The organism is Candidatus Sulfotelmatobacter sp., from assembly GCA_035504415.1.
GTDB lineage: Bacteria > Vulcanimicrobiota > Vulcanimicrobiia > Vulcanimicrobiales > Vulcanimicrobiaceae > Vulcanimicrobium.
The window spans coordinates 1-56,884 of record DATJRY010000021.1; the positions used below are offsets into that span (position 1 = coordinate 1).

Annotated in this window: 52 protein-coding genes and 1 pseudogene (1 of these 53 cut by a window edge); 22 read left to right on the forward strand and 31 right to left on the reverse strand. The window is 70.5% G+C overall.

Going from position 1 to position 56,884, the window contains the following annotated elements; genetic code table 11:
• The 3 genes from VMD91_17880 to VMD91_17890 all read right to left on the reverse strand — a co-directional run.
• On the reverse strand, positions 1 to 1,446 hold a 1,446-nt coding region (locus tag VMD91_17880), incomplete at its 3' end, for an efflux RND transporter permease subunit (protein ID HTW85945.1).
• The gene (locus tag VMD91_17885) at positions 1,447 to 5,262 is read right to left on the reverse strand and encodes an efflux RND transporter permease subunit (GenBank protein ID HTW85946.1); all 3,816 of its coding nucleotides are present in this window, start codon (positions 5,260 to 5,262) and stop codon (positions 1,447 to 1,449) included. It abuts the gene before it with no gap.
• Positions 5,262 to 6,566, reverse strand: coding sequence for an efflux RND transporter periplasmic adaptor subunit (locus tag VMD91_17890; GenBank protein ID HTW85947.1), 1,305 nt, complete (start codon positions 6,564 to 6,566; stop codon positions 5,262 to 5,264). Before VMD91_17890 ends, VMD91_17885 begins: the two co-directional genes overlap by 1 nt.
• A 193-nt stretch (positions 6,567 to 6,759) precedes the next feature.
• Between VMD91_17890 and VMD91_17895 the strand changes: the two genes are divergently transcribed.
• Positions 6,760 to 7,335, forward strand: coding sequence for a hypothetical protein (locus VMD91_17895; GenBank protein ID HTW85948.1), 576 nt, complete (start codon positions 6,760 to 6,762; stop codon positions 7,333 to 7,335).
• Positions 7,336 to 7,339: 4 nt separating this feature from the next.
• On the opposite strand, the gene VMD91_17900 is transcribed toward VMD91_17895, so the two are convergent.
• From VMD91_17900 to VMD91_17920, 5 genes are all read right to left on the reverse strand, one after another.
• Entirely contained in the window at positions 7,340 to 8,659 is a 1,320-nt protein-coding gene (locus tag VMD91_17900; GenBank protein HTW85949.1) for a DUF1254 domain-containing protein, read from the reverse strand.
• Positions 8,660 to 8,676: 17 nt separating this feature from the next.
• Positions 8,677 to 11,457, reverse strand: a complete 2,781-nt coding sequence (gene ppdK, locus VMD91_17905; protein ID HTW85950.1) for a pyruvate, phosphate dikinase — start codon at positions 11,455 to 11,457, stop codon at positions 8,677 to 8,679.
• Between the two features lie 128 nt (positions 11,458 to 11,585).
• A complete protein-coding gene (locus tag VMD91_17910; GenBank protein HTW85951.1) occupies positions 11,586 to 12,254 on the reverse strand; it encodes a 2OG-Fe(II) oxygenase in 669 nt (222 codons plus the stop codon).
• A 59-nt stretch (positions 12,255 to 12,313) separates the two neighbouring features.
• Positions 12,314 to 13,795, reverse strand: coding sequence for a HAMP domain-containing sensor histidine kinase (locus VMD91_17915; GenBank protein HTW85952.1), 1,482 nt, complete (start codon positions 13,793 to 13,795; stop codon positions 12,314 to 12,316).
• A gap of 4 nt (positions 13,796 to 13,799) precedes the next feature.
• Entirely contained in the window at positions 13,800 to 14,474 is a 675-nt protein-coding gene (locus VMD91_17920; protein HTW85953.1) for a response regulator transcription factor, read from the reverse strand.
• Between the two features lie 146 nt (positions 14,475 to 14,620).
• On the opposite strand from VMD91_17920, the gene VMD91_17925 reads away from it, so the two are divergent.
• The 4 genes from VMD91_17925 (at position 14,621) to VMD91_17940 (ending at position 18,278) form a co-directional block, all read left to right on the forward strand.
• Positions 14,621 to 16,678, forward strand: a complete 2,058-nt coding sequence (locus tag VMD91_17925; protein HTW85954.1) for a hypothetical protein — start codon at positions 14,621 to 14,623, stop codon at positions 16,676 to 16,678.
• Positions 16,679 to 16,767: 89 nt separating this feature from the next.
• Entirely contained in the window at positions 16,768 to 17,310 is a 543-nt protein-coding gene (locus VMD91_17930; protein HTW85955.1) for a hypothetical protein, read from the forward strand.
• A complete protein-coding gene (locus VMD91_17935; protein HTW85956.1) occupies positions 17,307 to 17,861 on the forward strand; it encodes a YceI family protein in 555 nt (184 codons plus the stop codon). Before VMD91_17930 ends, VMD91_17935 begins: the two co-directional genes overlap by 4 nt.
• Positions 17,862 to 17,939: 78 nt before the next feature.
• Positions 17,940 to 18,278, forward strand: a complete 339-nt coding sequence (locus VMD91_17940) for a helix-turn-helix domain-containing protein (protein HTW85957.1) — start codon at positions 17,940 to 17,942, stop codon at positions 18,276 to 18,278.
• Positions 18,279 to 18,312: 34 nt separating this feature from the next.
• Here the strand turns inward: VMD91_17940 and VMD91_17945 are convergent, their stop codons facing one another.
• Positions 18,313 to 18,669, reverse strand: a complete 357-nt coding sequence (locus VMD91_17945) for a helix-turn-helix domain-containing protein (GenBank protein ID HTW85958.1) — start codon at positions 18,667 to 18,669, stop codon at positions 18,313 to 18,315.
• Between the two features lie 280 nt (positions 18,670 to 18,949).
• Here VMD91_17945 and VMD91_17950 point away from each other — a divergent pair, with 280 nt between their 5' ends.
• Positions 18,950 to 22,162 (forward strand): hypothetical protein, encoded by a 3,213-nt coding sequence (locus VMD91_17950; GenBank protein HTW85959.1) that lies wholly within the window; start codon positions 18,950 to 18,952, stop codon positions 22,160 to 22,162.
• Positions 22,163 to 22,168: 6 nt separating this feature from the next.
• Here the strand turns inward: VMD91_17950 and VMD91_17955 are convergent, their stop codons facing one another.
• Positions 22,169 to 23,674: a helix-turn-helix domain-containing protein gene (locus VMD91_17955; protein ID HTW85960.1), complete on the reverse strand. Its 1,506-nt coding sequence runs from the start codon at positions 23,672 to 23,674 to the stop codon at positions 22,169 to 22,171.
• Between the two features lie 190 nt (positions 23,675 to 23,864).
• Positions 23,865 to 24,692, reverse strand: a complete 828-nt coding sequence (gene argB / locus VMD91_17960; protein HTW85961.1) for an acetylglutamate kinase — start codon at positions 24,690 to 24,692, stop codon at positions 23,865 to 23,867.
• Between argB and VMD91_17965 the strand changes: the two genes are divergently transcribed.
• The 3 genes from VMD91_17965 (at position 24,691) to VMD91_17975 (ending at position 27,028) form a co-directional block, all read left to right on the forward strand.
• The gene (locus tag VMD91_17965; protein ID HTW85962.1) at positions 24,691 to 25,605 is read left to right on the forward strand and encodes a haloalkane dehalogenase; all 915 of its coding nucleotides are present in this window, start codon (positions 24,691 to 24,693) and stop codon (positions 25,603 to 25,605) included. The genes argB and VMD91_17965 overlap by 2 nt on opposite strands.
• 161 nt (positions 25,606 to 25,766) lie before the next feature.
• Positions 25,767 to 26,429 (forward strand): acetate uptake transporter, encoded by a 663-nt coding sequence (locus tag VMD91_17970; protein HTW85963.1) that lies wholly within the window; start codon positions 25,767 to 25,769, stop codon positions 26,427 to 26,429.
• A 131-nt stretch (positions 26,430 to 26,560) separates the two neighbouring features.
• The gene (locus VMD91_17975) at positions 26,561 to 27,028 is read left to right on the forward strand and encodes a GNAT family N-acetyltransferase (GenBank protein ID HTW85964.1); all 468 of its coding nucleotides are present in this window, start codon (positions 26,561 to 26,563) and stop codon (positions 27,026 to 27,028) included.
• A gap of 6 nt (positions 27,029 to 27,034) precedes the next feature.
• Here VMD91_17975 and VMD91_17980 read toward each other — a convergent pair whose 3' ends face one another.
• Entirely contained in the window at positions 27,035 to 27,199 is a 165-nt protein-coding gene (locus tag VMD91_17980) for a hypothetical protein (GenBank protein HTW85965.1), read from the reverse strand.
• Between the two features lie 90 nt (positions 27,200 to 27,289).
• Between VMD91_17980 and argF the strand changes: the two genes are divergently transcribed.
• The 7 genes from argF to VMD91_18015 all read left to right on the forward strand — a co-directional run bounded on the left by argF (position 27,290) and on the right by VMD91_18015 (position 34,959).
• Positions 27,290 to 28,258 carry an ornithine carbamoyltransferase gene (gene argF, locus VMD91_17985; GenBank protein ID HTW85966.1) on the forward strand — a complete coding sequence of 323 codons (969 nt, stop codon included), beginning with the start codon at positions 27,290 to 27,292 and terminating at the stop codon, positions 28,256 to 28,258.
• Positions 28,255 to 28,737, forward strand: coding sequence for a hypothetical protein (locus VMD91_17990; GenBank protein ID HTW85967.1), 483 nt, complete (start codon positions 28,255 to 28,257; stop codon positions 28,735 to 28,737). The genes argF and VMD91_17990 overlap by 4 nt, the downstream gene beginning before the upstream one ends.
• 142 nt (positions 28,738 to 28,879) lie before the next feature.
• The gene (locus VMD91_17995) at positions 28,880 to 30,112 is read left to right on the forward strand and encodes an argininosuccinate synthase (protein HTW85968.1); all 1,233 of its coding nucleotides are present in this window, start codon (positions 28,880 to 28,882) and stop codon (positions 30,110 to 30,112) included.
• Positions 30,113 to 30,119: 7 nt separating this feature from the next.
• Positions 30,120 to 31,514: an argininosuccinate lyase gene (argH, locus tag VMD91_18000; protein ID HTW85969.1), complete on the forward strand. Its 1,395-nt coding sequence runs from the start codon at positions 30,120 to 30,122 to the stop codon at positions 31,512 to 31,514.
• Between the two features lie 28 nt (positions 31,515 to 31,542).
• On the forward strand, positions 31,543 to 32,523 hold the full coding sequence (argC, locus tag VMD91_18005; protein HTW85970.1) for an N-acetyl-gamma-glutamyl-phosphate reductase: 981 nt from the start codon (positions 31,543 to 31,545) through the stop codon (positions 32,521 to 32,523).
• Positions 32,501 to 33,733: a bifunctional glutamate N-acetyltransferase/amino-acid acetyltransferase ArgJ gene (argJ, locus tag VMD91_18010; protein HTW85971.1), complete on the forward strand. Its 1,233-nt coding sequence runs from the start codon at positions 32,501 to 32,503 to the stop codon at positions 33,731 to 33,733. Before argC ends, argJ begins: the two co-directional genes overlap by 23 nt.
• Positions 33,734 to 33,768: 35 nt before the next feature.
• On the forward strand, positions 33,769 to 34,959 hold the full coding sequence (locus VMD91_18015; protein ID HTW85972.1) for an aspartate aminotransferase family protein: 1,191 nt from the start codon (positions 33,769 to 33,771) through the stop codon (positions 34,957 to 34,959).
• A gap of 215 nt (positions 34,960 to 35,174) precedes the next feature.
• Here the strand turns inward: VMD91_18015 and VMD91_18020 are convergent, their stop codons facing one another.
• Genes VMD91_18020 through VMD91_18030 form a run of 3 tightly spaced genes read right to left on the reverse strand, consistent with a single transcriptional unit; the run spans position 35,175 to position 39,089 of the window.
• Positions 35,175 to 36,584: an amidase gene (locus VMD91_18020; protein HTW85973.1), complete on the reverse strand. Its 1,410-nt coding sequence runs from the start codon at positions 36,582 to 36,584 to the stop codon at positions 35,175 to 35,177.
• A gap of 19 nt (positions 36,585 to 36,603) precedes the next feature.
• The gene (locus tag VMD91_18025) at positions 36,604 to 38,667 is read right to left on the reverse strand and encodes a HAMP domain-containing methyl-accepting chemotaxis protein (GenBank protein ID HTW85974.1); all 2,064 of its coding nucleotides are present in this window, start codon (positions 38,665 to 38,667) and stop codon (positions 36,604 to 36,606) included.
• Between the two features lie 8 nt (positions 38,668 to 38,675).
• Complete coding sequence (locus VMD91_18030) at positions 38,676 to 39,089, reverse strand: hypothetical protein (protein ID HTW85975.1); 414 nt, start codon at positions 39,087 to 39,089, stop codon at positions 38,676 to 38,678.
• Positions 39,090 to 39,191: 102 nt separating this feature from the next.
• Here VMD91_18030 and VMD91_18035 point away from each other — a divergent pair, with 102 nt between their 5' ends.
• Positions 39,192 to 39,953, forward strand: a complete 762-nt coding sequence (locus VMD91_18035; protein HTW85976.1) for an SDR family NAD(P)-dependent oxidoreductase — start codon at positions 39,192 to 39,194, stop codon at positions 39,951 to 39,953.
• On the opposite strand, the gene VMD91_18040 is transcribed toward VMD91_18035, so the two are convergent.
• From VMD91_18040 to VMD91_18050, 3 genes are all read right to left on the reverse strand, one after another.
• Positions 39,950 to 40,267: a hypothetical protein gene (locus tag VMD91_18040; protein ID HTW85977.1), complete on the reverse strand. Its 318-nt coding sequence runs from the start codon at positions 40,265 to 40,267 to the stop codon at positions 39,950 to 39,952. The genes VMD91_18035 and VMD91_18040 overlap by 4 nt on opposite strands.
• Before the next feature lie 81 nt (positions 40,268 to 40,348).
• Complete coding sequence (locus VMD91_18045) at positions 40,349 to 40,507, reverse strand: hypothetical protein (GenBank protein ID HTW85978.1); 159 nt, start codon at positions 40,505 to 40,507, stop codon at positions 40,349 to 40,351.
• Positions 40,508 to 40,623: 116 nt separating this feature from the next.
• Entirely contained in the window at positions 40,624 to 41,778 is a 1,155-nt protein-coding gene (locus VMD91_18050) for a thiolase family protein (GenBank protein ID HTW85979.1), read from the reverse strand.
• Between the two features lie 76 nt (positions 41,779 to 41,854).
• On the opposite strand from VMD91_18050, the gene glpX reads away from it, so the two are divergent.
• A complete protein-coding gene (gene glpX, locus VMD91_18055) occupies positions 41,855 to 42,853 on the forward strand; it encodes a class II fructose-bisphosphatase (GenBank protein HTW85980.1) in 999 nt (332 codons plus the stop codon).
• On the opposite strand, the gene VMD91_18060 is transcribed toward glpX, so the two are convergent.
• Positions 42,841 to 43,728: an NAD(P)-dependent oxidoreductase gene (locus tag VMD91_18060; GenBank protein ID HTW85981.1), complete on the reverse strand. Its 888-nt coding sequence runs from the start codon at positions 43,726 to 43,728 to the stop codon at positions 42,841 to 42,843. The genes glpX and VMD91_18060 overlap by 13 nt on opposite strands.
• A gap of 45 nt (positions 43,729 to 43,773) precedes the next feature.
• Between VMD91_18060 and VMD91_18065 the strand changes: the two genes are divergently transcribed.
• Together VMD91_18065 and VMD91_18070 are read left to right on the forward strand one after the other, a co-directional pair.
• On the forward strand, positions 43,774 to 44,079 hold the full coding sequence (locus tag VMD91_18065; protein ID HTW85982.1) for a UxaA family hydrolase: 306 nt from the start codon (positions 43,774 to 43,776) through the stop codon (positions 44,077 to 44,079).
• On the forward strand, positions 44,076 to 44,942 hold the full coding sequence (locus VMD91_18070) for a UxaA family hydrolase (protein ID HTW85983.1): 867 nt from the start codon (positions 44,076 to 44,078) through the stop codon (positions 44,940 to 44,942). The genes VMD91_18065 and VMD91_18070 overlap by 4 nt, the downstream gene beginning before the upstream one ends.
• A gap of 3 nt (positions 44,943 to 44,945) precedes the next feature.
• Here the strand turns inward: VMD91_18070 and VMD91_18075 are convergent, their stop codons facing one another.
• Positions 44,946 to 47,588 carry an EAL domain-containing protein gene (locus tag VMD91_18075; protein ID HTW85984.1) on the reverse strand — a complete coding sequence of 881 codons (2,643 nt, stop codon included), beginning with the start codon at positions 47,586 to 47,588 and terminating at the stop codon, positions 44,946 to 44,948.
• Between the two features lie 189 nt (positions 47,589 to 47,777).
• On the opposite strand from VMD91_18075, the gene VMD91_18080 reads away from it, so the two are divergent.
• Entirely contained in the window at positions 47,778 to 47,978 is a 201-nt protein-coding gene (locus tag VMD91_18080) for a hypothetical protein (protein ID HTW85985.1), read from the forward strand.
• Between the two features lie 39 nt (positions 47,979 to 48,017).
• On the opposite strand, the gene VMD91_18085 is transcribed toward VMD91_18080, so the two are convergent.
• Complete coding sequence (locus VMD91_18085; GenBank protein ID HTW85986.1) at positions 48,018 to 49,367, reverse strand: glycine--tRNA ligase; 1,350 nt, start codon at positions 49,365 to 49,367, stop codon at positions 48,018 to 48,020.
• Positions 49,368 to 49,533: 166 nt separating this feature from the next.
• Here VMD91_18085 and VMD91_18090 point away from each other — a divergent pair, with 166 nt between their 5' ends.
• Positions 49,534 to 50,373, forward strand: coding sequence for an FkbM family methyltransferase (locus VMD91_18090; protein ID HTW85987.1), 840 nt, complete (start codon positions 49,534 to 49,536; stop codon positions 50,371 to 50,373).
• Here the strand turns inward: VMD91_18090 and VMD91_18095 are convergent.
• The 10 genes and pseudogenes from VMD91_18095 to prfB form a co-directional block, all read right to left on the reverse strand.
• Positions 50,370 to 51,542 carry a glycosyltransferase family 2 protein gene (locus VMD91_18095; GenBank protein ID HTW85988.1) on the reverse strand — a complete coding sequence of 391 codons (1,173 nt, stop codon included), beginning with the start codon at positions 51,540 to 51,542 and terminating at the stop codon, positions 50,370 to 50,372. The genes VMD91_18090 and VMD91_18095 overlap by 4 nt on opposite strands.
• Positions 51,524 to 51,976: an NUDIX domain-containing protein gene (locus VMD91_18100; GenBank protein HTW85989.1), complete on the reverse strand. Its 453-nt coding sequence runs from the start codon at positions 51,974 to 51,976 to the stop codon at positions 51,524 to 51,526. Before VMD91_18100 ends, VMD91_18095 begins: the two co-directional genes overlap by 19 nt.
• Positions 51,973 to 52,449, reverse strand: a complete 477-nt coding sequence (locus VMD91_18105; protein HTW85990.1) for an MmcQ/YjbR family DNA-binding protein — start codon at positions 52,447 to 52,449, stop codon at positions 51,973 to 51,975. The genes VMD91_18100 and VMD91_18105 overlap by 4 nt, the downstream gene beginning before the upstream one ends.
• Positions 52,450 to 52,604: 155 nt before the next feature.
• Positions 52,605 to 53,015: a hypothetical protein gene (locus VMD91_18110; GenBank protein ID HTW85991.1), complete on the reverse strand. Its 411-nt coding sequence runs from the start codon at positions 53,013 to 53,015 to the stop codon at positions 52,605 to 52,607.
• A gap of 33 nt (positions 53,016 to 53,048) precedes the next feature.
• Complete coding sequence (gene rlmN, locus VMD91_18115; GenBank protein ID HTW85992.1) at positions 53,049 to 54,149, reverse strand: 23S rRNA (adenine(2503)-C(2))-methyltransferase RlmN; 1,101 nt, start codon at positions 54,147 to 54,149, stop codon at positions 53,049 to 53,051.
• A gap of 40 nt (positions 54,150 to 54,189) precedes the next feature.
• Positions 54,190 to 54,756: a fasciclin domain-containing protein gene (locus VMD91_18120; protein ID HTW85993.1), complete on the reverse strand. Its 567-nt coding sequence runs from the start codon at positions 54,754 to 54,756 to the stop codon at positions 54,190 to 54,192.
• 91 nt (positions 54,757 to 54,847) lie between these two features.
• A complete protein-coding gene (locus VMD91_18125) occupies positions 54,848 to 55,513 on the reverse strand; it encodes a uracil-DNA glycosylase (protein HTW85994.1) in 666 nt (221 codons plus the stop codon).
• Complete coding sequence (locus VMD91_18130) at positions 55,510 to 55,863, reverse strand: heavy metal-binding domain-containing protein (GenBank protein ID HTW85995.1); 354 nt, start codon at positions 55,861 to 55,863, stop codon at positions 55,510 to 55,512. Before VMD91_18130 ends, VMD91_18125 begins: the two co-directional genes overlap by 4 nt.
• Before the next feature lie 74 nt (positions 55,864 to 55,937).
• Positions 55,938 to 56,822 (reverse strand): glycosyltransferase family 2 protein, encoded by an 885-nt coding sequence (locus tag VMD91_18135; protein HTW85996.1) that lies wholly within the window; start codon positions 56,820 to 56,822, stop codon positions 55,938 to 55,940.
• Positions 56,822 to 56,884: pseudogene (prfB, locus tag VMD91_18140) on the reverse strand (peptide chain release factor 2) (it continues 993 nt past the right edge of the window). The gene VMD91_18135 and the pseudogene prfB overlap by 1 nt, the downstream one beginning before the upstream one ends.

A 56,884-nucleotide genomic window follows, 5' to 3' on the forward strand; every position in this document is an offset into this window, starting at 1 on the left:
CGCGATCGTCACGACCAGCCCGAACTCGGCCAGGAAGCGCCCCGTCTGCCCCGGCAAGAACGCGATCGGCAGGAACACGACGACGTCAACGAGCGTGATCACGATCGCCGCCGGCCCGATCTCGGTGCGGCCGAGGATCGCGGCGGTGCGCGGCGCCTCACCGTCCTCGAAGTGCCGCTCGACATTCTCCAGCACGACGATCGAGTCGTCGACCAAGATCCCGATGATCAGGGTCATCGCCAGCAGCGAGACGGTGTCGATGGTGAAGTTGACCATCTTCATCACGAACAGCGTGACGCACAGCGAGGTCGGGATCGCGATCATCACGACGATCGCGTTGCGCCACGAGCGCAGGAAGAACAGCATCACGATGCCGGTGAAGATGATCGCCTCGATCAGCGTGCGGACGACGCCCTGCAGCTGCTGCTCGGTGTAGACCGACTGCACCGAGAGGACCGAGAACTCGACGTCGGGATAGGTGCGCCGCAGCTGCGGGAGCTCGGCCAAGACGTGCCGCGAAGTATCGACCTCGCTGGTCCCGGCGGACTTCTGCACGTCCAGCTCGACGCACGGGATGCCGTTCGAGTACGCGTAGACGCGCTGCGTCTGATAGCTGTCGTCGACGTTGGCCACGTCCCCGATACGGTACAGGCGCGGCTGGGTCGAGAACACGTTGGTGCTCGCCGTCGAGCTCGACGTGGAGCCGCCCGTGACCAGCAAGTCGGCGACGGTCGGTACGTTCTGGATGTCGCCGCGCACGTCCAGGTTCGTTTCGCGGTTGGGCGAGTAGAGGATGCCGCCCGGCGCGCGAATGTTGTTGTTGGTGATCGAGCTGATGACGTCGGTCAGCGTCAAGCCGGACGCGCTCAGCTCGTTGGGATTGACGTTGACCTGGATCGACGGCGTGACCGTCCCGTTGGCCTGGACGTACGAGACGCCGGTGACCTGCTCGAGCGACGGCACGATCTTGTTGATCGTCAGCGAGGAAAGGTCACCGGCCGCCAGCGAGCGCGAGCGCAGCACCAGCGAGACGACGACGGCTTCGCTGGGGTTGTAGAGCGAGATCTGCGGCGACTGGACGTCGTTGGGGATCGAGTGCTGCGCGTTCTGCACGCGGCCCTGAATCTGCACCAGGTCGTTGTTCTGGTCGGAGCTGAGCTGGAAGACCGCGACGATCGACGCCTGGCCGGGTTGGATCGACGTCTCGAGGTAGTCGAGCTGCGGCGCGCCGGCCATCTGATCTTCCAGCGGCCGCACGATCGCGTCGCGCATCTCGGTCGTCGAAGCGCCCGGATAGGTGACCAGCACCTGGATCGAGGGCGTGTCGGTGCTCGGAAACTGCTGCTGCACGAGCGTCGTCGCCGCGATGGTGCCGGCCAGCAGCACCAGCGCGAGGAAGACCGTGACCAGCGTCGGGCGCTGGACGAACAGCCGGGTCAACGACATCTAGGTGGTCTCCACGGGCTGCTCGTGCGTATGCGCGTCGGCGGCCAGGCGTTCGAGCGAGATCTTCTCAGGTGGGCCGGGCGCGAGCCAGACGTACATGACCGGGACCAGCACCAGCGTCAGCACCAGCGAGCTGCTCAGGCCGCCGATCACGACCGTCCCCAGCGAGCGTTTCGCGGCGTCGGTCGGATCGAGCGCGAGCGCGAGCGGCAACATGCCGGCGATCATCGAGAGCGTCGTCATCAGGATCGGCCGGAAACGCTCGCGGGCCGACTGTTTGATCGCGGTGACCTTGTCGAGCCCTTCCTCGACTTTCAAGATCGCGAAGTCGACCAGCAGGATCCCGTTCTTGCTGACGAGCCCGACCAGCATGACCGTGCCGATCAGCGAGAACAGGTTGAGCGTCTGCCCCGTCAGCGCCAGCGCTCCCAGCGCGCCGATCGAGGCGACGGGGATCGCGAACATGATGACCAGCGGGACGCGATAGGCGTTGTAGAGCGCGACCATCAGCAGATAGACGAGCCCCAGCGAGAGGATCAGCGAGGTACCCAGGCCGTTGACGGTCTGGAAGGTGCTCTGCTGCTGGCCGCCCGCGGCCGCGGCGACGCTGACCGTGTTCGGCAGGTGCAGCGCCGCGACGCGCTCCATGAACGCGCGCTGCACGCGCGAGACCGTGTAGCCCGGCTGCACGTTGGCGCCGATGTGGATGACGGTCTGGCGGTTGATGCGGGTCAGCAGCGCCTCTTCGGGATCGTTCTGCAGCGTCGCGAAATCGCTCAGGTGCACGATCTTGCCGTTGAGCGCGCGCACGGGCAGCTGGGTGAGCGTCGACATCTGGTACTGATCGGCCATCGGGTAGAGCACCTGGACGTACTTCGTTCCGGTGCCGTCGCTGGCGTCGAACTGGGTCGCCAGCGTGCCGCCGAAGGCCGCGCGCACAGCCTGCGCCGCCGACCCGATCTGCACGTCGAGCGCCCGCGCCCGGTCGCGGTTGAAGACGATGTCGAGCTGCGGCGAGAGCTGGAGCGCGGAGCTGTTGACGTTCATCGCGCCCGGCGTGTCCTGCAACGCTTCCAGCACTTTCGGCGCGTAGGCGTCCGGCTCGCCGCGCGTCGCGCTGACGGCGACGTCGATCGGCTGCTGGTTGCCGCCGCGCGTCCCCGTCGCCGGCACCGCGAAGACGCGCGCGGCCGGCACCTCCTGGTGGCCGATGCGGTTCATCATCGCGGCGATCTGCGCGGTCGTATGCGTGCGGTTGAGGTCGAGGACGACGCGGATCTGCCCGTTCGAGCCCAAGTTGACGCCGCCGCCGAAGCCGGCCTGCGCGCTGCCCGAGGTCGAGGTGATCGTATCGACGTCCGGCAGCTGCAGGAAGCGCGCCGAAAGCTTGCGGACCGCGGCGTCGGTCGTCGTCAGCGGCGTTCCGGTCGGAAATTGGATCGTGCAGAAGATTTGGCCGCGGTCGACCGCCGGGATGAACTCGAAGCCGATGAACCCGAGCGGGATCAGCGCGATCGCGCCCAGCGTCAAGGCGATCGCGCTGCCGAACACGACCCACGAGAGGCGCAGCGCCGCCGGCAGGATGCGCTCGGCATAGAACGAGCGCAGCCGCTCGAAGCCGCGGGTGAAGGCGTTGATGAAGCCGGGAACCTTCCAGGTCGAGAGCAGCGACCAGTTACCGGCCAGCGACGGCGTCACCGTGAACGAGACGGCCAGCGAGGTCAAGGTCGCGATGGTGACGACCAAACCGAACTCGGCCAGGAACCGCCCGACCTGTCCCGGCAGGAACGCGATCGGCAAGAACACGACGACGTCGACCAAGGTGATGATGATGGCCGCCGGACCGATCTCGGCGCGGCCCAACACCGCGGCGACGCGCGGCGGTTCGCCGCCGTCCTCGTAGTGGCGCTCGATGTTTTCCAGCACGACGATCGAGTCGTCGACGAGAATCCCGATGATCAGCGTCATCGCCAACAGCGAGACGGTGTCGATGGTGAAGTTCACCAGCCGCATCACGAACAGCGTGACCAGCAGCGAGGTCGGGATCGCGATCATCACGACCACGGCGTTGCGCCACGAGCGCAGGAAGAACACCATCGCGATGCCGGTGAAGATGATCCCTTGCAGCAGCGTCTTGAGCACGCCGACCAGCTGCTGCTGGGTGTAGGTCGCCTCGTTGTTGAGGACCTTGAACTGCACGTTCGGGAACTGGGCTTCGATGGCGGGGAGCGCGTCGACGACGTTCTGCGCCGCCGTCACCTCGCTGGCGCCGGTGGCCTTCTGCGCCTGCAGCGTGATCGCGGGCTTGGCGTCGACGTACGAGGCGACGCGCTTGGGCTCGTAGCTGTCGTCGACGTTCGCGACGTCGCCGATGCGCGGCAACAGGGCCGATTGCGAGTACGGGTTGGTCGCGTCGGAGGCGAGCCCGGAGGACGCGCCGCCGCTGCCGGTCGCCAGCGCCGGGATCCCCGCGCCGCTCTCACCGGTCATCGCCGGCGGCGCGACGTTGCTGGTCGTCGGCGGCGTCACGGCGCTGGGCGCGGTGGTCGGCGGCGCCGTCACGCTCGACGACGGCGCGATCTGTGCGGCCGGCGGCCCGGTCGCGACCGCGATCGGCGGGACGACGACGGCCGGCAGCGGCGTGGACACGCCGCCGGCGCTCGCGCCGGCGTTGGTGTTCGCCGCGGCGCCGCTGGCGGCCGCGTTCGACGACGCGGTGCCGGCCGCGTTGCTGGCGGCCGAGACGGTCTGCGAGGTCGTGGCGCTCAGCGACGAGTCGCTGCTCGGGAGATTGGTGGTCGTCACCAGCGCGGAGCCGCTGCCGGCGCTGGTCGTCGCGCTGGTCGAGCTGCTCGGCGCGCCGGCGCTCGACGAGCCCCCGGCGCCCGACGCGGCAGCGCCCGCGCCGGCCTGGCCGCCACCGCCGATCGGCGCGGGGGTCGCGGTCGCGCCGGCGGTCGAGGCGGCGGCGTTCGAGAGCGAGAGCGCCTGGTTCGTGCTGCCGCTCAGATTCGAGTACTTCTGGTTGACGGCACCCGAGGGCGAGGTCGCGCCTTGCAGCACGGCGGTCGAGCCGGCCAGCAGCAGGTTCTCGATCGACGGCACGGTTTGGATGTCGCCGCGCACGTCGATCGTGGTCTCGCGGTTGCCCAAATACGCGATGCCGCCCGGCGCGCGCACGTTGTTGGCTTGGATCGAGCTGACGACGTCGGTGGTCGTGAAGCCCCACGCACTGAGCTTGTTCGGATCGACGTCGACCTCGAGCGCCGGCGTGACCGTTCCGTTGGCGCTGACGTTCGAGATGCCGTCGACCTGTTCGAGCGCCGGGACGATCTCGTTGGTCACCACGCCCGAGAGCTGCGGCAGGTTGAGCGAACGCGAGGTGACCGCGATGGTGACGACGTTGATCTGCGCCGGATCGAAGGTGCGCACCGTCGGCGCGGGCAGGTCCTGCGGCAGCGCCGACTTCGCGGTCTGAATGCGGTCCTGGACCTCGGTCAAGTCGGTGGTCTGGTTCGACTCCAGCGTGAACGTCGCCGAGATCGTGGCTTGGTTCTGTTGGATCGAGGTGTTGAGGTGGTCGAGGTCGGGCGCGCCGGCGATCGCGTCCTCGACCGGAATGACGACCGAGTCACGCAGCTCGGACGGCGAGGCTCCCGGATACGCGACGCTGACCGTGACGGTCGGAAAGTCGATGTTCGGGAACTGCTGCTGGACCAGCGTCGCCAGCGAGAACGAGCCGACGAGCGCGATCAGCGCCACCAGCACGAACACCAGCGGCGGCCGATTGACGAAGAGCTGCGTGACGCGCTGCATCACTCCTCGGCGAGGGACTGCCCGTCGGAGAGCCCGAGCTGCCCGTTGCTGACGACCTGCTGACCCGCCTTGACCCCGCTGACGATCGAGGTCGTGCCGTCGGAGCCGAGCTCGCGCACGTGCACCGTCTTGGCGACCACGTCGACGACGTTGTCCTGCGCGATCATGATCGTGGTGTGGGTGTCGTCGAGGAACGCGGTGGTCGGAATGCCGACGCCGCTGACGGGCGGCAGCGACGCGGTCGCCGTCACCGGCAGGCCGGATTGCAGCCTGCCGTCGGCGTTGGTGACCAGCACCTTGACGGTGAAGTTCGTCGAACCCGGCGTGACCTGGCCCAGCACCGCGACGACCTTGCCGGTGTAGGTGGTCGAGTTGGTGCCGGCGACGACGAGCGAGACCGGCGCGCCAACCGGGATCGCGAACGTATCGGAGCTCGACGCGTTCAGCATCGCGTAGACCTGGTCGAGCCGCTGCAGGGTGAAGATCGTGCGCGAGCCCGGGTACTCACCCGGGTTGAGGTTGCGGTTGATCACCACGCCGTCGATCGGCGAGACGATCGTCGCGCGCGAGATCTCGGCCTGGTACTGCCGCACCGTGGCCTGCGCCTGCGCGACGGCGGCGTGCGCCGCGCGCGCGTCGGCGACCGCCGAGGCGACGTTCGAGGCCTGCAGGCCTTGGTTCGCGGTGCCGTTGACGTTCTGGTTCAAGATCGCCGACTGCAGCGCGGCCTGCGCGTTGCGCAGCGCGGCCTGGTCGTTGAGCACCTGCGTCTGCTGCTGCTCGAGCGCCTGCTGCGCGATGTAGCCGTTGGCGATCAGCAGCCGGTCGCGGGCCAAGTTGGCCTGATCGTTGGTGAGGTTCTGCTGCGCCTGCGCGACGGCCGCGCGCGCCGACTGCACCGAGTTGCCGCCCTGACCGATGTTCAGCGTCGCGGTGTAACGCGTCTGCGCGACCTTGGCGTCGTCCGATTCCGCCGTGCGCTGGTCGGCGACGACCGTCGCCTGCGCTTGCGCCAACTGCGCTTGCAGGTCGGCGGTGTCGAGCACGGCCAGCACCTCACCGGTGTGGATCCGGTCGCCCTCGTTGACGTTGACGACGTCGGTCGGTTCGGAGAGCGAGCTCGTGATCGCGACGTTGAGCAGCGGTGCGACCACGCCGGAGATCGTCGAGGTGGCCCGGACGGTCGTTTCACGCGCCGCGGTCGTCGGGATCGGATTCGGCGAGGCCTGGCCGCGCAGCCCGCGCCGGCCGGCGCCGCCGCGGTTGCAGCCCGCCACCAGCACGGCGAGGACGAGCGCGGTCACGAGAATGGTTCGGGTACGGTTCATCGGCCCTCGGGGGTCGGCGGCGTGGAGGCAGAATCGAGAGTATGGCCGCCGAGCCTGTGGATTCCCCGAGGCGGGCGGCCGCGCATCCCGAGGTGCCGCTGAAACTCGGGAAGCCCTGCAAGCGTACCCGTGGCGAGACGCGTTTCGCCCTACGGAGCATGAGCATCGCATGAACGCCGCCGCCGACTACGCCGCCGCCGCCGCGCAGCTGACCCGCACGCTGCCGGCCTACGTCGCGTACACGGACCGGACCGAGGGCGGCTTCGGGCCCTTCCACGGCGGCCAGAGCTCGAAGGTGGTGGTGCACGTTCCGGACGGACGGGTCATCAGCGGCCATCCCGCCACGGTGCACTTCGGGACCGGCAACTGGCGCGAAGCGGAGCTGCTGACCAACCCGCCGTTCCGGCCCGCGTGCTACGCGCCGACGGACGCCCAGGCCGCCACCTTCGACGGCAAGCCGGCCGAGCGGATCGCGCTGCGCCCGCGCTGCCGGACGGGAGAGGACGACGCCGACTTCACCGTCCTCTACGTCGATCCGAACAGTCGCGCGCCGCTCGCGGTCGTCGGCACGGACGACGACAAGGACGTCCAGGCGCGGGTCGAGGAGCGCTTCATCGCCGTCGACGGCTACACGGTTCCCGCCGGGCTGCACGTGAAGGTCAAGGGCGAGGGCTGGATGGGCTGGCTCGACGTGACCGCCAACGTGGAGCTGAGCGACTACCGCTTCAGCGCGACGCCGCTCTAAGGGCTCACGTCAGCGCGGGCGGAATCCAGCTGCCGTTCAGCGCCGCCGGATCGGGCCAATAGAGGCGCAAGAGCAGCGTGTACGGCCCGGCGGGCGCCGGCAGCCAGTTGGCGCGCCGAGCCGCGTCGGCCGGCGGATCGGCACCGAGCTCGAGCGTCAGCCCGCCGTCGGCGTCCGCCACCAACGGATCGCCGTCGCGCAGCGCGTACCGGTCGAGCGCGTTCGGCACCAGGTAGCCGTCGGTGTCGTACATCGTCAGCGACCAGAAGCCGCGCTGGGGCGGCAGCGCGCCGGGTGCGAAGCGCAGCCGGCGCCGGCCTTGCGAGCGCGTCGCATAGTAGAGCGCGTCGGCCGGCAGGTTCGCGGCGATGCCGTACGCGGCGACCCGCGCGCGCAGCAGGTCGTCGGCACCGAAGTTCGCGGTGCGCGGATCCGAGCGCAGCCAGAACGTCGCCGTCAGCGGCAACGAGCGCACGTCGAGCGTCGTGATCTCGCGCAGCGCCGCCGCCGGCGCGGACTGCAGCGCCGCTTGCGCGCTCGGCGAGAGCGCGGCCATCTGCACGGGCCCCCCGGGCTCGATCCCCAGTTGCGCGAGGTCGCGCAAGCCCGCACCGTCGCCGGACGGCGGCGGATTTCCCACCAGGCGCGCCGCGGCCAGCGAGAAGAACGCTTGGGCGCTCATCGCCGCGACCAGGTCGCCGAGCTTGACCGGATCGCTCGCCGCATGCGAGACGCCGGGGGCGGCGTTGCCGCCGGCCAGCGGCCGCAGCGTGAAGCCGTCTTGCAGCGCGTGGACGGCGGCGAGGTCGGCCCCGGCGTGCAGCGCGATCCGGTTGAAGATCCAGCACGCGTCGGTCGGCGCGTCGACGCGGCGCACGCCGCGCAGCGCCACGTGCTGGCCGGGTCGCGCGAAGACGAGCTGCTGCGCGGCCCCGCCGCCGGTGCGCGTGCCGGGGTCGGCGAACACGTTCGTCCACGCGTCCATCACCTCGCACACGTAGAAGTGCCCGGCGCTGGCGGGTATGGTGAGCAGCACCGGTCCGTTGCGCAAGTCGAGGAACGCGCTCGAGTACAGCGTGTCGACGTTGGGGCGCACGATGAACCGGTTGGCCGGCGTCGCGAGCGCGCGATCGTGGCGGAATTGATTCGGCGCGGTCGCGGTGAGCTGATGCCGCTCGGTCAGCGCGACCAGCACCAGCGGATAGGCGAAGACGTAGGCGCGGATCGCGGCCTCGGTCAGGTCGTCGCCGGGAGCGGCCCCGGCCGCGCCGCCGGTCGCGGCCAGCGCGGCCGCGGAGCCGGCGAGAAAGAGGCTGCGTCGCATGCGCAGCCTCTTAGCCGTCAGTCGTGCGGAGCGCTGCCGGCCGCCGATTGCGCGGCGGCGAGCCGCGCGATCGGGACCCGGTAGGGCGAGCAGGAGACGTAATCGAGCCCGAGCTCGTCGCAGAACGCGACCGACGACGGCTCACCACCGTGCTCGCCGCAGATCCCGATCTTGAGCCCCGGCCGCTCGCCGCGTCCCTTCTCGACGCCGGTGCGCATCAAGCTGCCGACGCCGACCCGGTCGAGCACCTGGAACGGATCGTCCTTGAGGATCTTGAGCTCGAGGTAACGCGGGATGAAGCTGGCCTCGGCGTCGTCGCGGCTGTAGCCGTAGGTCGTCTGGGTCAGGTCGTTGGTGCCGAACGAGAAGAACTCGGCGATCGACGCCAGCTCGTCGGCGACGATGCACGCGCGCGGCAGCTCGACCATCGTGCCGATGTGGTACGGCACCGCGACGCCCTGCTCGGCGATGACCGCGTCGGCCACGTCGCGCGCCGCGTCGGCGGTGACCCGCATCTCCTCGACCGTGCCGACGCCGGGGATCATGACGTCGGGCCGGGCGTCGACGCCGCGTTTGCGCAGCGCGCAGGCGGCCTCGAAGATCGCGCGCACCTGCATCGCGTAGATCTCCGGATACAGGATGCCCAGCCGGCAGACGCGCAGGCCCAGCATGGGGTTCTGCTCGTGCAGCGCACGCACGCGCGCGAGCACCTTCGTCTTCTCGCGGTACGCCGGATCGTCTTCGCCCTTGTTGATGCGCAGCTCCGTCGTCTCGACGAGCAGCTGCTCGAGCGAGGGCAGAAACTCGTGCAGCGGCGGGTCGAGCAGCCGGATCGTGACCGTATAGCCGGCCATCGCTTCGAGGATCCCGGCGAAGTCGTCGCGCTGGAACGGCAAGAGCGTCGTCAGCGCTTCCGCGCGCGCGTCCGGCGTGTCGGCGATGATCATGCGCTGCACGACCGGCAGCCGGTCGGGCTGCATGAACATGTGCTCGGTGCGGCACAAGCCGATCCCGGTCGCACCCAGCTCGCGCGCCTTGCGCGCGTCCTCGGGGGTGTCGGCGTTGGCCCACACGCCCAGCCGCTTCCGCGCGTCGGCCCAGCCCAAGAACGTCGCCAGCCAGTCGGGGAGCTGCGAGGGCGGCGGGATCAGCTCGAGCTTGCCGATGACGACCTGGCCGGTCGTACCGTCGATCGTGATCCAATCGTTCTCGCGCAGCTCGTGGCGGCCGATGCGCGCGGTCTTGGCGCGCCGGTCGACGACCAGCGCGTCGAAGCCGGCGACGCACGGCTTGCCCATCCCGCGCGCGACGACGGCCGCGTGCGAAGTCGCGCCGCCGCGCGAGGTCAGGACGCCGCGCGCGGCGATCATGCCGTGCACGTCGTCGGGCGCCGTCTCGACGCGCACCAGGATCACCGCGTCGCCGGCCTTGCCGCGCTCGGCCGCGAGGTCGGCGTCGAAGACGACCTGACCGGTCGCCGCGCCCGGCGAGGCGTTGAGGCCGGTGCCGGCGACTTCGTACTTCTGACTGGGATCGATGCGCGCGTGGAACAGCTGGTCGAGCGAGGCCGCGTCGACGCGCCGTAACGCCTCGTCCTTGGTGAGCAGCCCTTCGCTCACCAGATCGAGCGCGATCTTGACCGCCGCTTCGGCGCTGCGCTTGGCGCTGCGCGTCTGCAGCATCCAGAGCTTACCGCGCTCGACGGTGAACTCGAGATCCTGCACGTCGCGGTAGTGCATCTCGAGCTGGCCGGCGATGGTGACGAACTGCGCGTAGACGTCGGGCAGCTGCGTGCGCAGATCGTCGATCGTCATCGGCGTGCGGATGCCCGCGACGACGTCTTCACCCTGCGCGTTGCGCAGGTACTCGCCGAACAGGTGCTTCTCGCCGGTGTTGGGGTCGCGGGTGAACGCGACGCCGGTCCCCGAGTCCTCGCCCAGGTTGCCGAACACCATCGAGACGACGCTGACGGCGGTGCCCCAGTCGTCGGAGATCTTGTTGAAACGGCGGTAGTCGATCGCGCGCTTGGAGTTCCACGAGTCGAAGACGGCTTGGATCGCCAGCTCGAGCTGTTCGTAGACGTCCTGCGGAAACGGCTGGTGCGTGTGGTCGCGCACGATCTCGCGGTACTGCGCGATCACTTCCTTCCACTTGCACGCGTCGAGCTCGGGATCGGTCGCGACGCCGGCTTTGTGCTTCGCCTCCTCGACGACCTGATCGAACTCTTCTTTCGGGATGCCGAGCACGATGGTGCCGAACATCGCCATGAACCGGCGGTAGGCGTCGGCGGCGAAGCGGTCGTTCCCGGTCAGCTTCGCCAGCGCGATCACGGTCTCGTCGTTGAGACCCAGGTTGAGGATGGTGTCCATCATCCCCGGCATCGAGACGCGCGCGCCGCTGCGGACGGAGACCAGCAGCGGGTTGTCGGAGCGCCCGAACTGTTTGCCGGTCCGCGCTTCGAGCTCGCGCATCGACGCCCGCACGGCCTCGCGCAAGCCGTCCGGAAAGCGGCGGCCGGCGCGGTAGAAGTCCAGGCACGTCTCGGTCGAGATGGTGAAGCCGGGCGGCACCGGCAGCCCGGCGCGGGTCATCTCCGCCAGGCCGGCCCCCTTGCCGCCCAGCAGGTCCTTCATCTCGCCGGAGCCTTCCTCGAAGAACCAAATACGCTTGGGTGCGGCCGGGGTACTGGGTGGGGCGAGAACCGCCTCGGACACTCTCTTCCCTTCCTGGGTAGGCATGCGTGGAAAATCGTTGTACCGCCGCGTGCGCACGACGGAAATCTTCTCCGTGCTTTCCATGAGCAAAAGCTTTCCCCCCGCTCGGCCGCTTCAAGCAGGGTATGTCCCGGAAGAATAGCCGATCGCCGGGCGCCGGCGCATCGGACATTTGGCGGACCGGAGCGCAGGGGGTCCCTGCCGCTAACGTCTCAGCGCGCGTCGTGAAAGATGATGCCCAGGGTGACGCGTTCGCCGTCGCGCACCTCGCCGACACCGTGGCGGAACTGCGTCCGCGACCAGCCGCGCGCGCTGCGGATCGGGCGAGCGGCGTTGGGGAAGACGACGGCGTCGCCCAGCCCCAGCGGGACGACGTGCGCGAGGCTCTGCCGGCGCGGGCGCTGCTCGACCAGCACGAACTCGCCGCCGGTGAAGTCGGTCGGTGGGCTGAGCAGCACCGTCGCCTGCAGCGGGAACGCGACCTCGCCGTAGCGGTCCTGGTGCAGCGCGTTGCGGTCGCCGGCGCGATAGCGCAGCAGCAACGGCGTCGGCCGCGTCTGGCCGGCGGCGGCGCAGCGCTCCAAGAACGCCGGCAGCGTCGCCGGGTAGCCGCCGGGCTCACCGAGCTGCTCGGCCCACTGGTTGGCGACCGGCGCGAGCGCGGCGTAGAGCCGGGCGCGCAGGCCGGCGACCGGCTCGGGTACGGGTGCCGCGAAATAACGGTAAACGCCGCGCCCGAAACCGAGCGGCTCCATGTCGACGGTCTTGCGGAACGCCGCCACGTCGTCGAAGCGCCCCCGCAGCGCCGCGCACGCGGCCGCGTCGAGAAGGCGGGGCAGGACGGCGTAGCCGCGCTCGGCGAGCTCGGGTGGAACGGTCATGGCCTCTAGCCTACCGCGCGCAGCGCCCGCCGGCGCCCCGCCGGTTGCGCCCGCGTTCGCTAGGCCGGCAGCGTCGGCTCGGGCTCGCGGACGCGGATGTCGTGGGCGCGCAGCCGGAAGGCGAAGGTGGCGCCGTGGGGGCCGTTGGCCAGCAGCGCCAGCCCGCCGCCGGCGCGCTCGGCCGCCCGCCGCGCGATCGCCAGCCCGAGTCCCGAGCCCTCGATCTCGCCGCGATGCGGCATCGCGCGAAAGAAGCGCTCGAACACCGTCTCGACGTGCTCGGGCGGCACGCCGGGTCCGCCGTCGCGAATCGACACTTCGACCGCCCCGGCGTCGATGGCGCGCGCCGCGATCGCGATCGGCGCGCCCGGCGCGTACTTGAGCGCGTTGTCGAGCACGTTGGCCAGTGCTTCGTGCAGCTCTTCGCGATCGCCGACGATCGTCGCGTCGACGGCCAGGTCGAGCTCGATGTGCGCGTTCTGCGCCAGCACGCGGCGCGCGCTGACGACCTCGTCGATCAGCCCGGCCAGCGGGAACGGCTCGACCGGACGCTCGCGCGGCGACTCCATGCGGGCCAGCAGGATCAGGTTGTCGATCAGCACGCGCATCCGTTTGCCCTGCGCGTCGATGCTCGAGAACGCTTCGTTCGCGGTCGACTCGCGCGGATCGACTTTGCGTTTGAGCACGTCGACGAACCCGAGCACGATCGCCAACGGCGTGCGCAGCTCGTGGCCGGCGTCGGCGACGAACTGCCGCATCCGCGCTTCGGCCTGGGCGCGCTCGGTGAAGGCGGCGTCGACCTGTGCGGCGGCACCGTTGTACGCCTGCGCCAGCTCGTCGAACTCGCTGCGCCCGGCGACGGCGATCGGCTCGGGCGTGAAATCGCGGGCGGCGAAGCGCCGCAGCGAGCGGGTGACGTCGATCAGCGGGCGCAGCACCTGCGAGGTGATGTAGCGGCCGACCAGCCAGGCCATCACCCCGGCCAGCACCGTCACGATCAGCACGCCCGCGATCAGCCGCAGCGCGACGCTCTCCAACCGCGCGGGATCGAGCACGACGATCATCTCGCCGCCGGCGAACGGCACGCGATGCGGACGCGCACCCAGCAGCGACCAGAACGGGAACGCGCGCAGCCCAGGCACCCAGCCGGGACCCGGACCGCCGCCGCCCTCGCCCGGTCCGGCCCGCGGCGGACGCGGCAGCACGCGCGCGACGCCGTTGACGATCAGCGTGCCGGGCCGCCGTCCCGGCGGTGGGCCGCCGATGCGGCGCGGCGGCCGCGCCGAGGCGATGATCAGGATGCCGGCGCGCGCTTCGCGCAGGCCGAAGCCGCGTGCCGCGATCTCGAACGGCGTTCCGCGCAGCTCGGCGCGCACGCCCGCCTGCTGCGCGCTGCTCGCGATCCCTTGCGCCGCGTCGTCGAGCAGGCGCGTGTAGAGCACCAGGCTGAGCACCGCGAAGGCCATCAGCACCAGCAACGCACCGATCGTCGCCGCGCCGACGTACCACGAGGTCAGCCGGCGCGAGAAGGCGTGATACATCGCGCTAGTCCGCCCGCAGCGCGTAACCCGCGCCGCGGATGGTGCGGATCAGCCGCGTCGCCCGGCCCTGGTCGATCTTCGAGCGCAAATACGAGACGTAGGTCTCGACGATGCCCGGCCGCACGTCGCGATCGCTCCCCCAGACCAGATCGAGCAGCTGCGCGCGTGAGAAGACGCGCTCGGGATTGGTGACCAGCAAGTGCAACAGCGACCATTCGCGCGAGGAGAGCTCGATTCGCTGGCCGCCGCGGCGCGCCTCACGCCGATCGACGTCGAGCACCAGATCGTGATACGCGACTTCGGCGAAACGCTCCAGGCGCGGGCGGCGCAGTGCCGTCTCCAAGCGCGCGGCGAGCTCCGACATCGAGAACGGCTTGGCCAGATAGTCGTCGGCACCAGCCTGCAGGCTGCTGACCTTGTCGTCGAGGTCGCTCTTCGCGCTGAGCATCAGGATCGGCGCTTCGGTGATGCGCCGCAGCTGCGGCACCAGCTCGATGCCGTCGACGTAGGGCAGCATCACGTCGAGCACGATCGCATCGGGACTCCACTCGCGCACCGTGCGCAGCCCGGTCGGGCCGTCGGCCGCCGTCCGCACCTCGAAGCCGTACTCCGGCAATCCCAATTCAAGCAGCTTGCGCAGATAGCGCTCGTCGTCGATCGCGAGAACCCGCGGCGGCATACTCTTCATCGTTGCCACGCCAACTTGAAGCGGGCCTGGGAAGCGCCCTCAGGCTTAATTCTTAATTCTATCGTTGACAACCAGCGCCGGCCCCGTTACCATACGGATCAATGCGTAGACGCGCTGCCGCGGCCATTGCTCTCGCCATGGCCTGGATCATGGTGTGCCCCGGCCCGATTCGCGCAGCCGACGAGCCCTCGTTGCGCGTGCCGGTCCTCGATCCGGCGCCCTCGATGGAGGGCACGCTCGATCCCTCGTGGTCAAAGGCGGCCGAGCTGACCCTGGACCACGACTTCACCTACAAGCGTGCGCCCGCGGAGCCGACCCACGTCTACGTCGGCCAGGACGGTGCCGCGCTCGATGTCGCTTTCGTCGTCACCCAAGCCGAGGCGGTCGTCGACACGCAGACGACCAACGGCACCAACGTCACCAGCGACGACTACGTGATCGTCTATCTCTGGCCGCGCGGCACGCAGGGTTTCTCGTACTCCTTCGCCGCCAACCCGCGCGGGACGCGCTATCAGACCTCGAGCGAGAACACCGCCTATACGCCCCAGTGGGTCGCGGTCGGTCACCGCACGCCGACCGGCTACGTCGTCACCATGCGCATCCCGCTCGGCGTGATCCGCAGCGGCGGCTCGACCCATTGGAAAGCGCAATTCGCACGCGAGACGATCGCGACCAACAGCTTGGCCGTGTGGACGATGTCCGACCGCCAGCAGAACGCCAACGATCCCGCCTTCGCCGGGACGCTGCTCGACGTCGGCGCGGGCGCGAAGGCCGCGACGCGGCCGCAGCCGCGCGCCCAGATCTACGGGCTGGGCGAGCTCACCACGCCCGCCAACGGCGGCTCGACCGCGCGCGTGGGCGGCGACTTCTCGGTGCCCATCACGCCGACCGCGTCGTTCTTCGGGACGCTGCACCCCGACTACTCGAACGTCGAGATCGACCAGCAGACGATCGCACCGAACGCGTTCGCCTACCAGTACCAAGAAGTACGGCCGTTCTTCACCCAGGCGTCCAACGCGTACGACAACATGTTCAACTGCACGGACTGCCCGACGCTGCTCTACACGCCGGCCATCCCGATCTTCCGCGAGGGCTACGCGGTCGAGGGAACGCAAGGGCCGTTGACGTTCGCCGCCTTCGACGCGATCGGCGACGGGCGGGTCGACCAGTCGCAAGCGCTCGACTACAACGTCGAGACCAAGCAGAGCAACGTCGCCCTGGACTATCAGCACACCTCGGTCGACACCTCGGACGGCCTGCACGACGAGCTGACGTCGTTCACGAGCGGCTATCTCGATCAGCCTTCGCACCTGTTCGCGTATTTCAACGGCGCGCTCGAGCGCGGCACCGACGTCGCCAACCCGGCCGCGGCGGACTACGCGGAGGGCGGCTTCGGTTTCGTCAACTCGACCTCGGCGGTCGTGCTCAACTACCAGCAGCTCGGCCCCGACTTCAACCCGCCGGACTCGTTCGTGACGCAGAACGGGATCACCGGGTACGAGTTCTTCGCCAAGAAGACGCTCGATTTCGCGCCGGGCGCGCCGCTGCACGACGTCTACGGGCAGATCTTCGCCGCCCGGTACCACGAGCCCGACGGCGCGCCCGGTCAGGTGCAGCTGGCCGAACAGCTCAACTTCGACTTCCGCAGTCTGATGACGCTGCACCTCTTCGGCGGCTACGAAGGCGTGCAGACGGCCGACGCCGGCTTCCTGCCCTTCGACGCGAACGGCGCCGAGGTCGGCTACAAGGTCGCGACCAACACGCCGACGTACGTGCAGTACACCGGCGGTCCGTACTATCACGGCATGCTCGACGCGTGGAACTACATCTCGACGATCCCGCTCGAGCGCAAGATCCACCTGCGCGTCGAAGCCGACCGCGACTCGTACTTCACCACCTACGCCGGCGAGCTGCAGTCGACGCAGTGGCTCGAACGCGTGACGCTCGATTGGCAGTTCAACCGCGACACCTCGTTCGACCTCGGGTTGCGGCGCATCATCGGCCGCGAGATCCCCAACGCCATCGTGCCGCCGACGTTCCAATACGTGAACGCGAGCAACGTCACCGCCGCCTTCCACTTCCTGGCGCTGCACAACGAGTTCTATCTCGTCTACGGCAACCCCAACAGTTTGGGGACGACGCCGGCGCTGTATCTGAAGTGGATCCGCTACATCGGGGCGCCGAAGGGAACCTGACGCCGCCGGGCTAGTTTCCGCGCGGTAACCACGGCACCGAAAAGTGCGTACTGGCGCGTAGCGCGCGTTCGCGCTACGATGCCGCTGCGATGACGCACGGCGAGGAGGTCGTGGCACGCTGGCGATGCGGATCGTGCGCGAATACGCACGGAGCGCTGATCCTGCTGCTGCACGGCGAGGGGAGCGACGAGGACGAGCTGTTCGACCTGGTCGTGCTGCTGCCGGCCGAGCCCGCCATCGCCGCGCTGCGCGGCTTCACCCCCGACGGCGCCGGCTACGGCTGGTTCGCGGCGGACGCCGACGGCCGGCCGGATCCGGCGTCCCTGGATACGGCGGTCGCGCGCGTCGAGCGCTGGCTCGACGAGCAAGCCGGCGACGCGGAAGAGATCTGGCTCGCCGGCGTCGGCCAAGGCGCCACGCTGGTCGACGCGCTGCTGCGGCGCGCGCCCCAGCGGTACGCCGGCGCCGCGCTGCTCGAGAGCCCCGCGCGCGACGGCCGGGTCGCGCTCGACGGGCTCGACGTCTACCGCGGTCGGCGACCGCACACCACCGGCGAGCTGCGCGACCTCGTCGATTGGTTCTCCGCGCGCACGACCCCACCGACCCTCACCATCACGGGAGAACACCGATGACCGCCACCACGCAAAGCACCGAGAAATACGCGATCGACTCCGCTCACTCGTCGGCCGACTTCGTCGTCCGTCACATGGTCATCGCCAAAGTGCGCGGGCGCTTCGGCAAGCTGACCGGCACGATCGACGTACCGGCCGGCGCCGAGGTCCCCACCAGCGCGACCGCCGAGATCGACGTCAACTCGATCGACACCCGCGAAGAGCAGCGCGACGGGCACCTCAAGTCGGCCGATTTCCTCGAAGCGGACAAGTACCCGACGATCACCTTCGTCTCGACCGGGACCGAAGGCAACGGCCCCTCGTTCACGCTCAAGGGGATGCTCTCGATCCACGGCGTCACCCGCGAGGTCGCGATCGCGGCCGAGTACGAAGGCCGCGGCAAGGACCCGTGGGGCAACGAGCGCATCGGCTACAGCGGCCACGTCACCATCAACCGCAAGGACTACGGCCTGACCTGGAATCAGGCGCTCGAGACGGGCGGCGTCCTGGTCGGGGACGAGGTCCGCATCGAGATCACCGTCGAGGCCATCAAGCAACAGGCTTCCGCGTAGCGGAAGCCTGTTGCTGTCCTCGCTTCGCGGCGGTCCGCGCAACTCGGTGCCACGGGGCGAGGTCTTCGCGGGGGAATGATGCCGACCGCGTTGGCGACGCGCCCGGCGGGGGATTGCCCCGTCGAGCGCGCCATCGCCCAGCTCGCCGACAAGTGGAAGCTGCAGATCCTGCTGGTGCTGGCGGATCAGGAAGTCGTGCGCTTCCGCGAGCTCCAGCGCCAAGTGCACGGCGTCTCGCAGAAGGTGCTCACCAAGGCGCTGCGCGAGCTCGAGGCCGACGGCCTGGTCGAGCGGACGGTCTATGCCGAAGTGCCGCCGCGCGTCGAATACCGCCCCAGCCCGCGCTGCGCGCAGCTGCTGCCCATCCTCGCGCAGCTGCAGGACTGGGCGGTCTCCACGTCCGCGGCTGGGGCGTAGCCCGAACGCGCAGGCTCGCGAAGCGCAAGCCGCGTTAGCTGTCGGCTTTGCGGCGGCGCGCGGTGCGCGTGCCGCCTTCGAGCGCGCGCATGCGGCGGTCCAGCTGATGGACCTGCAGCGTCAGCTGCTCGACCAGCGTGACCAGCGAGGCGTCGGCGGCGTGCGCGACGTCGTCGGGCGGCCCGTCCTTCCCGGTCGCGAGGAACCAGGGCGTCACGCCGAACAGCGCCGCCAGCTTGAGGCCGACGACGAAGCTCGCGCTCTTGGTTTGACCCGACTCCATCTGCCGGATCGCGCCCTCGGTGATACCGACGGCATGCGCCGTCGCGCTCGGCGTGAGGCGCCGTCGCTCGCGCAGCGAGCGCAAGCGCTCGCCGAAGGTCTCCGACACGCCGGGAAGTATACGAACCGCCTCGCGAAGTGTGGTATTGCGCTTCCCGGCCTAGTATGCTACGAGTATCGTGATGCACAGTCCCGCCGGGTGCCCGGAGTGCCTCCACGCCTGGTCGCTCCACACCCCGACCGGGTGCACGTTCCGGCTCGCCGGGACCCGCATCACCCCGCCTCGACCGTGCTCTTGCACCCGCAGCGGACACGGGCGAGGTCGGTGGGTCAGCTTCGTGCACGGCGGCTGACGGAACCCCCGGCACCTCTCGCGTAGCTTGCGGGCCATGCCCGCACGCGCGCGTTCATCGCTCGCCGTTCTCGTCGCGACGCTGACGCTCGTCGCCACGCGACCGGCCCAGGCCGACCTGCCCGCCCGCCCGGCGACGCCGGCTCCGGCGCCCAGCCCGACGCCGTCGGCCAGCCCGACCCCGGGTCCCACCCTGCGCTGGCGCAGCCTCGGCCCGGCGGTCGCGGGCGGCCGCGTCGCGACGGTCGCCGGCACCGACGCCGATCCGGCGCTGTTCTTCGCGGGCGCCGCCGGCGGCGGCGTGTGGAAGTCGACCGACGGCGGCGCGGCGTGGCAACCCGTCTTCGACGCCGCCGGCTCGCAGTCGATCGGCGCGATCGCGATCGCGCCCGGCGACCCGAAGGACGTTTGGGTCGGCACCGGCGAGGCCTGGCCGCGCAACGACGTGCTGGCCGGCGACGGCATCTATCACTCGAGCGACGGCGGCAAGACCTGGACGCGGCGCGGTCTCGAGCGCACCTCGCAGATCGCGCGCATCCTGATCGATCCGCGCGACCCGCGGCAGCTCGTCGTCGCCGCGCTGGGCGACCCGTTTCGGCCCAACCCCGAGCGCGGCATCTTCCGCAGCACCGACGGCGGCGCGACGTGGACGAAGACGCTGTTCGTCGACGACGGTGTGGGCGCGGCCGACGTCGCGCGCGATCCGAAGCACCCCGACGTGCTGCTCGCCGCGATGTGGCGGTTCGGCCGCTCGAGCTGGCATTTGACCAGCGGTGGTGCCGGTGACGGCATCTATCGCTCGACCGACGGCGGCGCGACCTGGGCGCCGCTGCGCGCACAGGGCTTGCCGGACGGCCCGCTGGGACGCATCGCGCTCGCGTACGCGCCCAGCGACGCGCAACGCGTGTATGCGCTCATCGAGTCCACCCAGGGGCTGCTCTGGCGTTCGGACGACGGCGGCGAAACCTGGAAGAAGACCTCGTCCAACACCTTGATCGACGAGCGCCCCTTCTACTACACGCGGTTGGTCGTCGATCCGCACGACGCCGACCACCTCTTCTCCGTCTCGGTGCTGCTGGCCGAGAGCACCAACGGCGGCCTGACCTGGCACCGCACCGGGCGCGGGCTGCACGGCGACCATCACGACCTGTGGATCTCGGCCGACGGCAAGACGATCCTCGAAGGCAACGACGGCGGCGTCGGCACCTCGCGCGACGGCGGCGCGAGCTGGCAGTGGCATCGCACGCTCCCGATCGAGCAGTTCTATCACGTCGCGACCGATCGCGGCGAGCCGTACCGCATCTGCGGTGGACTGCAGGACAACGGCAGCTGGTGCGGCCCCTCGCGCACCGGCGACGCGCGTGGCATCTTGGCGCGCGACTGGAGTCGCCTCTCGGGCGGCGACGGAACGTGGGTCGTCCCCGATCCACGCGACGCGCGGACGGTCTACGCGGCCGACGGCGGCGGCGACAACGCCGGCGAGATCTTCCGCACCGACCGCCGCACCAACGAGGTGGTCGACGTCTCGCCGTATTTGCGCGACCAGAACGTCGTCGCGCCCGCGCAGCTGCGCTGGCGCTTCAACTGGGAGACGCCGATCGCGTTCGATCCGTTCGCGCCGCACGTCGTCTACACCGCGGGCGACGTCGTCTTCCGCAGCGCGGACGCCGGCGCGCACTGGACGCCGATCAGCCCCGATCTCACCCAGAACGTCAAGGTCCGCCAAACGCTCTCCGGCGGCCCGATCACCCTCGACGTCACCGGGGCGGAGACCTTCGACACGATCCTCGCGCTGGCACCCTCGCCACGCGCGCGCGGCGAGCTGTGGGCGAGCACCGACGACGGCGTGGTCCAGCTCACGCGTGACGGCGGCGCGCACTGGACGAACGTCACGCCGGCGGGCGTGACGGCCGATGCGCGCATCGACGCGATCGAGGCTTCGCACGCGGCGGCCGGGACGGCCTACGTCGCGATCGACCGTCACTTCGTGGGTGACCGCACGCCCGACGTCGAGGTGACGACCGACTACGGGCGCACCTGGCGCCGGGTCGTGCACGGCCTCCCGGCCGACATGGTCGACGTCGTGCGCGAAGATCCGGCCGATCCGGACGTCCTGTACGCCGGGACGGACCACGGTGTGTGGTTGAGCCTGGATCGCGGCGAGCACTGGGAGCCGTTCCCCGCCCCGCTCCCGCCGGTGGCCGTGCGCGACCTGACGGTGCAGCCGGTGGCCGGCGACCTGATCGCCGCCACCCACGGCCGCGGACTGTACGTGCTCGACGATCTCACCCCGATCCGCAGGCTGGCGGCGGCGCGCCGGGCGGGCGTCTCTCTGTTCGCGCCGCGTGCCGCGCACGCGTACGGAAGGGAGACCCCGACGACCGACGTGGCCGCCGCGGGGACGGATCCGCCCGCGGCGAGCATCTCGTTCTGGCAGCGCAGCCCTGCACGCGGCGAACCGAGCATCGACGTCCTCGACGCGTCGGGACGTCTGGTGCGCCGTTTCGCCGGCACGCACGACGAAGACGGCGACGCGGTCCCCAACGTGCCGAACGCCGCCGGCCTGAATCGCGTCGCGTGGGACCTCACCGAGACGCCGCCGACGCCGTGGCGCCGCGTCGCCGCGTGGGACCGCGGCCCCGACGGCGGACCGGCCGTGCTGGCCGGCGTCTACACGGTGCGCTTGCACCGCGACGGGCGCACCTACACGCAGACGATCCGCGTCACCAGCGACGTGCCCGCCGACCAGGCGCGCCGCGGTCACGCCTTCGTCGCCGCCGTCACCGCCGAGCTCTCGGCGCTCGACGACGCGCTCAACGCGCTCGACAACGTGCGCCTGCAGACCGCCGGCGCGCTGCCGTCGCTCGACGGCGCGCTGGCCGAGCGCGCGCGCCGCACGCGCGACGACGCGGCGCGCCTGGAGGCGACGATCACCTCGCACCCGGTCAACGATCAGGACGACGACTTCCTCGAAGACCTCTTGCGCGAGCGCGTGCTGACGTTCTTGAGCGACCTGGGCCCGGGAACGCCGACGCAAGCCGAGATCACCGAAGCGGCCGCGCTACGTCGCGAAGGTGCCGCGGCGCTCGACCGGTACCGCGCGTTCCTCGCCGCCGACGTCGTCCCGCTCGACGCCGCCCTGCGCGCCGCCGGCCACCTCACGCTCGACTTGCGCGCACTGCCGGTTCCCGCGAAGCCCGACCCCAACGCCGACGAGCACGCGCGCCGCGGCGACGAGGACGACGACTAGCGGGAGCTAGAGGACCAGGCCGCGCCGCACGCACTCGCGCAGCAGCGCCTGACGATCGGGCAAGCCGAACGTCATCAGGATGCGCGAGACCGTGTTGCGGATGGTCTGCTTCGAACGGTTGCGCGCGGCCGCGATCGCGGCGGTCGACATCCCTTCGCACAGCAGCACGAGCACGGCGCGTTCGGTCGGCGAGAGCTCGCTGACGATCGGGTCGGCATCGCCCGGATCGACGGCCGGCGCGATGGTGCGCAGCGGCGAAGAGGCGGCGACCTTGCGCAAAACGCCGTCGACGTACTCGCGCAGCGAGGTCTGCCCGGTCAGCTCGTGCAGCCGCGTCGCGGCCACCAGCGCGCGCCGCTCGTAGCCGATGCGGCGATACAGCTCGAAGGCGCGCTGGGCGCGCTCGCGCGCCTGGATGAGGTCGCCGGCCGCGTGCGCGACGACCGACTCGGCGTCGGCGATCGCGGCTTCGTCGCGCGGATCGTTCATCAGCGAGGACATCGCCGAGGGACCGCGCAGCCGCCGATGACGCTTGAGCACCGCGCTGGCGCGCAGCACGTCGCCCGACGCGGCCAGCTCCGTCGCCAAGGCGAGGAACGCGTTGCGCTCGTGACCGCCCACCGACTCGTCGGCGATCGCATCGGCGGCGACGCGCACCCGGCTGACGAGGTCGGCGTGCGCGTAGCGCTCGCCGGCGGCGCGGAAGATCTCCGCCCGGCGGCACTGCGCCGCCAGGCGCGTCGCCGGCGTCGGCGCCGCCTCGTCGGCGTGCGCCGTCCAGGCCAACGCGTCGCCGACGCGCCCGCGCGCTTCGTCCATCAGCGACGCGTGATACGCGACCAAGTAGCGCGAGTGCGAGAGACCGCTGGCGGACCAATCGAAGCGCGCTACCCGCCGTTCGACCATCGCCCAAGCGTCGGCGTCGAGGCGCTCCGCGGCCAACGTCGCCAACGCTTCGAGCGCCATCGCTTCCATGAAGCGGTCGTGGTGGCGGCAGCCGTCGAGCGTGACCAGCGCGGCGGTGAACGCCTCGGTCGCGGCGACGTAGTCGGCGCGGGCGACCGCGACCCAGCCGCGGTACTCGAGCGCGCGCGCGTAGACGATGTCGGCGTCCGGCAAGACCGCGTCGAGCGCGCGGTCGGCGTCGTCGAGCGCACGTTCCCCGTAGTAGCCCAGTGCGAGGTTGAGCGCGATCTCGGAGCGCACCGTCGGGTGCGCGCGCGCGGCATCGGCTTGCGCCGTGAGCAACAGATCGATCCCGCGCTGCAGCTCGCCGCGGCGGACGTAGGCCGTGCCCAGCAGCATGCGGGCGGTCAACGAGGTGTCGAGTCCGCCGGCCGCCGCGACGAAGGTGCGCTCGAGCTCGACGATCGCCTCGTCGGGGCGCCCGATGCGCAGCATCGCGCGAGCGCGCAAGAGCGCGAGTTGCGCCCGATCGTCGGGCGCGTCGGCGCGAACGCGTCCGCACAGGGCGAGACACTCGGCGAAGTCGCCGGCAAACCAGGCTCGCATCGCGTCGGAGAACGCCACCCGTCCCAGACGCTCGGATCGAATTCGTTCGGAAAGCATCGGTCCCACACCCGGAAAGGCGGAGGAACAGCACACCGACGGCCCCCGCACCGTCGTTACGGCGGAGTTCGCCACCCTGCTGCGGATTCCGTTCGTCCCAATGGAGTACCGCGATTGTCCATCGGTCGATTCCTCACGTCCCGGTCAGTTCGGTCCCTTGGCCCGCGAGTGCCGCGAGGATCGCGCCCGGTCCGGCGCCGGCCACCACGGCGCGGCGCGCACCGCCGCGCACGGCGCGAATCGCCGCCGCCATCTTGGGAATCATGCCGTCGCTGAAGGTTCCGTCGACGAGGAAGGCCTCGGCCTGATCGGCCGACAGCCGCGGGATGACGGAGCTCGGATCAGCCAGGTCGCGGCGCACGCCGGCGACGTTGGTGATGACGACGTAGGCGTCGGCGGCGAGCGCGCCGGCGATCGCGCCGGCCGCCGTGTCGGCGTTGCAGTTGAGCGCGGCGCCGTCGGTGCGGTCGAGCGCCAGCGGTGCCACCACCGCCACGAAGCCGGCATCGAGTAGGACCCGGATCGCGCTCGGCTCGACCCGCTCGATCTCGCCGACGTAGCCCAGGTCGACGCCGTCGATCGCGCCGGCCCGGCGCGCCACGAGCAGCCCACCGTCCTCGCCGGAGATCCCGACGGTGCGCGCGCCGCGCCGCGCCAGCGCGCGCACGAGCGCCTTGTTGACCGCGCCGCACAGCACGTACTCCACCACGTCGCGCGCGGCGCGACCCGTCACCCGCAGGCCGGCGACACGCGGCTCGTCGATCGCCTTCGCGCGCAGCTCGGCGTCGATCTGCGGCCCGCCGCCGTGGACGAGGACGACGCGGTCACCGCGCGCGGCCAGCGCCGCGACCTCGTCGAGCACCGGGTCGGGCGCGCCTTCGGCCGCCATCGCGTTTCCGCCGTATTTGAGGACGATCAGCACCACGGGACGCTCGGTGATCGGTGTGGTAGGGTCCTGCATGGCGAGGATCGATTCTCTGCGGACGCCCGAGCCGGCATTCGCCGCGGTCCCGGATTTCGCGTACGCGCCGCTGGCCGTCGACGACCTGCCCGGTTACGAGGGCCTGCGGCTGACGTACGTCGACGCCGGGCCGCCCGGCGCCGCGCACGTCTTCCTGTGCCTGCACGGGAATCCGACCTGGAGCTTCCTCTACCGGAGGATGTTCGCGGTCTTCCTGGCCGAGGGCGCGCGGGTGATCGCGCCCGACCTGTACGGTTTCGGCCGCTCCGACAAACCGACCGACGAACGGGTCTACACGTTCGACTTTCACCGCGACGCGCTGCTGCGTTTCGTCGAGCGGCTCGATCTGCGCGGCGTGACGCTGGTCTGTCAGGACTGGGGCGGCCTGCTCGGCTTGACGTTGCCCCCGGCGCAGCCGGACCGCTTCGCGCGCGTGATCGCGATGAACACGCTGCTCGCCACCGGCGACGTGCCGATTCGCGAGGGCTTCTTCGCGTGGAAAGACTACAGCAACAGCCATCCCGACATGGACGTCGCCGCGCTGCTGCGCCGTTCGACTCCGATCTTGCGCGACGCCGAAGCGGCGGCGTACGGCGCGCCGTTTCCCGACGCGCGCTACAAGGCCGGGGTGCGCGCGTTCCCCGATCTGGTGCCGGTGACGCCCGAGATGGACGGCACCGCGATCGCTCGCGAGGCGCGCGACTGGTGGCGCACGCAGTGGCGCGGCGCGACGTTCCTCGCCGCCGGCGGGAAAGATCCCGTGCTGGGCGAGCCGGCGATGCTCTCGCTGCAGTCGGTCATCCGCGACGCGCCACCGCCGGTCGTCTTTCCCGACGCCGGTCACTTCATCCAGGAGTGGGGCGAGCCGGTCGCACGCGCCGCGCTGGCAGCGTTTCGCACGTCCGGCGCGTGAGCGTGTCGCGCGCCGCTCCGCGAGCTGCGCGTGCAGCGCAAGCGGGTCGCGCATGCGATGGCGCGGGTACAAACGTGAGCGGAGGTTTTTCTCACGTGAACACCCATGATCGCCCGGCCGCTCCGGGCCTGCTTCAACGAGAGCCCGGCAGCGACGAACACTTGCACGCACTTTGGACCAACGCCGGCTTGGTCGAAACCGATCGCTCGTTGCCCGAGATGCGCACGATCGAAGCCGTGCACCAAGCGACACTCGCCGAGTCGGCGCCGATGGCACTGTTCGGCTTCGCGACCGGCACCTTCTTGGTCGCGCTGCTGCTCAGCGGCCTGATGCCGGCGGCGACCGGTATGATGGCCGTCGTTCCGGCCTTGCTGTTCTTCGCCGGCGTCGGACAATTCATCGGCGGCTTGTTCGCGCTCTCGCGCGGCAGCACGTTCGGCGCAACGGCTTTCTGCTCGTTCGGAATGGGCAACGTCATCGTCGCCTCGTACGCGTGGATGCAGCAGGCCGGCGTGATCCCCACCGGCACCGAGTCGACGACGCTGCTCGGTATGGGCTTGTTCTGCTTCGCCTACATCGCGCTCTCGCTCGCGATCGCGGCGCTGCGCACCAACGTCGCATACTTCCTGACCGTGCTGGCGCTGGTCCCCGGCTACGCGCTGGTCGCCGCGACCGACGTCGGTGCGGCGCCGGTCGTCGGCCAGATCGGCGGCTGGTTTCTGATCGCCGCGGCGCTGTTGGCCTTCTATTCCGGCGGTGCCGTCGTCATCAACAGCCAGTGGTGCCGCGAGGTGTTTCCGCTCGGCGCGATCGGGCGCCACTAGACGCTTGACAGCGGCGGTCGGTTCGGGCTATACGTTGAACCTCAATGTCCGTTCGACGACCGAGCCGACCGCCCACGACCGCGCCCGTGCGATTCGCACCGGGTCCGCTCGTCATGTGACGGACGGATCCGGTGGAAGAACGACGGGCGCGCCGCATTCGGCGCGCTTTTTCTTTTGACGCGGCGGCGCTGGCGCGGCTGCGCGCGGCGAGCCTGCGGGAGCTGGGGCGGCTCGACGACGCGCATGCCGGCGACTTCGCGCGCGACGCGCAGTCCGACTTCACCCGGCTCATGCTCGACGATCGCCTGGTCGCGTTCGTGCTGTGCGACGGCGAGGAGATCGTCGGCTCGGCCTGCGCGATCTTCTTCGAGCGGCTGCCGTATCCGGACGGCACCCTGCACGCCGAGATCGCGGGCGTCTACGTCGCGCCCGGTCACCGCGGCGAGGGGTGGGCGGCGCAACTCGTGCACGCCGTCGTCGACGCCGTCACCGTCCGCGGGGTCCGCAAGACGATCCTCCACCCCTCGCCCCTGGCCCGCCCCCTCTACGAGCGGCTGGGGTTCATCGACGAGCCGGCGATGCGGCTATGCACGTCGTGAGCCGGCTCAGATGACGCCGATGATCGCGAGCACCAGGAGGATGACGATGAGCAGCCCGACGCCGCCGCCGCCCCACGAGACCGGCGTGTAGTACGGGCGACCCGCGTTGACCGGCACCAGGCCGCCGACCAGCCACAGGACCACGAGAATGACGAGTATGGTAACGAGCATGCTTCCATGCATACCCGGGCAACCCCGATCGCAGCCCTCCGGCCGGGCCTGGCTATTGCATAATTATGCAGGTGATGTATAATCATGCACATGGTTACGCTTCCGGCGGCCGGGCGGCTGCGTGGGCGGAACGTCCTCACCGTCACCGACCTGGACGGGGACGAGCTCGCCAGCCTGCTGGCGCTCGCCCAGAACCTCAAGGCCCGGGGCCGCGAGCAGCTCACCCTGCTGCGCGGCAAGACGCTGGTCATGCTCTTCGAGAAGCCCTCGCTGCGCACGCGCGTCTCGTTCGAGGCGGGGATGACGCAGCTGGGCGGCCACGCCGTGGCCGCGACCGGCGGCGATTTCGGCATCGGGACCCGTGAGTCGCCCGAGGACGCCGGGCGCGTGCTTTCGCGCTACGGCGACGCCATCATCTATCGCACCCACGCGCACGAACCGCTGGTCCGCTTCGCCGGCGCCGCCACCGTGCCGACGATCAACGCCCTTTCCGAAGCGGCGCACCCCTGTCAGGCCTTCGCCGACCTGCTGACGATCCGCGAGCGCTTCGGGACGCTGGCCGGTTTGCGGCTAGCGTTCGTCGGCGACGCGCGCAACAACGTCGCCGTCTCGCTGACCGAAGCCGCCGCGATGTGCGGGATGTCGATCACCTTCGCCGCGCCGCCGACCCACCGTCCCTCCGACGCGCTGCTCGGCCGGTTGGTGAAGCTCGGGGCCGCGCACAACGTGACCGCGCGCGCCTTCACCTCGCCGCTGCGCGCGGTGCGGGACGTCGACGTCGTCTACACCGACGTGTGGACCTCGATGGGCGACGAGCAGTTCGTCGAACGGAACCAAGCCGCGCTGCGGCCCTACCAGGTCAACGCCGCGCTGATGGAAGCGGCCGCGCCGCACGCGCTGTTCATGCACTGCTTACCGGCGCACCGCGGGGAAGAGGTGACGGCCGACGTGATCGACGGCCCGCACAGCGTCGTGTTCGATCAAGCCGAAAACCGGCTGCACGCGCAAAAGGCGCTGCTGCTGGCCCTCCTCACCGATCTCCGTGGGCTGAGCGAATGACCGAATCCCCGCTGCAACCGAAGACCAAGCGCCAACGCGCGATCCTCTCGCTGATCGCCGCGCGGCCCGTCCGCTCGCAGGATGAGCTCGCGACGCTGCTCGAGCAGCAGGGCTACGAGGTCACGCAAGCGACCGTCTCGCGCGACATCAAGGAGCTGGGTCTGCTCAAGGTGCCGCTCAAGGGCGGCAACGGCGGCGCCTTCAAGTACATCGAGCCGACCGTCGGTCCGGCCTTCAGCTCGCGCTTGCACCGCGTCGTCGCCGACGTCGTGATCGGCGTGCGCTCGGCGGTCAACCAGATCGTCTTGCGCGCCCATCCGGGGACGGCCATGATGCTGGCGGCCGCGATCGACGCCGCCGACTGGCCCGAGATCCTCGGCACCATCGGCGGCGACGACACGGTGCTCGTCATCGTCGAGTCGCTCGAGAAGACGCCCATGATCCGCCAGCGCTTCGAAGACATGCGCTCCTCCCAATAGGAAAAGGTAGTTAGGAACATGACCACGGTGATAGAGCGAGCGCAGCAGAATCGCGCTGCGAACGAATCTCGTTGCGAGCTCGGCTTCGGGGGCCCCACGCTTCGCGTGGGGGGCGCGGAGCCTGGGGCGGAGCGCCGTTAAAATGAAAATCGTTCTCGCGTACTCTGGTGGCCTCGACACGTCTGTTTTGCTCAAGCAGTTCATCGAGCAGGGTCATGAAGTCGTGGCGATGACGCTCAATTTGGGCGAGTCCGACATGGTGGCCGGCGAAGGGTCGCAGGACGCGCTGCTGGCGGTCCGCCGCAAGGCCCTGCAGCTGGGCGCGTCCGACGCGGTGCTGATCGACGCGCGCGAACGGTTCATCGACGAGTACGCGTACAAGGCGCTGGCCGCCAACGCGCTCTACGAAGGCGTCTATCCGCTCAGCGCGGCGCTCTCGCGGCCGCTCATCGCCGACCTGTTGGTCGAGACCGCCGCCGAGTACGGCGCCGACGCGGTCGCCCACGGCTGCACCGGCAAGGGCAACGACCAAGTGCGCATCGAGGTCGGCGTGCGCGCCAAGGCGCCGCACCTGCGCACGCTCGCGCCGCTGCGCGACCATCCGCTCTCGCGCCCCGACGCGATCGCCTACGCCGAGAAGCACGGCGTGCCGATCGCGCACACGCAGGCCAAGCCCTACTCCGTCGACGCCAACCTGTGGGGTCGCTCGATCGAAGCCGGCGTGCTCGAGAACCCGTGGAACGCGCCGCCCGACGACGCCTACGCCTGGACGGTCGCGCCGCACGACGCGCCGGCCGAGGGCAGCGAGGTCGTCATCGCCTGGGAGCGCGGCCTGCCGTCGATCGACGGTGCGACCGGCGCCGAGATGGTGTTCGAGCTCAACAAGCTGGCCGGGAAGAACGCCGTCGGCCGCATCGACCTGATCGAGGACCGCGTCGTCGGGCTCAAGTCGCGCGAGGTCTACGAGTGTCCCGGCAGCGTCACGCTGATCGAGGCGCACAAAGCGCTCGAACGGCTGGTGCTCACGCGCGACGAGCTGCGCCTCAAGGCCGCGCTCGACCAGAAGTACGGCGAGCTGATCTACGACGCGCTATGGTCCTCGCCGCTGCGCGACGCGCTCGACGCGTTCAACGCCAAGATCGCCGAGCGGCTGAGCGGCGAGACGCGGGTGAAGCTGCTGCGCGGCCGCGCGATCGTGACCGGTTCGCGTTCGCCGTACGCGCTCTACGACGAGTCGCTGGCGACCTACGGCGCCGGCGACCGCTTCAGGCACGACGCGGCCGGCGGCTTCATCGAGATCCACGGCTTGCCGGTCGCGGCCGGCGCCGCCAAGGCCGCGCAGGCCGCCGAACGCGCCACCCCGCAGACGGTCTGACCGCGTCATGAGCTCGCTGCAGTGGGGCGGGCGGTTCGCGTCGGCTCCCGACGCGGCGCTGCTCGCCTTCGGCTCCTCGCTCGAGGACGATCTGGTGCTCGCGCCGTTCGACGTGCGCTGTTCGCTCGCGCACGTGACGGCGCTGCGCCGCGTCCTCGCGCCCGACGACGCGACCGCGCTGCGCGCCGCGCTCGAGACCGTCGCCGGCGAGATCGCCGACGGCTCGTTCGCCGCCTGGGCGACGACGCACGCCTTCGAGGACGTCCACGGCGCGATCGACGCACGGGTGCGCGAGCACGCCGGGCCGGCCGGCGAACGGCTGCACGCCGGCCGCTCGCGCAACGATCAGGTCGCGACGACGCTGCTGCTCTACGCGCGCGACCGTGCGACGCAGGGCGCGCGTTTGGCGCTCGACGTCGCCGCGTTGTGCGAGGACCGCGCGCAGAGCGCGCTCGAACGGCGCGCGCTGCTCGCGGCGACGACGCACTGGCAGCCGGCGCAGCCGGTCCTGCTCGCGTTCTGGCTCGACGCGGCGGCGCAGGGTTTCGTGCGCGCGGCCGAGCGGTTCGCGCGCGTCGCGCTCGATGCGTCGCGGTTCTGCCCGCTCGGCAGCGCGGCGCTGGCCGGCAGCTCGCTGCCGCTGGACCGCGCCGCCGCGGCGCTCGAGCTGGGCTTCGCCGGCCCCAGCCGCAACGCGCTCGACAGCGTCGGCGACCGGGACGTCGCGCTCGACCTGCTGCACGCCGCGGTGCGCGCGGCCGTCGCCGCCGCGCGCCCGAGCGAAGAGCTGGTGCTGTGGGCCACGCCGGCTTTCGGGTACGTTCGGCTCGACGACGCCGCCTCGACCGGTTCGAGCTTGATGCCGCAGAAGCGCAACCCCGATCCGTTCGAGCTCTGCCGCGCGGCGGGCGCACGCGCGATCGGCGTCTACGCCGGCGCGTTGGCGTCGGTCAACGGGATCGCGCTCTCCTACCACCGCGACTTGCAGGAGACCAAGGCGCAAGTCATCAGCGGGACCGAGAACGCGTTGGCCGCGCTCGACGCGTTCCGCCGCGCGTTCGGGCACGTGCACTTCAACGAAACGGTCACCGGCGCGCATGCCGCCGACGGTTATACGGTCGCGACCGATCTGGCCGACGCGGTGATCCTGGCCGGCGCGACCGCGCGCGAGGCGCATCGCGCGGTCGGCGAACGGGTCGTGCGCGCCGAGACGGAAGGCCGCGCGCTCGACCTCAGCGACGCGCACGCGCTTGGGGTCCCCGACGCGCCGCTCGACGCGGCCGCATCCGTGCTCGCCAAGCACACACCGGGCTCGACCAACCCCGACGCGGTCGCGACCGCCATCGGTCAGACCCGCGCGGCGATCGAGACGCTGGCCGCGCAGTTGGAGACGACCCGGTGAGCGAAGGAACGAGGGAGACCCGCACGCCATGATCACCGCCCACGTCGTCGGTGCCAGCGGCTACGCCGCCGCCGAGCTGATCCGCCTGATCGACCGGCACCCGTCCGTCGCGCTGGGCGTGCTGGAGAGCCGTTCCAGCCCCGGCGTCGCCGTGGCCGACGTGTTCCCGTGGCTGCCGCACGTGCACGTCGCGTTCGAGGAGAGCGGGACGGTGCTGGCCCGCGTGCGCGAGGACGACGTCGTCTTCATCGCCGCCGGACGCGAGCAGGCGCGCGAGCTGGCGCCGCAACTGCTGGCCAAGGCCGCGCGCGTCATCGATCTCTCCGACGCCTTCCGGCTCGAGGCACACGCCGGCGAGGCCGTCTTCGGTTTCCCCGAGCGGTACCGCGACCAGATCGCCGGCGCGCGACTGATCGCCAACCCCGGCTGCTACGTCACGGCCTCGCTGTTGGCGCTGGTTCCGTTGGGTCCGCTCGCCGACCGCATCGCCGGCGTCGTCATCGACGCCAAGAGCGGCATCACCGGCGCCGGCCGCACGCCCGCGGTCGCGTCGATGTTCGCCGAAGTCTACGGCGACGTGCGCGCCTACGGCCTGGACGGCCATCGCCACGGCCCCGAGATCGTGCAGGAAGCGCGCGCGGTCGGCATCGGCGCGCCGATCGTTTTCTCACCGCACGTGGTGCCGCTGCCGCGCGGCATCCTGGCCGACGTCTACCTCGTGCCCCGCGCCCCGATCGAGCGCGACGAGGTGTTGGCGCTCTATCACCGCTTCTACGCCGCCAACCCGTTCGTGACGGTGTTCCACGACCTTCGCGCGCCGTATCTGCCGGCGCTCGAAGGAACCAACGACGCGCACATCGCGGTCGCGCAGCGCGAAGGGGTCGTCCAGGTGCTCTCGGCGCTCGACAACCTGGGCAAAGGCGCGGCGGGGCAAGCCGTGCAGAACATGAACATCATGCTCGGTCATCCGGAGGAGCTCGGCCTCGATGCTCGCACCCACGCCAACTGACGGCGCGACGGAAAACATTCGCCTGGTCAAAGTCCGCGGCGGCCTGGGCGCGGTCCCCGGCGTGCGGATGGCCGGCGTGCACGCCGGGATCAAGAAACGCAAGACGGACCTGGCGCTGATCGCGCTGCCGGGGCCGCACGTGTGCGCGCAAGTGATCACGACCAACGAGATCAAGGCGGCGCCGCTGCTCGCGACCAGCGCGAACCTGGAGGCCGACGGCGACCAGATCGCGGCGATCGTCGCCAACGCCGGCTGCGCCAACGCGTGCACCGGCGAGCGCGGCTTGCGCGACGCGCAGACGACGGCGCGCCACGCGGCGACGCTGCTGGGCGTGCGCCCGACCCAGATCGTCGTCGCCTCGACCGGCGTCATCGGCGTCACGCTGCCGATGGACCGGCTCGCGAAGGGGCTCGACCGCGCGGTCAAGCAGCTCGAAACCGGTCCCGAAGCGGCCAACGAAGCGGCCGAGGCGATCATGACGACCGACCACGTCCCCAAGCTCGCCGGCTACGCCTGGCACGAGAACGGGCGGCGCTACGCGATCGGCGGCATCGCCAAAGGCTCGGGGATGATCGCCCCCAACATGGCGACGATGTTGGCGTTCCTGGTCACCGACGCCGAAGTCTCGCGCGACGGGCTGACCGAAGCGCTGCGCGAGGCGGCCGACGGCACGTTCAACATGATCTCGGTCGACGGCGACATGTCGACCAACGACGCGGTGTACTGCTGTGCGAAGCCCGGCACCGAACCGGCGTCGCCGGGGCTGCGCACCGCGCTGACGGCGCTCTGCCGCGACCTGGCGGTCGCGATGGTGCGCGACGGCGAAGGCGCGACCAAGCTGCTGACGTTCCGCGTCACCGGCGCACGCGACGAGAAGCAGGCGCGCACGATCGCGCGCGCGGTCGTCAACTCGAGCCTGGTCAAGACGGCGCTCTACGGCGAGGATCCGAACTGGGGCCGCGTCATCGCGGCCGCCGGCAGCGTCGGCGCGGGGATGGACCCCACCACCTGGTCGCTCTACCTGGGCGGCCACACCTGGGTCGAGCGCGGCGCGATCGAAGCGATGAGCGAAGCCGAAGCCCACGCCGTGCTCGAGGACTCGTCGGTCGACGTACGGCTCGACCTCGGCATCGGCGACGCCACCGCGACCGGCTGGGGCTGCGACCTGACCGGCGACTACGTCCGCATCAACGCCCACTACCGGACTTGATCACCATGCTGCAAGCATCACGTGGGGCGCGCATTGTGACGCGGCATCCGCATTTGATGGCGAACTATGGCCGGCTCGAGCTGAACATCGTGCGCGGCGAGGGGTGCTGGCTGTTCGACGAGTCGGGCAACGCCTACCTCGACATGGTGGCGGGGATCGCCGTGTGCGCGCTCGGCCACGCGCACCCGCGCATCGCGCGCGCGATCGCCGAACAGGCCGCGACGCTGGTGCACGTCTCCAACCTCGTCCACCACGAGCCGGCCGGGACGCTGGCGGATCGGCTCGCCGAGCTGTCGGGTTTCGACACGGTCTTCTTCTGCAACAGCGGCGCCGAGGCGAACGAAGCCGCGATCAAGCTGGCCCGCAAGCACGCGTATCGGAGCGGCCGGCCGAACCGCAACGTCGTCTTGGCCGCGCGCGGCGCGTTCCACGGCCGCACGTTCGGCGCGCTGGCCGCGACGGACAACCCGAGGTACCACGAAGGCTTCCAGCCGCTGCCGCGCGGCTTCGCGCACGTTCCGTTCAACGACATCGCGGCACTCGACGCGGCGATCGACGAGACGACGGCGTGTTTCTTGGTCGAACCGGTGCAAGGCGAGAGCGGCGTCGTGCCCGCGACGCGCGAGTATCTCCAAGCGGCGCGGCGCTTGTGCGACGAGCGCGGCGCGCTGTTGATCTTCGACGAGGTGCAATGCGGGATGGGCCGGCTCGGCCGCTTGTTCGCGCACCAGCTCTACGAGGTCACGCCCGACGCGTTCACGCTGGCGAAGTCGCTCGCCAACGGCCTGCCGATCGGCGCGCTGATCGTGCGCGGCCCGGCCGCCACGTCGTTACAGCCCGGCGACCACGGCACCACCTTCGGCGGCTCGTGCGTCCCCGCAGCCGCCGCGCTCGAGCACCTGGCGATCCGCGACGTGCTCGACCTCGACGCCCACGTCGTCGCCGTCGGCGCGCTGCTGCGCGACGAGCTGGCCGCGATCGCGAACGACTTCCCCGCCGTGTTCGAACCGCCGCGCGGCATCGGCCTCATGCTCGGGCTGCCGGTCCGCGAACCGCACGCCGCCGGCGCCTTCGTCACCGCCGCGCTCGATCAAAACCTGTTCATCAACGCCGCCGGCCGCAACACCCTGCGCTTCGTCCCCCCGCTCATCATCACGACCGACGAAGTCCGTGACGCCATCCAGCGCCTTCGCGCGACGATCACCGCGGTTCTCTCTCGGCCGTAAGGGTTCGAGGTGCTCCGCGGAGCGGAGCCACTTTGGCCGCCTCACGCCTTGGCGGCCTCGTCCACCACTTGCGACGCCCGGTGGAGCCGGCGGGTGGGTGGATCGTTGGAGAAGAGCTTCTGTACTCTGTTACGGCACGGCGGCTGAAAAGGTTCGCGAGTTCGATGAAGGCTCGGTAACGATTCGCTCGGGGGAATCTGAGCGCGGCCGGGGGCCTACAAGGCCAAGGCCGGACGCCGCTCGCCGACCCGGGTAGCGGCCTCGAAGGCGGCCGCCACCCGCAGGAGCGCGGCCTCGCCGCGGTGCCGGCCGATCAGTTGGATGCCGACCGGCAATCCCTCGGCGGTGAAGCCGGCCGGAACCGAGATCGCCGGGTGGCCGGTGACGGTGATGCGCGAGCACGAACGCATCCAGTCGACGTACGTCTCCATCTGCACGCCGTCGATCTCGGTCGGATACGGGACGTCGATCGGAAACGGCGAGACCTGGTTGACCGGCGCGGCCAGCACGTCGTAGCGCTCGAAGAACGCGTGCATCTGCGCGAACACCTTGGTCCGCGCGACGTCGGCCGCCGCGACCTGCGCGCCGGTCAGCGCCAAGCCGGCGTCGACGTTCCAGCGCACGGTTTCCTTCACCAGCGACTCGTGACCGGCGATCAGCGGCCGCAAGCCGGCGAACAGGAGCGCGCGGAGCACGAAGAACACCTCGTCGGCGGCCGACAGATCGGGCTCCGCCGCGTCGAGGACGCAGCCCAATCGATCGAAGACCGCCCGTTGCGCGTCGAGCACGACGCGAACCGCCGGCTCGACCGGCAATCCGCCCAGCGTCGGACTCCACGCGACGCGCGTTCCGCGCACGTCGAGGTCGAGCGGGTCGCGAAACGTGCGCGGATCGTCGTCGAGCGCGAACGGATCGCGCGCGTCGGGTCCGGCCAGCACGCTGAGCAGCAGCGCGACGTCGCCGACGGTGCGTCCCATCGGCCCCGACACCGCGATCGGCAGCCAGCCGTTCTCGGCCGGCCACTGCGGGACGCGCCCGAGCGACGGCCGCAGGCCGACGACGTTGCAGAAGTTGGCCGGATTGCGCAGCGAGCCGCCCAGGTCACTGCCGTCGGCCAGCGCGACCATGCCGGTCGCCAGCGCGACCGCGGCACCGCCGCTGCTTCCACCGCACGTCTTGCCGAGGTCGTACGGGTTGCGCGTCGCGCCGAACACCGGGTTGAACGTCTGCGAGCCGGCGGCGAACTCCGGCACGTTGGTCTTGCCCACCGCGATCGCGCCGGCGGCGCGTTGGCGCTGCACCAGCAGCGCGTCGACGTCGGGGACGAAGTCTGCCAAGATCGGCGAGCCGAAGGTCGTGCGCATCCCGCGCGTGAGCACGGTGTCCTTGTGCGCGACCGGCAAGCCGTGCAAGGGCCCCGGCTGGGCGCCACGCGCCAGCGCGTCGTCGGCGCGTTGCGCCGCGGCCAGCGCGCCCTCGGCGTCGAGCGTGACGATCGCGTTGAGGCGTGGGTTCTCGCGCTCGATCTGCGCGAGATGTGCCCGCATCAGCTCGCGCGCCGAAAGCTCTTTCGCGCGCAGCCGGCGCGCCAGCTCGGTGGCCGGGAGGAAGCAGAGTTCGTCCACCCCCGCCCGTTCGTGCTCCTCAGGCCGCGTGCCCGCCGTCCATCACGACCAGCCGCGCGGGCCCGCGCAGCGCGGGCCGCGCGCCCTGCGATTCCGGCGTCTTGAAGCCTTCGAGCAATTGCTCCAGCGAGCGGGCGCGCTCGCGCGTCGCGCGGGTCGAGCCGTCGACGTGCGCGAGCTCGCTGACGATCTGCTCGGTCGCCGCGCTGATCTGCTCCATCGCCGCCAGCGAGCGGCTCGCCTCGCTCGCGATCGCCGTCAAGAAGCTCGCGATGTGACCGCTGGTCCGCTGCTGCTCGTCGGCATGCGCGGCGTTGCGTTGCGCGTCGTCGTCGAGTGCCGCGATCCGGTTCGCCAACTCGCCCGAGGTGCGGCGCATGTGCCCCGCGCGCACGGCGACGTCGCCGGCCACCGCCGCGGTCCCGTCGATCGCCCGCCGAATGCCGCCCAGCGCGTCGGCCGCGCTGCGGGCGAGATCGGTGCCGCTGGCGGTCGCGGCGGCGGCTTCGCGCATCGCGCCGGCCGCACGGGCGGCGTCGCTGCGGGTCGCGGCCAAGCTGGCCTCGATCTCGCGGGTCGCGCCGCGCGAACGCTCGGCGAGCGCACGCACTTCCGATGCGACGACGGCGAAGCCGCGGCCGTGTTCGCCGGCGCGGGCCGCTTCGATCGCGGCGTTGAGCGCGAGCAGGTTCGTTTGATCGGCCAGCTCCTCGATCAGCGAGACGACCTGCAGGATGGTCGTCGAACGCTGCTCGAGCGCGTCGACGACCTCGGCGGCTTCGGCGCTCAGCGTTCCGATCGCGGTCATGGCGGAGACGGCGCGCTCGACCGCGGCATCGCCGTGCTCGGCTTGCGCTCGCGCGTCGGCCGCGGCGGCGGCCAGCTGCGAGCCGAGGGCGTCGAAGGCGGCGATCTCGGCGTCCAGCGAGGTGACGCCGCGGGCACCGTCGGCGGCCGCTTGGGCCTGGCGGCGCGACGCGGCGGCGATCGCGGCCGCGCCGTCGGCGAGGCCGGCGGTCTGCACGTGCGCCTCGCTGAGCTGCTCGGCGTGTCCGGCCGAGGCGGCCGTCGCGTCGCGCACCGCGGTCAAGATCTGCCGGCCGGCGCTGGCCGATTCACTCGTGCTGGCCGCCACCGCGTCGCTCTCGGTCGCGACCTCGGTCGAGACGATCGCGATCCGGTGCACGACGTGCTGCAGTCCTTCGACCATCGCGTCGAAGGCGTGCGAGATCGCTTGCAAGCCGGCGACGAGGTCGCCGTAGCTGCCGAACAGGATCCCGATCTCGTCGGAGGAGGTGTTCTCGATCGGCCGCCGTTCGGTCGCGTACCGGACGGTGAGATCGCCGCCGGCCAGCGCGTCGAAGGCGCGCACCAGCCGCTCGACGTCGTCATTGGCGACGCGTCCGAGCGCGCCGGTCACCCGGCCCAAGCGCACCGCCACGGAACGGCCGACGATGAACGCGCCCAGCCCGAACGCCAGCACCGCCCCCAGCGTGCTCAGGATGAGCGTCCACATGACGGCACGTTCGTCGGCGACGGCCTCGGCGTTGGCCGTGGCGGCCCCACCGGCGACGTAGGCGTAGAGCTTCTCGGCTTCGCCCCGGACCTCGCTGAACGTCGCCTTGGCGTGGCGCAGGCCGTCGACGGCTTCCTGCCGGCGACCCGCGCGAATCGACGCGACGCGCTGTGCGTAGGTCTTGTCCAGACCGGCGATGCCGTCTTCGATTTGCTGCTCGAAGACGTCGATCTGCTCGAGGCTGGTATCTGGCACCGCGCTCGTATGGTCGCTGTCGTGCAGCACGGCCAGCTTCGCCCGCAGGTCGCGCTGCTCGGCAGCGACTTGGTCGATGTACTGCGCGTCACCCGTGGCGATCAGCGCACGGACGGCGCTCTGTTCGGCCAGGCCCGCCGTCACGACGTTACGGATGTCGGTCGCGACGGCTTCGAGCGCCTGCGCGCGCGCCGTCGCCGCGACCATCGCCACGATGCCTCGCTGGGTGACGACCGCCACCACGACCATCAGGACGATGGCGATCAGCGAGGCCAGGGCGATCTTGGCACCGACGGGAAAGCGCGCGCGCACGGGTGCTCCTATCCTTTGGCGAGCCCGCAACTCGCGATCGTCGCGATGTCGTCGAGCGAGTGGTGCACGTTGATGACCAGGCTGCCGTCGGTGAGCTTCCCGATCGGCTCGTCGAGCGTCGTCTTCGAGTAGCCCTTCTCGACGGGTTCGAGCGGATAGAGCGGCCGCGGACCGTAGTTGCTGCACGTTCCCGTATGGAAATGCGCGGGCTGCTTGGCGTCCGGCGCGCCGGTCAGCTTGAGCACGACGACGGTCTTGTCGCCGTCGGGCGTGAGCGTCGCGGTGCCCGATTCGCTCGAGCCGTTCATCGCGTTGAGCTTGAACGTGACCGGTGCCGGTGCGTCGGCGGCGATCGCGGGCGCCGAGGCCGCGCACATGGCGAGCAGTGCGGCGCCGAGCGTCGCGCGGTGTGAAGACGTCATGGATGCTTCCCTCCTGGATTGCATGAGCTCATGCATGGAACGTCACGGACATGGTGGTTGGATGAGATGAAAAAGGTATGAGCCAGAGAAATGTTACGTAAAATGAACATTTCTCGGCAACCGGCTCTCGTTACTGGCGGCGCATCGGGTCTGGGCGCCGCAACGGCGCGGCTCTTGGCCGCGCGCGGCGCGAAGGTGACCGTGCTCGACGTCGCGTTCGACCGCGCGCAGGAGGTCGCCCGCGAGATCGGCGGCGTCGCCGCGAAGTGCGACGTGGCCAGCCCGACCGAGGTCGCAGCCGCACTGGATCTAGCTCAGACGCACCACGGGCCGGTCCGCATCCTCGTCAATTGTGCCGGAATCGGCACCGCCCGGCGGATGATCGGACGCGACGGACCGATGCCACTCGAGGACTTCGAACGCGTCATCCGGGTCAACTTGATCGGCACGTTCAACGTGACCCGGCTGGCGAGCGCGGCGATGAGCACGCTCGAGCCGCTGGCCGACGGCGAACGCGGCGTCGTCGTCTCGACCGCGTCGGTCGCGGCGTTCGACGGTCAGATCGGACAAGCCGCGTATTCCGCTTCCAAGGGCGGCATCGCGGCGCTGACGCTCCCGCTGGCGCGCGAGCTGGCGCAGTTCGGGATTCGCGTGATGACGATCGCGCCGGGCTTGTTCCAGACGCCGCTGCTCGGGCAGCTGCCGCCCGACGTCCAGACGTCGCTGGGCGCGTCGATCCCGTTTCCCAAGCGACTGGGAACCGCCGAGGAGTTCGCGCAGCTCGTGCTCGCGTGCTGCGAGAACTCCTATCTCAACGGCGAAACGATTCGACTGGACGGCGCGCTGCGTTTGCCGCCGCGCTAGCGGCGGTAGCCCCAGCCGCCGCGAGCGTAGCGGTGGTAGTACGGGTGGTAATACGGATGTCCGTAATACACCGGTGCGGGCGCGTAGTAACCGTACGGATACACCGGCGCCGGATAGCGCGCGACCCACCACGCACGATACGCGGGATCGTGCCAGTAGCGGTAGTTGTCGATGTGGATCCCGACGCCCGGCGTACCGACGTTGAGCGAGAAGTAGGTCGCGGCGTCGGCCGTCGCAGGCTTCTGCAGGAGTCCGAGCGTGGTCGCGCTTGCGAGGAGACCGGTGAGAGCGACGAGCGGGAGACGACGGTTCATGCGAGTTCCTCCAGACGAGGATGTTTTGCCCATCCAACGCCCGTCGTTCGCGCGCCGTCGTGAAACGTCGATGAGAATACGCTAGGTGGACTCGTGCACGATCTCGATGGCCTCACCCAGCACGATCGCGTCGCGCAGTGCGAGCAACTCGGCGAGTGCCGCCGCGATGCGCGGATCTTCGCCACCGTCGATAAACGCGTCGCGGAGCGGATCAAGTGCGGTATGCAGCGCGTCTAACACGGAACGCGCTGAGAGCGGGGGCGGCATAGAGCCTCCTCGGGACGGAACCTTCCGAGAAGGTAGCAGACCGCATCAACGCGGTCGAGAGGCACCCGGCCGCTGGGTCGGCCTGGCGGCTATGCGGCGCGCTCGAGCAGGGTGGCGTTGGCCATGCCGCCCCCCTCGCACATCGTCTGCAGCCCGAAGCGGCCGCCGGTCCGCTCCAACTCGTGCAGCAGCGTGGTCATCAGCCGCGCGCCGGACGCACCGACCGGATGGCCGAGCGCGATCGCGCCGCCGTTGACGTTGGTCCGTTCGAGCGGAATGCTCAGCTCGCGCTGCCACGCCAGCACCGGGCTCGCGAACGCCTCGCTGACCTCGAAGAGATCGACGTCCTCGACGTGCAAGCCGGTCCGCCCGAGGATCTGCCGGGTGGCCGGGATCGTCGCCGTCAGCATCGCGATCGGGTCGTCGCCGCAGACCGCGAACGCGCGCAAGCGGGCGCGCACCGGCAAACCCAAGGCCGCAGCGGTGTCCGCGCCGGCGATCAGGATCGCCGCCGCGCCGTCGCTGATCTGCGAGGCGTTGCCGGCGGTCACGACGCCGCCGTCGGGGCGGAACGCGGCCCGAAGCGCGCCGAGCTTCGCCAGATCCGTGTCGCGCCGGATGCCCTCGTCGGCGGCGAGGGTCCGCCCGTCCTCGAGCGGCACCGGGACGATCTCGCGCGCGAAGCGCCCTTCGTCCTGCGCGCGAGCGGCGCGCCGGTGGCTCTCCAGGCTGTACGCGTCCAGCTCCCCGCGGCTGAACCCCCACCGCTGCGCGACCAGCTCGGCGCTGATCCCCTGGTGGACCAGACCGCCCTCGTAGCGGCGCGCGATCCCCGGGCCATACGGGTGCCCCGGCCCTTCCGTGGAGCTGCCCAGGGGCACGCGACTCATCACCTCGACGCCGCAGGCGATCGCGAGGTCGTAGGTCCCGCTCATCACGCCCTGCGCGGCGAAGTGCACGGCCTGCTGGCTCGAACCGCACTGCCGGTCGATCGTCGTGCCGGGGACCGAGTCCGGGAAACCCGCCGCCAGCACGGCATTGCGCGCGACGTTGACGCTCTGCTCGCCGACCTGGCTGACGCAGCCGGCGATCACGTCGTCGATCCGCGCGGGGTCCACGCCGGCTTGGTATACCACTCGTTGCAAGACGAACGCCAGCAGGTCGACCGGGTGCCACGCGGCAAGATTTCCGCCGCGTCGACCGATCGGAGTCCGCAGCGCTTCGACGATCACCGCTTCACGCATCACGCCGCGGTTTCGGTACCTCCCTCCGGTTTCCGGCAGGTTTCGAGCAAGCGGGCAGCTGGAAATAGGCGGTTCAATGGAGATTCACGCGCTCGAGTACTCCTTCGTTCGGGCTACTGAGGCTGCGGCGATCGCATCAGGCCGGTTGGTCGGCCTGGGTGACAAGAACGCGGTGGACGGCGCGGCCGTCGAGGCGATGCGGACGGCGCTGCGCGACGCCCGCTTCGCCGGCGTCGTCGTCATCGGCGAAGGCGAGAAGGACGAGGCCCCGATGCTCTACCACGGCGAGGCCGTGGGGACGGGCGAGGGCCCCTCGTTCGACATCGCGGTCGATCCGATCGACGGCACGACGCTGGCCTCGCGCGGCGGCCCGGGCGCGATCTCGGTGATCGCCGCCGCCCCGCGCAACACGCTCTTCCGCACCCGCGTCCCGTACATGGAGAAGCTGGTCACCGGCCCGGCCGGGCGCGGGGTCGTCGACATCGAGGCGCCGCTCGAAGAGAACCTGCGCCGGCTGGCGGCGGCGCGCGGGCGCGAAGTCTCCGACCTGATCGTGGCGCTGCTCGAGCGTCCGCGCAACGAGCATTTGATGAAAGCCGTCCGCGCCGCCGGCGCGCGCGTGCGCGTGTTCGGCGACGGCGACGTCGCCAACGCGGTCTACGCCGTGCTCGAAGACCGCGCGCGCGTCGACATGCTGGCCGGGATCGGCGGCTCGCCCGAAGGCGTCATCTCGGCCTGCGCGGTGCGCGCGCTGGGCGGCGAGATGCAGGGCCGGCTGTGGGCGCGCGACGAGCGCGACGAGCAGATCGCGCATGGGGAAGGGCTGACGATCGGCAAGAAGCTGACCCTCGACGACCTGTGCGCGTCGCCCGACGCGATCTTCGCCGCGACCGGCGTCACTGACGGCGAGTTCCTCGACGGCGTGCGCTATCGCCGCGGCTCGGCGTTCACCCAGTCGATCGTCATCTCGACCTACACGCGGTCCGTGCGTACGGTCGACGCCCGCCACGACTTGCGGCCGCGCGACGCGCAGGTCGACGCGACCATCGCGGCCGCCAGCGCTCAGCGCCGGTAGAAGGCGATCGTCTCGCGCGTACCTTCGAGCAACGAGGTGCGCGCGAGGTCGGGCAGCGCGCGGTGCAGCGGCGACTCGTCGACCTGCGCCGCGAACATCAGCTCGGGCCCCTCGGCGTCCACCTGCGCGTCGGGGACGACGGTCTTGATCGCGTGCAGGACGTCGACCATGCTGGCGAGCTGCCCTTGTAGGCTGAAGGCGAGGGCGCCGTCAGGCGTTTCGGTCGCGGAGCGCGCGAAGATCGTGCCGACGTCGCGCGCGTAATCCATCCCGGTCGAGCCGGTGAAGCGGATGGTGAAGGGCGTTCCCTCGGCGGCGGCGCGCATCGCGAGCGTCGGGTCGGCGGTCAGCCCCTGCGAGCGGCCCGGACCGTAGACCGTCGAGGGCCGCAAGCCGATGCTGCGAATGCCGGCGTCCTCCCAGTACGCGCGCGCGTTGCCCTCGTTGCAGAGCTTGTAGGCGCCGTACTGCGTGCGCGGCTCGGGGTGGATGCCGTCGTCGGGGCCGAACACGGCCGCGCTCGACGCGTACGCGACGCCCCGCACGCCGTGCTGCTTCGCCGCCTCGAAGACGTGCAGCGTGCCGAGCACGTTGATGCGCGCGCCGAGCAGCGGGTTCTGCCGCGCGACCGGCAGCAGCACCGCGGCGAGGTGCACCACCCCTTCGCAGCCGGCGACGGCCCGGCTCACCGCCTCGGCGTCGGTGATGTCGCCCTGCGTCAGCTCGACCTCACCGCTACGCGGACCGACCAGCTGGTCGAACAGCACCCGGTCGGCGTGCAGGTCGAAGACGCGCACGGCGTGCCCGCCCTCCAGCAGGACGCGCGCCGTCCACGCACCGATGAAGCCCAGGCCGCCGGTAACGAGCACTCGCATGACGCCGAGAGGAGTTGCGCGGCAGGGTTCGGATTCCTAGTCATCATGCCGCTCTCGCTCGACGGTGCCGCGCTGCGGCTCAAGGACGACGACGACGTCGCAGTGGCGCTGCGCTCGCTCGAGCCCGGGGTCGCGGTCCGCTTTCCGGACGCGGAGATCATGCCGCTGGCGACGATTCCGACCGGCCATAAGATCGCGTTGCGCCCGCTGGCCGTGGGTGACCTCGTGCACAAGTACGGTCAGCCGATCGGGCGCGCGTCGGCCGCCATCGTGCCCGGCGAACACGTCCACGTCCACAACGTCGAAGGCGTGCGCGGCCGTGGTGATCTCGCCCCGGCGCCGAGCGCATGACGACGACGTTCCCGGGCTACCGGCGTCCCAACGGCAGCGTCGGCGTACGCAACCACGTGCTGGTGCTGCCGTCGGTCATGTGCGCGAACCACGTCGTCGACCGCATCGGCCGCGCGTTGCCCGAGCTCGTGACGGTCGCGCACCCGATCGGCTGCGGGCAAGTCGGCGCCGACTTCGAGCAGACGAAACGCACCATGACCGGCTTCGCCAGCAACCCCAACGTCGCGGCCGTGCTGGTCGTCGGATTGGGCTGCGAGTCGAACGAGTCGAAGGCGCTGGCGGCGGAGATCGCGGCACGCGGGCAGCGAGTCGAGGTGATCGGGATTCAAGAGACCGGCGACAGCAGCGCGACGATCGCGCGCGGCGCCGAGATCGCGCGTGGGCTGCTCTCCGAGGTGGCGAACTACGAACGCTCGACGTGCGCGCTCTCCGAGCTGGCGTTGGCGACCGAAAGCGACCGCGTCGAAGACGTTGCGGCGGACCCGCTGCTCGAGCACGCCGCCGATCGGCTCGCCGCCGCCGGCGCTCGGGTGATGGACGCGCCGGGTCAGGACGTCGAACGAATGACCGCGATGGTGGCCGGCGGCGCGCAGGTGGTCGTCTTCGCCACCGGCCGCGGAACGCCGACCGGCTCGCCGATCGCGCCGGTCATCAAGGTCGCGACCGACAGCGCGATGTTCGCCCGAATGCGCGAGAACATGGACCTCGACGCCGGCACGATCGCCGCGGGCACGCGCACGATCGAGCAGGTCGGCGAGGAGCTCGTCGATTGGGTCCTGGCCGCGGCCGGCGGGCGTCAGACCGCCGCCGAGGTCCTCGGCTTCCACGACTTCGCGATCGCACGCATCGGCCCGTCGTTCTGAGCGCTACGCGCCCACGCCCGCGCCGGGCCGCACGAGCCGGTCGCCCAGCCACGTCTCGAACGCCGTCTCCGACATCGGCCGCGCGTAGATGAACCCCTGACCGTACGTGCAGCCCTGCGCGGCCAGGAACGCGATCTGCGGGAACGTTTCGACGCCTTCGGCGACGGTGTGGAAGCCGTATCGCTCGGCGATCGAGATCACCGCTTCGACGATCGCGATGTCGTGCGTGTCGGACGGGACGCCGGCGATGAACGAGCGATCGATCTTCACCAGGTCGAGCTGCAGCCGCCGCAAGTGCGAGAGCGAGGAGTAGCCGGTCCCGAAGTCGTCGAGCGCGATCCCCAAGCCCGCTTTGCGCAGAGCGTCGATCGCGTACACGGTACGGTCGACGTTGCGCATCGCGGCCGTCTCGGTGATCTCGACGCCCACGCAGGTCAGATCGCCGTCCAAACGGCGCAGCCGCGCCAACAGCGCGGGGTCGCTCAGCTCCTCCGCCGAGAGATTGAACCAGATGCGGAAGGCGGGGTCGATCGTGCGCACCCGCTGCGCGACGCGAACCGTCTCGCGCATCACCCACTCGCCGATCATGCCGGCCAGGCCGTGCGTCTCGGCGAACGGGATGAAGTCGCCCGGCAAGAGGAAGCCGCGCACCGGGTGATTCCAGCGGATCAGCGCCTCGGCGCCGGCGACGCGCCCCGAGTCCAGCTCGACGTGCGGCTGGAAGTACAGGACGAACTCGTCGTTGGCCAACGCCTCGACGATCTCGTTGCGCAACCCGCGCGCCAGCGCGAACTCGGTCTCGACCCGCGAGTCGAAGAACGACCAGCGTGCGCGCCCGGACTGCTTGGCGACGAAGACCGCCGTGTCGGCGCGCGAGAGCAGCTGCTCGAAGTCGGTACCGTCCGCCGGCGCGACCGCGACGCCGAAGCTCGCGGTGACCGCGACGTGCGCCTCACTGCGCACGCCGGTGGGAACGGGCGTGCCGAACGCGCCCAAGAAGCGCAGCAGCCGCGCCTCGAGCTCGAGCCGGTCGTCGCCGCCGGGGACGAGAATGCCGAACGAGTCGCCGCCCAGCCGCGCGACCAGCTCGTCGTCGGTCGCGGCGTTGCGCAGCGCCGCGCCGGCGTGGGTGAGGATCGTGTCGCCGACTTGATGCCCGAGCGTATCGTTCAGCTCGCGGAAGCGGTCGACGTCGGCGACGACGACCGCCAGCGGCCGGCCGTCGCGCAGCCACTGCTGTCCGCGCGCGCGAAACGACACGCGGTTGGGCAAGCCGGTGATCGGGTCGTGCTCGGAGTGGTAACGCAGCCGATCGTCTTGGACGCGCTCGTGCATGCGCGTCGCGCACAGCGAGGAGAGCAGCTCGACGTAGGCGCGGTCGGCCTCGGTGAACGCCGACGGCAACGGGTCGAACGAGAGGAACGAGACCACGTAGGGGACGCCGGCAACCTCGAACGGCGCGGCGATGAACGCGCGCCACTCGTGCGCGCGCAGGCGCGCGATGCGGGCGAAGCGCGGCTCGCTGCGGATGTCCGACCAGGCCGAGGTGCCTGCCCGCCGCACGTCCGCCAGCAGCGTATCGGTGAGCGCGTAGCGCGTGCCTTCGGCCGGCACGTCCATCCCGACCGCCGACGCGGTGACGACCTCGACCACCAGATCGCCGTCGTCGATGCGCGCCAACACGCCGTGGAACCGCACGCCTTCGCGCACCATGTGCGCGGCCTCGCCGAGCATCGCGCGCAAGCACGCGACGTCGTCTTCGCCGCTCGCGCCGGCGAGTCGCCACAGCATCTCCAGGCGCCGGCCGTGACGCACGACGTCGTCCGGCGCCGCGCCGATCGCCGGCGCGAGATCCGGCGTGAGCTGCGAGAGCTGCAGCTCGCGGAACGCTGCTACCAGGATGACGACGGTCGAGGCCAGCCAGAAGGCGCGCGCCGTGTACCACGCGCCGTCGAAGCGCTGCACCTCGGCCGTCCAGGCGACGAAGCCGGCCGTCATCGCGACGAACGCCAGCCGCGCGCCCAGGTCGGTGACGCTGCGAACGCGGTCGCGAATCAAGACGACCGCCGCCAATACGCAGAACGCGGCGACGATCGGGCCGACGGCGGTCCGCCGCAACACCGCGCCGATGGTGAGGTCCGGCAGCTGGTCGCCGAACGCCAGCGACGCGGCCACGGCGAGCGCCGCCAACGCGACGCCGAGCGCGACCCATAGTCCCAGCCAGCGCCGCGCGTCGTCGCTCTCGAACGGGCGCTCGTCGTTGCGCGCGCGGGCGTACACGAGCGCCCCCAGTGCAGCGCCGACCGCCCATGGAATGTTCAGCCAGGTCACCACCCGCATGTCGACGTTGGCGATCGAGCTGCCCGACGAACCGGCCGGCACGATCAGCCCGGCGATGAGCGTCAAGAGCGAGTCGCCGGCGAGCAGCGCGGTGAGGACCGCTTGGTCGCGGCGCGGCGAGCGCATCGAGAGGACGAACAACAGCGCGGCGGCGCCGAACAGGGCGGCCGCGCCCAGAAAGAACATCGTCGGAACGAGCGAGCCGAGCACCGGGAGGGACTCTCTCCCGAACGGGATGCTGGCGACCGCCGCCGCGACGAGAAGTGTCGTCCCGGCGACCGCCGCACGGTCGTACGACTCGGTCATCCTCTCTCGGGCGACACCCATCGCCCGCCTCCCTGTGCGCCGAGTTCGGGTGGCCGCCTCCGCCAGTCCTCCGGGCCCAGGTCACGATTGCCGAATCGTTCAGCGACGATACCTAAGCTTGCGCTTAGGGAATAGGACTGCGGGGGTCCATCGCGTCCTCACAGCATTTCGCCAGGAAGGAACTCATCGATGCTCGCAGCTCGCAAGGCGCGGGTCCTCGCCGCGTCGTTTGCCCTTGTCCTCGCCGCGGCATTCGTGCCGGCGGCGGTGCCCGCCGATACCGTCGGCGACGCCATTGCGCCGCTCGGCGGGACGACGATCGCCGCGCACAAACATTGCCACTGGACGTGGCGACACCACCACCGCGTCCGCGTCTGCCGCTGGTACTAAAGCGAGTCGCCGCCGGAGCTCTGCTCCGGCGGCTTCTCCTCAACCCAGCCGCTCCAGCAAATAGCCGGCCAACGCGTCGGCGGCGACACGGTCTTGGCGCATGCTGTCGCGATCGCGCACGGTGATCGTGCCGTCCTCGAGCGTCTGGTAGTCGACCATCACGCAGAACGGCGTGCCGATCTCGTCCTGGCGCCGATAGAGCTGGCCGACGTTGCCCTCGTCGTACTGCGTGCGGAAGAACGGCCGCAGCGCGCCTTCGATCGTCTGCGCCTTCTGCACCAGATCGGCCTTGTTGCGCGCCAGCGGGAAGACACCGATCTGCACCGGCGCGATCTTCGGGTGGAAGCGCAGCACCGTGCGCTCCGTCTGCTTCTCGCCTTCAACGATCGTCTCGCGCTCGTACGCGTCGATCAGCATCGTCAAGGTCGTGCGATCCATCCCGGCCGAGCTCTCGATCAGGATCGGAACGTACTTCTGCTTGGTCGCCTCGTCGAAGAACGTCAGGTCCTTGCCCGAGTACTCGATGTGGCGGTCGAGATCGTATGTCCCGCGATGCGCGATCGACTCGAGCTCACCCCATCCCCACGGGAAGAGATACTCGACGTCGATGCCGGCCTTGGCGTAGAACGGCCGCTCCTCGGGCGTCAGCTCGTAGAAGCGCAAGCGATCGGCGCGCACGCCGTAGTCGCTGTACCACTGCTTGCGCGCGCGCACCCAGGAGTCGAACCACTCCATGTCCTTGCCGTCCTGGGGAACGAAGAACTCCAGTTCCGCCTGCTCGAACTCGCGAATGCGGAAGGTGAAGTTGCCCGGCGTGATCTCGTTGCGGAACGACTTGCCGATCTGCGCGATTCCGAACGGCGGCTTCTTGCGCGCGCTCTGGTAGATGTTCTTGAAGTTGACGAAGATGCCCTGAGCCGTCTCCGGACGCAGGTACGTCATCGACGAAGAGTCCTCCATCGGTCCGATGGCGGTCTTCATCATCAGGTTGAAGTTGCGCGGTTCGGTCAGCGTGCCGCTCATCCCGCAGTCGGGGCACCGCTCGAGCGAGGGCAGATGGTCGGCGCGGAAGCGGTGCTTGCAGTTACGGCAATCGACCAGCTTGTCGTGGAAGGCCGCGACGTGACCCGACGCTTCCCACGTGCGTGGGTGCATGATGATCGAGGAGTCGAACGCGACGACGTCGTCGCGCAGCTGCACGTTCTCGCGCCACCACGCGTCCTTGACGTTGCGCTTGAGGACGGCGCCGAGCGGCCCGTAGTCGAAGAAGCCGCCGATGCCGCCGTAGATCTCGGAGGATTGGAAGATGAACCCGCGTCGCTTCGCAAGCGCGGTGATCTCTTCCATGGTCACGCGGGGCTTCTCGTCCATCGTCTCCACGTTGGTCATGGGAAAGCGCGTGGATTCCTCGCCCGGCCCGATTGGTCCCCGTCACGGCAACCTTGGTGCGACTTCCGTCGGAGAACCGCGCAACGGTGCCCCCGGAGGGCCGGATCGGTACGGCCGGGACCGCGATCCGAGGCGGCAGGGGCCTCGGCGGCCAAGGCCCCTGGCGATGGATGAGCTGCGCGGACCGTGGACCGCCTCAGCGGACGTGCCGCTGGCGATCGTTCGGGCGCGGTACGGGCTGATGGCGTACAACCCGAACGACATGTACATCGGTCGCTCCATCGCGCTCTACGGCGAGTTCGGCGAGCAGGAGCTCGACGTGATGCGGATGGCGCTGCCCGAGGGCGGGATCGCGTTCGACGTCGGCGCGAACATCGGCACGCACGCGGTCGCGCTGGCCCGGCACGTCGGTCCCGCCGGCGGCATCTTCGCCTTCGAGCCGCAGCGCGTCGTCCACGGATTCTTGGCGACCAACGCGACGCTCAACGGGCTGAGCTGGATTCACCCCGTGCACGCGGCAATCGGCGCGAAGAGGGGCGAGGTCCTCATGCCCGACTACGCATACGGCAACGAAGGCAACTACGGCGCGATCGCGCTGACCGCGGCCGAGCGCGGCTGGCCGGTGCGCGTCCTGACGCTCGACGAGTATCTGTGGCTGCCGCGCGTCGATCTGGTCAAGATCGACGTCGAGGGGATGGAGGCGCAGGTCATCGACGGCGCGCGCGGTTTCCTCGACCGCTTCCGCCCCGTCCTGTTCGTCGAGAACGATCGCAGCAGCACGTCGGTCGGCATTCTCGAGCGCCTGCTGGCGGCTCGCTACCGCGTCTATTGGCACTTCGTGCCGCTCTACCGCGAGAACAATTACCGCGGCGAGCGGCAGAACGTCTTCGGGAACACCGGCACGATCAACGTGCTCTGCATCCCCGCCGAGCGTCCCCAGAGCGTCGGTTTGATCGAGTGCGTCGACCCGCACGCGCCGCCGCCGGTGACGCTGGCGCCGTTCTAACGGGTGACCTTGCGATACCGTCGGCCGCGCCAGGTCACGCCGCGCCCGCTGAGCATCAGCGCCGTCGAGGTCAGCGCGATGCCGGCGCACGCCGCATAGCCCAGCGGCGCATACCAAGCCAGCGCCGGCGATAAGCCGGCGCGGCGCAGACCGCGCGCTTGCATCGCGATCCCGGCTGCCAACACCAAGCCGGCCTCGAGCGCGCGCGGCGCACGCCGGCGCACGAGCGCGTCGACGAGCGAGACGGCCGGCACGACGGAGAGCAGCAGCAGCGCGCTCGTGCCGAGGGCCAGCGCGCCGAGGTTCCCCTCCGCACCGAGATAGAGACTCTTGGTGAAGCCCTCCCAGAGCGTGGGGAGCGAGGTGTACATCCGCACGCGCACCAACTCGCCGCCGGCGACGAGCAGCAGCCGGTAGCGCCCGTCGGCCTTGAGGCGACGGGCGAACTGGATGTCCTCGACGATCGCGTCGTGCAGCGCCGCGTGGCCGCCGAGTGCGTCGTATGCGTCGCGGCGGACCAGGATGTACTGACCGTTCGCCGCCGCGTGCGCGACGTCACGCGGGTCGTTCACCTTCGCCACCGAGCCCAGCGTCACGACGATCAGGCCCAGCATCGTCGGCAAGATCGCGCGCTCGGCGAACGTCCCCAGCTCCTGATGGGTCGCCAGCGTCAGCGCGTCGACGCCGTGCGCGCGCGCGAACCGCAGCGCCGAGGCCGACGCTTGCGGCGCATGCCACGAGTCGGCGTCGGTGAAGAGCAGCCACTCGCCGCGCGCGTGCGCCGCGCCTTGCACGAGCGCCCACGGTTTGCCGACCCAGCCCTCGGGCAGCGCAGCGCCGCGCACGACTCGCAGCCGCGCGTCGGCGCGCGCCAACTCGTCCAGGATCGCGGCGGTCGCGTCGGTCGAACGGTCGTCGACGACGATCACCTCGAAGCGCGGGAGCCGCTGCGCCAGCAGCGAGCGCACGCAGCGCGCGATCGTTCGTTCCTCGTTCCGGGCGGGTACGACGATCGAGAGCATCGGCGTGTCGGCGTCGGCCTCGACGGGTTCCAGGCGGCGCAGCCCGCTGGTCGCGCCCGCGGCACGGAACGCGAAGGCGACCGCGGTCAGGGCGCACAGGTGCGTCAGCGTGACGCGCAGGCGTTCGCTCAGCGAATCAGACGCCACGGCTCGGGCCGCTGCGCGACGAACGCACGCTGCACTTCCGGCAGCAGCCGGCGCTGCGAGGTGAAGGTCAGCAGTTCGTCCGCTTCGGCAAAGGTCACCCACCGGTACGCGTCGTGGGCTTCGTCGGTACGCACCTCACCGGCCTCGACCTGCGCCACGAAGAACGGCACCACGACGACCCGATCGCGTACCGGATCGTAGAACGTGTCCAGCTCGCCGGCCGTAAACAGCTCGGTGACCGCGAGCCCCGTCTCTTCGCGCACCTCACGCCGGGCGGTGTCGGTCGCGGCCTCACCGACCTCGACACCACCCATCACGATCGTCCACGCTCCGGCAAACGCGCCGCGCCCGCGCCGCAGCAACAGCACGCGCGTCGGCTCGCCCTCCCCACGCAACACGACGACCCCGACCGCGTCGGGCCGCAGATCGCTCACCGCTTCTGCTTGCTCTTCGCGGCAGTCTTTTTCTTCGCGGTGGCCTTCTTCTTCGTCGCCGGCTTCGGCCGCGGCGCGCGCGCCGTGTCGCCGGCGAGGTAGGCTGCGACGACCTTGTCGGGAGCGCGCGCCAGCCACGCCTCGACGATGACGTCCTCGAGATCGGCTACGCTGATCGTGTCGAGCTGCAACAAGACGGCCGGATAGCCGTCGAAGTGTGGCGTCGTGAAGAACACGTCCGGGTCGCGGGCGAGCAGCACCTCTTTCATCTCGAGATCGGGCGTACGCACGCCGAGGATCTCGCCGGTCGGCGCATCCGGGCCGAGCGCGGCCAGGTCGGACTTGCGCAGCGGCCGGACCCACACGAAGCCCTTCTGGTTGACGACCCACGCGGACGCAGCGCCGAACGACGCCTTCTCGCTCGCCCCCGGCATTGCCAGCGCCAACCGCCGCACGTCATCCCACGACGCCATACCGGGCCCGTTCGCCGCCCGCACCGCGACGCCCACCCGGGACCGAGCGTTGTCCCGCCCGTTCGGGCGTGCTACCGTCGGCCGTGTATCAGGCCTTCGGTTCACATCGAAACGCACGGGGCGTCGCAGGAATGCGGCGCTTCGTTCTTTTCGAGCTAACGAAGAAACCGAGCGAGGGTCGTGCGGTATTGCTCGAGGTCGAACTCGTACGATGCGGAACCGATGGGTACGAAAACGAAGTCTGCTACGAAGCCCTCGCCATTGTCGCTATAATCCACCTGAAAACGCTCAATGCACTCCCAGCGCACGGAATGGCGCTGACGCGTCACGACGGCCGCAATCCCACCACACCAAATGTCGAGACATTCGCGGCACCCGTAAATCTGGACCCGTCCGCCAAGTTGCTCGTCGCTCGGTCTTTCGAGGAGTAACTCGCGAGCGACCTCGGCACCGGACCGGCGATCACTGAGCACGCCGATGTCGTTCGTCTCGAGAAGCTGGCGCAGCGAAGTCCCGTCGATGACGAAATCGTAGAACGCGGCGGGGCTACTGTAGGTAAATCCCACGGTATCCTCCCGCGGCAGCGAACCGGCAGGAGCTCAAGCCGGTTCAAGTGCCGCGGCCTTCTGCGCCTTCGGCTGGCTGTCGGCGCGCAGCTGGCCGCAGGCGGCGGCGATGTCGCGGCCCATCGGAGTGCGGACCGTGACGGCGACGCCGGCGTCTTCGAGCAGCTTCGCGAACGCCCAGATGCGGCCGTCGTCGGTGCCACGCAGCGCGGCGTCCGGCGTGCTGTTGTAGGGGATCAGGTTGACGTGATACAACGGACCGCGCATGCGCTTGGCCAGCGCGCGCGCGTCGTCGTCGGAGTCGTTGACGCCGGCCAGCATCACGTACTCGAAGAAGACCTTGCGCTTCGTGGCGGCGATGTAGCGTTCGACGGCCGCCATCAGGTCGTCGGTCGAGAACTTGCGGTTGACCGGCATGATGCGCGAGCGGGTCGCGTCGGTCGGCGCGTGCAGCGAGATCGCCAGATTGACCTGCGTGTGCTCGGTCGCGAAGCGATCGATCTTGTCGACCAGGCCGACGGTCGAAATGGTGATGTGCCGATGGCCCAGGCCGAAGCCGTGGGGATCGTGCAGCAGCGCGACGGCGTCCATGACGGCGTCGTAGTTGGCGAACGGCTCGCCCATCCCCATGAAGACGATGTTGGTGATCTTCTTGCCGCGGCCGGCCAGCTCGCGCGCGAAGTAGCGCGCCTGGTCGAAGATCTCCGTCGCGCTCAGATTGCGGGTGAAGCCGGCTTGACCGGTCGAGCAGAACGCGCATGCGTACGCGCACCCGGCCTGCGAGGAGATGCAGACCGTCGTGCGGTCGTTGTGGTGCTCCATCAGCACGGCTTCGACTTCGTTGCCGTCGTGGAGCCGGAAGAGTGCCTTGGTCGTCTGCCCGTCGCGCGAGCGCTGTACGACGGTCGGCGCGACGCTCTCGAGCGCGAAGCCTTCGGCGGCCAGCGCGACGCGCAGCTCCTTCGGCAGCGGCGTGATCGCGTCCAGGTCGGCGACCAGCTCCTTGGTCGCGGCGCGGTAGAGCTGATCGAGGCGATAACCCTTCAGCCCGTGCGCGAGCGCGAACGCGGCCGCGTCGGCATAGCCGGCGGGCCGCGCCTTCTCGGCGATCCACAGGTCCCGGGGCGAGAGCATGACGCCCTAGTGTACCACGCCGCGGGAGTGGGTGCCACGCTTACGAGGCGGCGGCAGGCACCGGGTCGGCCAAGACCTTTCCGATGACGCGGACCTCGCCGTTGGCGGCGCGTAGGTCGCGCCCGCAGCGAACGCCGTCGACGGCGACCCCGCGGCTGTCCACGTCCACGTGGATCTTGTCACCGGCTTCCGTCTGGGCGTCGTAGGTCTCACCCAGCGAGCCGGGGTCGAGGGCGAGCGGAAGGACGTCGTCGACGATGTGGTGCTGGAGCATCGCCCGCAGCGCCGCCGGCGACGCCGCGCGGACGGCCGCGGCGGGGTCGTTCCCGCCGGCCCAGGCCCGGAAGGCTTCGTCGCTGGGGGCGAAGACAGTGTAACTGGTCCCCGACCCACCCAGGGTCGTGGCCAGGCCGCTCGCTTGAAGGGCGGCAGTGAAGGTGCTCAGCTGCGGGTCGGCGCTCACGGCGTCGAGGATGCTGGCTTGATGACCCTCGACGGCCAGAGCATGGCCGTCAGCGAGGGCGCGGCCGGCCGCGAGGGGCGCGGCGCTTAGGGCGAACAACGCAGCCGCCATCGAACGGCATGCGGCGGCACGGGTCAGCGGCATGGAACCTCTCCAGGGTGGAGTGCGATTGCGACCGGTCGCACCCCATTCTACTATGAATATAAGAGAATGGTTCCGCTCGAAGATTAAATTTTTAGTCGAAGAGCGAGTCCTGGACGGCGGGTGGTTCCGGCCCCCCGTCGGCGGCGCGGGCGATCCGGTCGCGGACCTGCTTGAGGTCGTTCCAAACCAGCCGCTTGACCTCGTTCATCGAGCCGCCGGTTTGACGCAGAACGTAGGCGGGATGGAAGGTCGCGATGATCGGGATGCCCAGCGGCCCCTCGTGCCACTGGCCGCGCTGGCGACTGATCGAGAAACGCTCGCCCAAGAACGACTTGGCGGCTGGCGCGCCCAGCGCGAGGATCACGCGCGGCCGGATCAGCGCGATCTGCTCGTCCAGAAACGGGCGGCAGTTGCGCATCTCGTCGGGCGTGGGCGCTCGGTTGGCGAGCCGATGACCGACGTCGATCGTCGGCCGGCACTTGACCGTATTGCAGATGAAGACGTCTTCGCGCGGCAAGCCGATCGCCAGCAGCATCTTGTCGAGCAACTCGCCGGCACGCCCGACGAACGGGCGGCCCAGCTTGTCCTCGGTCTCGCCGGGGCCTTCGCCGACGACCATCAGCGCCGCGCACGGATCGCCCTCGCCGAAGACGCTGTTGCGACGCGTCGCGCCGATCGCGCACTTGCGGCACGCCGCAACCACCGCCGTCAGCCGATCGATCTCGACCTGCCGCCGCGTGCGCTCGGCGATGCTCATCGCCGCGCGCCGCCGGGCTCGGGTTCGAGCAGCACCGCTTGTCCGAACGCGAGCACGCGGGTCGCGCCGTCGGGGTCTTCGGTGGCCTGGAACTGCAAGCCGATGACGCCGTTGGCGCCCAGATCTTCGGCTTTGTGCAACAGCGCGTCGAGCGACTCGCCGCGGGCGCGCTCGGCGTCGGTGAGATATTCGATCGGCGCGAGCCCGATCAGCGCGCCGATGCTGCGAAAGGTGTGGCGCAAGAGGTTGCGCGGCCGGCTGGCCTGCCCGTAGGCGTAGCCGAAGGAGCGCACGACGCGATAGCCGTCGACCCGCTCGAACGTCGTGACCGCTTCCGGCACGATCGCCACCTAGGCGACCCCCGGTCGCCGACGGGCGGATCGGCCGCAGGCCGATCGCCACGGATTCACGGAACGTGAATCCACTATCGCAGCAGTCTCCGCCCCAGCGCGATCGCGCCGGCCAGCACGCCCAGGCCGAGCGCGTAGCGCCCGACCAGCGCGCCGACCAAGCTGTAGTACCAGACGCGCCCGTGATGCTTCACCCAGTACGCGCGGCGCGAGCGCTGCTTGCGGCGTTCGACGCTGTACTGTCCGCGCGCACTCCCCATCCCTTCGTGGACCGCTTCGCTGGCGGGGACGAACCACGTCTCCCAGCCCGCGTCGGCGGCGCGCTTGGCGAAATCGACCTCTTCGTGGTAGAGGAAGAATCGCTCGTCGAACGGCCCGATCTCGGCAATCATCGCGCGCCGGATCCCGAGCGCGGCCCCGATCGCCAAGTCGACGCGGCGCGGCGCGTCGTAGTCGAAGTCGCGCAGGCCGGCGCCGTTGGCGAAACGGCGGAACGGCGGCAACTCGCCCCACGCGCTCGACCGCAGAAACGCGCCGGCCCAGGTGTCGAACTCGCCGACCGACTGTTGGACGCTGCCGTCGTAATTGTAGATGCGCGAGCCGGCGATCCCGCAGCGCGGATGCGTGTCGAGGAACGCGACGATCGCGGCCAGCGCGCCGTCCTTGAGCTCCGCGTCGGGATTCAAGAGGAAGACGTACTCGGAGCCGGTGACCGCGAACGCGCGATTGCAGGCGGCCGCGAAACCCAGGTTGGCGCCGTTCTCGACGATGCGCACCGCGGTCCCGTAGCGCTCGCGGATGAACTCGCGCGACCCATCGGTCGAGCCGTTGTCGGAGACGACGACCTGCGCGAAGGCCGGGTCGGCGCGCACCTCGGAGAGGGCGAACACCGAGTCGAGCGCGGTCGTGATCTTGTCCTTGTCGTTCCAGCAGACGACGATGACGTCGATGCGGGCCACTAGGCGCTCTCGGCCCCGACCGGCGCGAAGCGGTTGCGGTTCTGCAGGTACGGCCAGATGAA

Excerpts from the sequence above, each read along its gene's own strand:
- VMD91_17885 (HTW85946.1), bottom strand. The coding sequence starts at position 5,262 with ATGCAGCGCGTCACGCAGCTCTTCGTCAATCGGCCGCCGCTGGTGTTC.
- VMD91_17895 (HTW85948.1), top strand. The coding sequence starts at position 6,760 with ATGAACGCCGCCGCCGACTACGCCGCCGCCGCCGCGCAGCTGACCCGC.
- VMD91_17900 (HTW85949.1), bottom strand. The coding sequence starts at position 8,659 with ATGCGACGCAGCCTCTTTCTCGCCGGCTCCGCGGCCGCGCTGGCCGCG.
- ppdK (HTW85950.1), bottom strand. The coding sequence starts at position 11,457 with ATGGAAAGCACGGAGAAGATTTCCGTCGTGCGCACGCGGCGGTACAAC.
- VMD91_17910 (HTW85951.1), bottom strand. The coding sequence starts at position 12,254 with ATGACCGTTCCACCCGAGCTCGCCGAGCGCGGCTACGCCGTCCTGCCC.
- VMD91_17915 (HTW85952.1), bottom strand. The coding sequence starts at position 13,795 with ATGTATCACGCCTTCTCGCGCCGGCTGACCTCGTGGTACGTCGGCGCG.
- VMD91_17920 (HTW85953.1), bottom strand. The coding sequence starts at position 14,474 with ATGCCGCCGCGGGTTCTCGCGATCGACGACGAGCGCTATCTGCGCAAG.
- VMD91_17925 (HTW85954.1), top strand. The coding sequence starts at position 14,621 with ATGGCCTGGATCATGGTGTGCCCCGGCCCGATTCGCGCAGCCGACGAG.
- VMD91_17930 (HTW85955.1), top strand. The coding sequence starts at position 16,768 with ATGACGCACGGCGAGGAGGTCGTGGCACGCTGGCGATGCGGATCGTGC.
- VMD91_17935 (HTW85956.1), top strand. The coding sequence starts at position 17,307 with ATGACCGCCACCACGCAAAGCACCGAGAAATACGCGATCGACTCCGCT.
- VMD91_17940 (HTW85957.1), top strand. The coding sequence starts at position 17,940 with ATGCCGACCGCGTTGGCGACGCGCCCGGCGGGGGATTGCCCCGTCGAG.
- VMD91_17950 (HTW85959.1), top strand. The coding sequence starts at position 18,950 with ATGCCCGCACGCGCGCGTTCATCGCTCGCCGTTCTCGTCGCGACGCTG.
- VMD91_17955 (HTW85960.1), bottom strand. The coding sequence starts at position 23,674 with ATGCGAGCCTGGTTTGCCGGCGACTTCGCCGAGTGTCTCGCCCTGTGC.
- VMD91_17965 (HTW85962.1), top strand. The coding sequence starts at position 24,691 with ATGGCGAGGATCGATTCTCTGCGGACGCCCGAGCCGGCATTCGCCGCG.
- argB (HTW85961.1), bottom strand. The coding sequence starts at position 24,692 with ATGCAGGACCCTACCACACCGATCACCGAGCGTCCCGTGGTGCTGATC.
- VMD91_17980 (HTW85965.1), bottom strand. The coding sequence starts at position 27,199 with ATGCTCGTTACCATACTCGTCATTCTCGTGGTCCTGTGGCTGGTCGGC.
- argF (HTW85966.1), top strand. The coding sequence starts at position 27,290 with ATGGTTACGCTTCCGGCGGCCGGGCGGCTGCGTGGGCGGAACGTCCTC.
- VMD91_17990 (HTW85967.1), top strand. The coding sequence starts at position 28,255 with ATGACCGAATCCCCGCTGCAACCGAAGACCAAGCGCCAACGCGCGATC.
- VMD91_17995 (HTW85968.1), top strand. The coding sequence starts at position 28,880 with ATGAAAATCGTTCTCGCGTACTCTGGTGGCCTCGACACGTCTGTTTTG.
- argH (HTW85969.1), top strand. The coding sequence starts at position 30,120 with ATGAGCTCGCTGCAGTGGGGCGGGCGGTTCGCGTCGGCTCCCGACGCG.
- argC (HTW85970.1), top strand. The coding sequence starts at position 31,543 with ATGATCACCGCCCACGTCGTCGGTGCCAGCGGCTACGCCGCCGCCGAG.
- argJ (HTW85971.1), top strand. The coding sequence starts at position 32,501 with ATGCTCGCACCCACGCCAACTGACGGCGCGACGGAAAACATTCGCCTG.
- VMD91_18030 (HTW85975.1), bottom strand. The coding sequence starts at position 39,089 with ATGACGTCTTCACACCGCGCGACGCTCGGCGCCGCACTGCTCGCCATG.
- VMD91_18035 (HTW85976.1), top strand. The coding sequence starts at position 39,192 with ATGAACATTTCTCGGCAACCGGCTCTCGTTACTGGCGGCGCATCGGGT.
- VMD91_18040 (HTW85977.1), bottom strand. The coding sequence starts at position 40,267 with ATGAACCGTCGTCTCCCGCTCGTCGCTCTCACCGGTCTCCTCGCAAGC.
- VMD91_18050 (HTW85979.1), bottom strand. The coding sequence starts at position 41,778 with ATGCGTGAAGCGGTGATCGTCGAAGCGCTGCGGACTCCGATCGGTCGA.
- glpX (HTW85980.1), top strand. The coding sequence starts at position 41,855 with ATGGAGATTCACGCGCTCGAGTACTCCTTCGTTCGGGCTACTGAGGCT.
- VMD91_18060 (HTW85981.1), bottom strand. The coding sequence starts at position 43,728 with ATGCGAGTGCTCGTTACCGGCGGCCTGGGCTTCATCGGTGCGTGGACG.
- VMD91_18065 (HTW85982.1), top strand. The coding sequence starts at position 43,774 with ATGCCGCTCTCGCTCGACGGTGCCGCGCTGCGGCTCAAGGACGACGAC.
- VMD91_18070 (HTW85983.1), top strand. The coding sequence starts at position 44,076 with ATGACGACGACGTTCCCGGGCTACCGGCGTCCCAACGGCAGCGTCGGC.
- VMD91_18075 (HTW85984.1), bottom strand. The coding sequence starts at position 47,588 with ATGACCGAGTCGTACGACCGTGCGGCGGTCGCCGGGACGACACTTCTC.
- VMD91_18080 (HTW85985.1), top strand. The coding sequence starts at position 47,778 with ATGCTCGCAGCTCGCAAGGCGCGGGTCCTCGCCGCGTCGTTTGCCCTT.
- VMD91_18085 (HTW85986.1), bottom strand. The coding sequence starts at position 49,367 with ATGACCAACGTGGAGACGATGGACGAGAAGCCCCGCGTGACCATGGAA.
- VMD91_18090 (HTW85987.1), top strand. The coding sequence starts at position 49,534 with ATGGATGAGCTGCGCGGACCGTGGACCGCCTCAGCGGACGTGCCGCTG.
- VMD91_18105 (HTW85990.1), bottom strand. The coding sequence starts at position 52,449 with ATGGCGTCGTGGGATGACGTGCGGCGGTTGGCGCTGGCAATGCCGGGG.
- rlmN (HTW85992.1), bottom strand. The coding sequence starts at position 54,149 with ATGCTCTCGCCCCGGGACCTGTGGATCGCCGAGAAGGCGCGGCCCGCC.
- VMD91_18120 (HTW85993.1), bottom strand. The coding sequence starts at position 54,756 with ATGCCGCTGACCCGTGCCGCCGCATGCCGTTCGATGGCGGCTGCGTTG.
- VMD91_18125 (HTW85994.1), bottom strand. The coding sequence starts at position 55,513 with ATGAGCATCGCCGAGCGCACGCGGCGGCAGGTCGAGATCGATCGGCTG.